Annotated in this window: 54 protein-coding genes (2 of these 54 running past the window's edge); 11 read left to right on the forward strand and 43 right to left on the reverse strand. The window is 50.8% G+C overall.

Annotation, left to right across the window (positions count from 1 at the left end; translation table 11 throughout):
- Together PGRAT_RS31705 and PGRAT_RS17235 are read left to right on the forward strand one after the other, a co-directional pair.
- Window positions 1-320, forward strand: partial view of a C39 family peptidase gene (locus PGRAT_RS31705; RefSeq protein ID WP_162165062.1) — the 3' portion only. 256 nt of this gene lie to the left of the window's left edge; the window shows 320 of its 576 coding nt (coding positions 257-576); its start codon lies beyond the left edge, outside the window; the stop codon is at window positions 318-320.
- Between the two features lie 135 nt (window positions 321-455).
- A complete protein-coding gene (locus PGRAT_RS17235) occupies window positions 456-1,121 on the forward strand; it encodes a hypothetical protein (RefSeq protein WP_025704715.1) in 666 nt (221 codons plus the stop codon).
- 98 nt (window positions 1,122-1,219) lie between these two features.
- Here PGRAT_RS17235 and ybaK read toward each other — a convergent pair whose 3' ends face one another.
- The 4 genes from ybaK to PGRAT_RS17255 form a co-directional block, all read right to left on the reverse strand.
- On the reverse strand, window positions 1,220-1,693 hold the full coding sequence (ybaK, locus tag PGRAT_RS17240) for a Cys-tRNA(Pro) deacylase (RefSeq protein WP_025704714.1): 474 nt from the start codon (window positions 1,691-1,693) through the stop codon (window positions 1,220-1,222).
- Window positions 1,694-1,733: 40 nt separating this feature from the next.
- Complete coding sequence (locus PGRAT_RS17245; RefSeq protein ID WP_025704713.1) at window positions 1,734-1,985, reverse strand: YolD-like family protein; 252 nt, start codon at window positions 1,983-1,985, stop codon at window positions 1,734-1,736.
- A 234-nt stretch (window positions 1,986-2,219) separates the two neighbouring features.
- Window positions 2,220-2,738 carry a YfiT family bacillithiol transferase gene (locus tag PGRAT_RS17250; protein WP_025704712.1) on the reverse strand — a complete coding sequence of 173 codons (519 nt, stop codon included), beginning with the start codon at window positions 2,736-2,738 and terminating at the stop codon, window positions 2,220-2,222.
- Window positions 2,739-2,934: 196 nt separating this feature from the next.
- The gene (locus PGRAT_RS17255; RefSeq protein ID WP_025704711.1) at window positions 2,935-4,620 is read right to left on the reverse strand and encodes a hypothetical protein; all 1,686 of its coding nucleotides are present in this window, start codon (window positions 4,618-4,620) and stop codon (window positions 2,935-2,937) included.
- Between the two features lie 194 nt (window positions 4,621-4,814).
- Between PGRAT_RS17255 and kduI the strand changes: the two genes are divergently transcribed.
- The 3 genes from kduI (at window position 4,815) to kduD (ending at window position 7,257) form a co-directional block, all read left to right on the forward strand.
- Window positions 4,815-5,648, forward strand: a complete 834-nt coding sequence (kduI, locus tag PGRAT_RS17260; protein WP_025704710.1) for a 5-dehydro-4-deoxy-D-glucuronate isomerase — start codon at window positions 4,815-4,817, stop codon at window positions 5,646-5,648.
- A 34-nt stretch (window positions 5,649-5,682) separates the two neighbouring features.
- On the forward strand, window positions 5,683-6,438 hold the full coding sequence (locus PGRAT_RS17265) for a DeoR/GlpR family DNA-binding transcription regulator (RefSeq protein WP_025704709.1): 756 nt from the start codon (window positions 5,683-5,685) through the stop codon (window positions 6,436-6,438).
- A 63-nt stretch (window positions 6,439-6,501) separates the two neighbouring features.
- The gene (kduD, locus tag PGRAT_RS17270; protein ID WP_025704708.1) at window positions 6,502-7,257 is read left to right on the forward strand and encodes a 2-dehydro-3-deoxy-D-gluconate 5-dehydrogenase KduD; all 756 of its coding nucleotides are present in this window, start codon (window positions 6,502-6,504) and stop codon (window positions 7,255-7,257) included.
- 230 nt (window positions 7,258-7,487) lie between these two features.
- Here the strand turns inward: kduD and PGRAT_RS17275 are convergent, their stop codons facing one another.
- Window positions 7,488-8,003 (reverse strand): hypothetical protein, encoded by a 516-nt coding sequence (locus PGRAT_RS17275; protein ID WP_025704707.1) that lies wholly within the window; start codon window positions 8,001-8,003, stop codon window positions 7,488-7,490.
- A 302-nt stretch (window positions 8,004-8,305) separates the two neighbouring features.
- Window positions 8,306-10,375: a beta-galactosidase gene (locus PGRAT_RS17280; protein ID WP_025704706.1), complete on the reverse strand. Its 2,070-nt coding sequence runs from the start codon at window positions 10,373-10,375 to the stop codon at window positions 8,306-8,308.
- Between the two features lie 187 nt (window positions 10,376-10,562).
- Here PGRAT_RS17280 and PGRAT_RS17285 point away from each other — a divergent pair, with 187 nt between their 5' ends.
- Together PGRAT_RS17285 and PGRAT_RS17290 are read left to right on the forward strand one after the other, a co-directional pair.
- Window positions 10,563-11,423, forward strand: a complete 861-nt coding sequence (locus PGRAT_RS17285) for a helix-turn-helix domain-containing protein (protein ID WP_025704705.1) — start codon at window positions 10,563-10,565, stop codon at window positions 11,421-11,423.
- 111 nt (window positions 11,424-11,534) lie between these two features.
- On the forward strand, window positions 11,535-13,517 hold the full coding sequence (locus tag PGRAT_RS17290) for a Na+/H+ antiporter (protein ID WP_025704704.1): 1,983 nt from the start codon (window positions 11,535-11,537) through the stop codon (window positions 13,515-13,517).
- A 314-nt stretch (window positions 13,518-13,831) separates the two neighbouring features.
- On the opposite strand, the gene PGRAT_RS17295 is transcribed toward PGRAT_RS17290, so the two are convergent.
- The 3 genes from PGRAT_RS17295 to PGRAT_RS17305 all read right to left on the reverse strand — a co-directional run bounded on the left by PGRAT_RS17295 (window position 13,832) and on the right by PGRAT_RS17305 (window position 17,777).
- A complete protein-coding gene (locus PGRAT_RS17295) occupies window positions 13,832-14,164 on the reverse strand; it encodes a hypothetical protein (protein WP_174469028.1) in 333 nt (110 codons plus the stop codon).
- A gap of 137 nt (window positions 14,165-14,301) precedes the next feature.
- Window positions 14,302-16,041: an ABC transporter ATP-binding protein gene (locus PGRAT_RS17300; RefSeq protein ID WP_025704702.1), complete on the reverse strand. Its 1,740-nt coding sequence runs from the start codon at window positions 16,039-16,041 to the stop codon at window positions 14,302-14,304.
- A complete protein-coding gene (locus PGRAT_RS17305) occupies window positions 16,038-17,777 on the reverse strand; it encodes an ABC transporter ATP-binding protein (protein ID WP_025704701.1) in 1,740 nt (579 codons plus the stop codon). The genes PGRAT_RS17300 and PGRAT_RS17305 overlap by 4 nt, the downstream gene beginning before the upstream one ends.
- Window positions 17,778-17,935: 158 nt before the next feature.
- Between PGRAT_RS17305 and PGRAT_RS17310 the strand changes: the two genes are divergently transcribed.
- Both PGRAT_RS17310 and fosM read left to right on the forward strand, forming a co-directional pair.
- Entirely contained in the window at window positions 17,936-18,802 is an 867-nt protein-coding gene (locus tag PGRAT_RS17310; RefSeq protein ID WP_025704700.1) for a LysR family transcriptional regulator, read from the forward strand.
- Window positions 18,803-18,859: 57 nt separating this feature from the next.
- Window positions 18,860-19,285, forward strand: a complete 426-nt coding sequence (gene fosM, locus PGRAT_RS17315) for a FosM family fosfomycin resistance protein (protein WP_025704699.1) — start codon at window positions 18,860-18,862, stop codon at window positions 19,283-19,285.
- 94 nt (window positions 19,286-19,379) lie between these two features.
- Here the strand turns inward: fosM and htpG are convergent, their stop codons facing one another.
- On the reverse strand, window positions 19,380-21,260 hold the full coding sequence (gene htpG, locus PGRAT_RS17320; RefSeq protein WP_025704698.1) for a molecular chaperone HtpG: 1,881 nt from the start codon (window positions 21,258-21,260) through the stop codon (window positions 19,380-19,382).
- A 156-nt stretch (window positions 21,261-21,416) separates the two neighbouring features.
- A complete protein-coding gene (locus tag PGRAT_RS17325) occupies window positions 21,417-22,046 on the reverse strand; it encodes a DUF1796 family putative cysteine peptidase (RefSeq protein ID WP_025704697.1) in 630 nt (209 codons plus the stop codon).
- Window positions 22,047-22,205: 159 nt separating this feature from the next.
- Between PGRAT_RS17325 and PGRAT_RS17330 the strand changes: the two genes are divergently transcribed.
- Window positions 22,206-23,084: a glycosyltransferase family 2 protein gene (locus PGRAT_RS17330; protein WP_025704696.1), complete on the forward strand. Its 879-nt coding sequence runs from the start codon at window positions 22,206-22,208 to the stop codon at window positions 23,082-23,084.
- A gap of 138 nt (window positions 23,085-23,222) precedes the next feature.
- Here the strand turns inward: PGRAT_RS17330 and PGRAT_RS17335 are convergent, their stop codons facing one another.
- The gene (locus tag PGRAT_RS17335) at window positions 23,223-23,909 is read right to left on the reverse strand and encodes an MBL fold metallo-hydrolase (protein WP_025704695.1); all 687 of its coding nucleotides are present in this window, start codon (window positions 23,907-23,909) and stop codon (window positions 23,223-23,225) included.
- A gap of 61 nt (window positions 23,910-23,970) precedes the next feature.
- Entirely contained in the window at window positions 23,971-24,867 is an 897-nt protein-coding gene (locus tag PGRAT_RS17340) for a LysR family transcriptional regulator (RefSeq protein ID WP_025704694.1), read from the reverse strand.
- Window positions 24,868-24,988: 121 nt separating this feature from the next.
- Here PGRAT_RS17340 and dapA (PGRAT_RS17345) point away from each other — a divergent pair, with 121 nt between their 5' ends.
- Entirely contained in the window at window positions 24,989-25,885 is an 897-nt protein-coding gene (gene dapA / locus PGRAT_RS17345; RefSeq protein ID WP_025704693.1) for a 4-hydroxy-tetrahydrodipicolinate synthase, read from the forward strand.
- Between the two features lie 680 nt (window positions 25,886-26,565).
- Here dapA (PGRAT_RS17345) and PGRAT_RS17350 read toward each other — a convergent pair.
- The 30 genes from PGRAT_RS17350 to PGRAT_RS17490 all read right to left on the reverse strand — a co-directional run.
- The gene (locus tag PGRAT_RS17350; RefSeq protein ID WP_025704692.1) at window positions 26,566-28,155 is read right to left on the reverse strand and encodes a DEAD/DEAH box helicase; all 1,590 of its coding nucleotides are present in this window, start codon (window positions 28,153-28,155) and stop codon (window positions 26,566-26,568) included.
- Window positions 28,156-28,547: 392 nt separating this feature from the next.
- Window positions 28,548-28,907 (reverse strand): YmaF family protein, encoded by a 360-nt coding sequence (locus PGRAT_RS17355; RefSeq protein ID WP_025704691.1) that lies wholly within the window; start codon window positions 28,905-28,907, stop codon window positions 28,548-28,550.
- A gap of 357 nt (window positions 28,908-29,264) precedes the next feature.
- On the reverse strand, window positions 29,265-29,837 hold the full coding sequence (pduL, locus tag PGRAT_RS17360; RefSeq protein ID WP_025704690.1) for a phosphate propanoyltransferase: 573 nt from the start codon (window positions 29,835-29,837) through the stop codon (window positions 29,265-29,267).
- Window positions 29,838-30,012: 175 nt separating this feature from the next.
- Window positions 30,013-30,981, reverse strand: coding sequence for a dipeptidase (locus tag PGRAT_RS17365; RefSeq protein WP_036704071.1), 969 nt, complete (start codon window positions 30,979-30,981; stop codon window positions 30,013-30,015).
- Window positions 30,982-31,232: 251 nt separating this feature from the next.
- Entirely contained in the window at window positions 31,233-31,493 is a 261-nt protein-coding gene (locus PGRAT_RS17370; protein ID WP_019910496.1) for a stage V sporulation protein S, read from the reverse strand.
- 200 nt (window positions 31,494-31,693) lie between these two features.
- Window positions 31,694-32,488, reverse strand: a complete 795-nt coding sequence (locus PGRAT_RS17375) for a TIGR00282 family metallophosphoesterase (RefSeq protein WP_025704688.1) — start codon at window positions 32,486-32,488, stop codon at window positions 31,694-31,696.
- A 53-nt stretch (window positions 32,489-32,541) separates the two neighbouring features.
- On the reverse strand, window positions 32,542-34,083 hold the full coding sequence (gene rny / locus PGRAT_RS17380) for a ribonuclease Y (protein WP_020428001.1): 1,542 nt from the start codon (window positions 34,081-34,083) through the stop codon (window positions 32,542-32,544).
- A 308-nt stretch (window positions 34,084-34,391) separates the two neighbouring features.
- Window positions 34,392-35,126 carry a regulatory protein RecX gene (locus tag PGRAT_RS17385; RefSeq protein WP_025704687.1) on the reverse strand — a complete coding sequence of 245 codons (735 nt, stop codon included), beginning with the start codon at window positions 35,124-35,126 and terminating at the stop codon, window positions 34,392-34,394.
- Between the two features lie 123 nt (window positions 35,127-35,249).
- Window positions 35,250-36,314: a recombinase RecA gene (gene recA / locus PGRAT_RS17390; RefSeq protein WP_025704686.1), complete on the reverse strand. Its 1,065-nt coding sequence runs from the start codon at window positions 36,312-36,314 to the stop codon at window positions 35,250-35,252.
- Between the two features lie 299 nt (window positions 36,315-36,613).
- Window positions 36,614-37,903, reverse strand: a complete 1,290-nt coding sequence (locus tag PGRAT_RS17395; RefSeq protein ID WP_025704685.1) for a competence/damage-inducible protein A — start codon at window positions 37,901-37,903, stop codon at window positions 36,614-36,616.
- Between the two features lie 55 nt (window positions 37,904-37,958).
- The gene (gene pgsA / locus PGRAT_RS17400) at window positions 37,959-38,546 is read right to left on the reverse strand and encodes a CDP-diacylglycerol--glycerol-3-phosphate 3-phosphatidyltransferase (protein ID WP_025704684.1); all 588 of its coding nucleotides are present in this window, start codon (window positions 38,544-38,546) and stop codon (window positions 37,959-37,961) included.
- Between the two features lie 289 nt (window positions 38,547-38,835).
- Entirely contained in the window at window positions 38,836-39,327 is a 492-nt protein-coding gene (locus tag PGRAT_RS17405; protein ID WP_025704683.1) for a YajQ family cyclic di-GMP-binding protein, read from the reverse strand.
- A gap of 180 nt (window positions 39,328-39,507) precedes the next feature.
- Window positions 39,508-39,672, reverse strand: a complete 165-nt coding sequence (locus PGRAT_RS33760; protein WP_167330793.1) for a hypothetical protein — start codon at window positions 39,670-39,672, stop codon at window positions 39,508-39,510.
- Between the two features lie 82 nt (window positions 39,673-39,754).
- Window positions 39,755-40,756, reverse strand: a complete 1,002-nt coding sequence (locus tag PGRAT_RS17410; protein WP_025704682.1) for a RodZ domain-containing protein — start codon at window positions 40,754-40,756, stop codon at window positions 39,755-39,757.
- A gap of 42 nt (window positions 40,757-40,798) precedes the next feature.
- The gene (locus PGRAT_RS17415; protein ID WP_025704681.1) at window positions 40,799-41,566 is read right to left on the reverse strand and encodes a DUF3388 domain-containing protein; all 768 of its coding nucleotides are present in this window, start codon (window positions 41,564-41,566) and stop codon (window positions 40,799-40,801) included.
- A 179-nt stretch (window positions 41,567-41,745) separates the two neighbouring features.
- On the reverse strand, window positions 41,746-42,006 hold the full coding sequence (locus PGRAT_RS17420) for a DUF3243 domain-containing protein (protein WP_025704680.1): 261 nt from the start codon (window positions 42,004-42,006) through the stop codon (window positions 41,746-41,748).
- A gap of 174 nt (window positions 42,007-42,180) precedes the next feature.
- On the reverse strand, window positions 42,181-42,948 hold the full coding sequence (gene ymfI, locus PGRAT_RS17425) for an elongation factor P 5-aminopentanone reductase (protein WP_025704679.1): 768 nt from the start codon (window positions 42,946-42,948) through the stop codon (window positions 42,181-42,183).
- The gene (yfmH, locus tag PGRAT_RS17430) at window positions 42,948-44,228 is read right to left on the reverse strand and encodes an EF-P 5-aminopentanol modification-associated protein YfmH (RefSeq protein ID WP_025704678.1); all 1,281 of its coding nucleotides are present in this window, start codon (window positions 44,226-44,228) and stop codon (window positions 42,948-42,950) included. Before yfmH ends, ymfI begins: the two co-directional genes overlap by 1 nt.
- 2 nt (window positions 44,229-44,230) lie before the next feature.
- On the reverse strand, window positions 44,231-45,469 hold the full coding sequence (gene yfmF, locus PGRAT_RS17435; protein WP_420329498.1) for an EF-P 5-aminopentanol modification-associated protein YfmF: 1,239 nt from the start codon (window positions 45,467-45,469) through the stop codon (window positions 44,231-44,233).
- Window positions 45,470-45,715: 246 nt separating this feature from the next.
- The gene (gene sleB / locus PGRAT_RS17440; RefSeq protein WP_025704676.1) at window positions 45,716-46,579 is read right to left on the reverse strand and encodes a spore cortex-lytic enzyme; all 864 of its coding nucleotides are present in this window, start codon (window positions 46,577-46,579) and stop codon (window positions 45,716-45,718) included.
- A 188-nt stretch (window positions 46,580-46,767) separates the two neighbouring features.
- The gene (locus tag PGRAT_RS17445; protein WP_025704675.1) at window positions 46,768-49,416 is read right to left on the reverse strand and encodes an FtsK/SpoIIIE family DNA translocase; all 2,649 of its coding nucleotides are present in this window, start codon (window positions 49,414-49,416) and stop codon (window positions 46,768-46,770) included.
- A 128-nt stretch (window positions 49,417-49,544) separates the two neighbouring features.
- Window positions 49,545-49,757, reverse strand: coding sequence for a YlzJ-like family protein (locus tag PGRAT_RS17450; protein WP_025704674.1), 213 nt, complete (start codon window positions 49,755-49,757; stop codon window positions 49,545-49,547).
- Complete coding sequence (locus tag PGRAT_RS17455) at window positions 49,754-50,533, reverse strand: ClpP family protease (protein ID WP_025704673.1); 780 nt, start codon at window positions 50,531-50,533, stop codon at window positions 49,754-49,756. Before PGRAT_RS17455 ends, PGRAT_RS17450 begins: the two co-directional genes overlap by 4 nt.
- 253 nt (window positions 50,534-50,786) lie before the next feature.
- Window positions 50,787-52,466 carry a ribonuclease J gene (locus tag PGRAT_RS17460; RefSeq protein WP_025704672.1) on the reverse strand — a complete coding sequence of 560 codons (1,680 nt, stop codon included), beginning with the start codon at window positions 52,464-52,466 and terminating at the stop codon, window positions 50,787-50,789.
- A 530-nt stretch (window positions 52,467-52,996) separates the two neighbouring features.
- Window positions 52,997-53,872: a 4-hydroxy-tetrahydrodipicolinate synthase gene (dapA, locus tag PGRAT_RS17465; RefSeq protein ID WP_025704671.1), complete on the reverse strand. Its 876-nt coding sequence runs from the start codon at window positions 53,870-53,872 to the stop codon at window positions 52,997-52,999.
- 16 nt (window positions 53,873-53,888) lie between these two features.
- Window positions 53,889-55,109 carry an aspartate kinase gene (gene dapG, locus PGRAT_RS17470; RefSeq protein WP_025704670.1) on the reverse strand — a complete coding sequence of 407 codons (1,221 nt, stop codon included), beginning with the start codon at window positions 55,107-55,109 and terminating at the stop codon, window positions 53,889-53,891.
- 188 nt (window positions 55,110-55,297) lie between these two features.
- Complete coding sequence (locus PGRAT_RS17475) at window positions 55,298-55,894, reverse strand: dipicolinate synthase subunit B (protein ID WP_025704669.1); 597 nt, start codon at window positions 55,892-55,894, stop codon at window positions 55,298-55,300.
- On the reverse strand, window positions 55,894-56,790 hold the full coding sequence (gene dpsA / locus PGRAT_RS17480; RefSeq protein ID WP_025704668.1) for a dipicolinate synthase subunit DpsA: 897 nt from the start codon (window positions 56,788-56,790) through the stop codon (window positions 55,894-55,896). The genes PGRAT_RS17475 and dpsA overlap by 1 nt, the downstream gene beginning before the upstream one ends.
- A 267-nt stretch (window positions 56,791-57,057) precedes the next feature.
- Entirely contained in the window at window positions 57,058-57,504 is a 447-nt protein-coding gene (gene dut / locus PGRAT_RS17485; protein WP_025704667.1) for a dUTP diphosphatase, read from the reverse strand.
- Window positions 57,482-57,671, reverse strand: partial view of a M16 family metallopeptidase gene (locus PGRAT_RS17490; RefSeq protein WP_025704666.1) — the final stretch only. Its footprint extends 1,076 nt past the window's final position; only the last 190 of its 1,266 coding nucleotides appear in the window; the start codon falls outside the window, past its right edge; its stop codon occupies window positions 57,482-57,484. Before PGRAT_RS17490 ends, dut begins: the two co-directional genes overlap by 23 nt.

The raw sequence follows: 57,671 nt of genomic DNA on the forward strand, positions 1-57,671 counted from the left end.
GAACTGTTCAAGCAGGCATTCATAGCTATGGAGTCTCCAGCTGGAATCATAGCGGAGCGCTATCGTATAGTGACGTCAAAAGCCAGATTGATAACCTTGGCAGCCCGGTATACGTAAGCTGGAAATGGAATACTCCTACCGGTGGCGGGCATGCAGTAGTTATCTATGGGTATGACACATATGGCGGAAATGATTGGATTCAGCATATGGACCCGGGCGGGGGCATAAAAACCTCCATGGTATACACTAACTTTAAAGGCGGGTCAAGCTACGATAGAACCTGGAGATGGGGACTTCATGGCTTCAGCAAATATATTTAAGGAGGGCTTCCCATTAAAAAAACACTGCTGTTAACTGTATCATCATTCTTGTTGTTTCTGACTTTGTTCACGCCTGCATCGGCTCGGGCCGTAGCTGAAGATGTTGTTTCGTTTGCGAATACAGAAGGATTAGCCTTGATTAAAGAAGGGCTGTCCAAGGACCCTGAAGGATACGGTTACGCCAATAAAGCGGAAATTAGTGAAATTACCGTAGGCGAAGGAATGCAGATTCATTTTATTGATGGCGCTAAGCTTAAAGCGGCTTCCGATAGTCTGCTTGACACGGTCACGCCCCAAGAGAACTGGGAGTTTCTAGTTTTATTAAACGGGCTGCCCAAATCAAAAATGGTCATTCAAAAGGATGAAAACGGGGCCTATCAAGTTACTGAATTTGGAGGGAATCCTAATACGCTGGCTTATGCGATCCACGCTCTACAAGTTGTGGGTGAAGTGACTGAGCCTACACTGATCCGTGAGCGGGACGAATATATAGCCGCCTTCAAAGAAGGCAATCAGGAATTCATCATTGCCCCGCAACCGGCCTCATCCGCAGATTCAAAAGGGTTAACCAGTAATCCGGACCCTCAACCACCGGAACATTTGATTGATGTACTGCAGGCGATGCAGAGTGACACTTCCGATGACGGGAAGGATGGGGCGGGAACCATTGCCTCCGCGTATTATGCGGAGGATAATAATCAACTAACAAAGCCTATCATCATTAGCGCCATCATTGCCCTGGCAGCGGTATTTTTGATCTGGACCTACCTCAGAAGACGGAAGCAGCCTGAGCATATGTAAAATGAAATAGGCCGCCTTCCTTCATTGGAATGCGGCCTATTTCTATAGATTACTGTGTGGAGCTTTCTTCCCGCCATCATTTTCCGCATGGGGTTCTCCTATTTAACCAGCGCGCAGAACCCGGCATTTACAACCCCGGCAAGCTGCTCCGGTGCCAGCTCCATCTGCATGCCGATCTTACCGCCGCTGACAGCCATTGTTCCGAGTGCCTCGGCACTGCTGTCAATAAAGGTAGGATAAAGCTTTTTCATTCCTATAGGGGAACAGCCGCCGCGCACATAGCCGGTCCATTTCAGCAGGTCCTTCACCGGAAGCATCTCGATCTTCTTCTCTCCCGCCGCCTTGGCGGCTTTTTTCAGATCCAGCTCTTCGGCCACCGGGATAACATACACATACAGGTTCGCTCCGCTATGCGCAACAAGCGTCTTAAAGACAGTTTCCGGCGGCAGTCCCACTTTCACCGCTACCGCTGTTCCATGAATCTGGCCGTCCTCATTGTCATACAAATGAACCTCGTAAGCGATCTTTCGGGTATCGAGAATACGCATCGCATTGGTTTTGGTGATTGGCATCCTTCATCGACCTTTCAGGCAGTTCTATCTGCTTGCTCTACTAATCTCTCGGGTAATCCATGGCCATAATGTCCATGAAAGGAACCTTAATGAGCTCCTCGCCCCAGCTCACATGCACTTTGCCGGTACGGCTGTCCATGCCGACGATCGTTCCCCGCACCTGCTCCTCTTTGCCCCAGACCGTCAATACAATTTCGGAAGCCTCCTGCATGGCTTCTGTCAATTGATTGCCGATTTCCTCCAGCACAAATTCATCTCTTGTCGGCCGTTTGGCCACTTTCGCTTTTGCCACGCTAATCCTCCATTAAGTTAAGTCTGTTTCCATGTGTTACCACGAATAAATGGATAACTTCTTTTCTCGATTTTGGATTTCATCGAGTTATTGTCAGCAATTACACTAAACTACTATCATATAGGTTATATCTTTGGCACCTCCCCGTCAACCACAGCACCCCCAGCTTCCGTACAGGCTCAAATGCACAATTGATACCCCCGTTTATTGAAATGTAATTATCCACAAAATCTTTTACCAGCCCATACGCTTACACAGAGTAGTAATATGTGCAAGATGATGTTTACCGTGCCAAGCATAGATTCCTATATTTTTACCTACTGCAACTTTACCTGATTCTGGATGGATAAATGTTTTTTCCATATCAGCAGGTGTTAGGCCACGCAAAAGGTTAGTCCAGCGTTTGTGCAAGGCTTCGAGGAGTAAAAGTGAAGTATCCATTGGCAATTTATAATCTGACAGTTCTGCCCATTTCGTTTCGTCATATGGTTTAATGATAGGATTTTCTTCTGTAAGAGCCAATTTAAAGCGGATGTAGGCATTCATATGACTATCTGCAAGATGATGTATTACTTGCCGAACAGTCCAGCCTCCAGAACGGTAAGCTGTTTCAAGCTGTTCATTATCTAAGTCTTTTACAGCATCTCGTAATAATCTTGGTAACTCTTCAATCTCATTGATCCAAACACTAGTAACACTGCTAGTAATTTCACCGTCATATTGAAAAGTGCCAATTGGGTATTTCATATCCATCTACTTAGTCCCCCTAAAAATCCTTATTTTTTATGGCTAACTAAATGAGTCGCTAAAATATATAATTCTCAACAATTCCTCTAATCCCTTCACACCTTAAATGTTATTTTAGCCAGCAGCGCCAAAGAACCCGCAGGAGGCTATCGGGGTGCCTGCGGGTTCTTTTAACATTTCAGAAATTACCTAACATATAAGTTCAGCTAATCCAGCTGCCGCTAACCGTATAATGATCCAATGAGACCGGACTGCCGTTCAGCAGAGCTTTTGTTGCAGTAAGGTTATCTGTGCTTAATTGCAAGCGGTCTCCCTTGATGGAATGATATTGAACGGCCAGGGCGGCTCCTGCTTCAAAAGATGGGGCTTGTGCTGCCCGTTCTGCCGCAAACGCCGCCAGATCACCGGTCCCCCGCTCCGCAGCTTCTTTCACGCTGATGGCCTCCACAACCACTCCGCTCCGCATCCCTTGGGCAGACACTTCGAGGTATCCCTCCCGCTCTTTGAGCTGATAGTTATGGGACAGATATACGGCAAAATAGACCTCCCCTGCCTTGCCGAACAGCGCTGCGGGTTCCTTCAGCCACCGGCCATTGGGCAGCACACCCACTATCGTGTCCGCTTCACCCTCCGGTATGGGGAACAAGGCCAGGACAATGCCCTGGTGATACAGCACCTCCATATAACGGCTCTGATGGCGGGGATCGCCTTCCTGATAGCCTTGACCGGGATGAAAGAAATACAGCCGGTTCACGGCATATTCGGGAGACACCGGCAGCGAAAAGGCCCAGCGCAGCTGCTCGTTGTCGAACTCCTCTACACGCTCCCATAGTCCTCCTGCTGCGAAGCTCTCCGTAATATACGCATACGAATGAATCAGCGGCTGCGGGTCCGGATCGTCGGGATCGACTTTTTGCGTAACCTTAGTGACCTCCACCGGGGTCTGCCGGTTCAGCGCTGCCGCCCGCACCTGACCCGGCGCTTCATAGAACAGGAACCCGGCATACTCGGTGCGGGGCATGGCCTGCGGCAGCTTGAAATCGCCAAATTGCACATAGTCGTGCAGCACGTTCCCATCCGCCGGAACATCATGCGGCCAGCCCCGGGAATGTGCGCCTGCCCAGGCTCCCTTAAGATAAAACTGCCCCCGCTCCTTCCACAGATGATCCAGCATTTCAGCTAGTGAACTCTTCAGCCCGCTGTCTTCCTCCAAATCCCACGCGCAGGTAAATGCCTGCACCCAGTGCCAAAACCACGGCAGACTGCCGTATTCCGGCATTCCCTTCTCCCGGATATACGCCAGTGTATTTTCCAGGCTCTTCCGCCCGTCTGCCAGCAGCTCCTCATCTTCGAACAGCTTGCCGAAGATCAGCTTCGCCGCTGTATATTTGGCCTCATGATGGCCAAAATGAACCACCGGCTTGCGGTAGAAGCCGCTCCGGTAAATATGCCCGATGGCTGTATGAAAAGCAATCCGCAATCCGGCATTCAGCCAGCTTCCGTAATGCTTGGAGAACCAGACCATCAGGCTGCCCATGATCTCCACCGGCAGCTCATGCGGCACGGCCTCGCGCGGCAGCGGATTCAAGCCCAGCGGCCAATGCCCGTATAAACGGGTGCCTGGCTGCCGGTTCTGCAGCAGCACCGTTTCCAGCAGCACAGCCTCCGCTTTGCGCTTCGCCGCCTCCCGGTCAAAAGGCAGTTCAAAGCCGGGATCCACCGCAGCAGCAAACAGATAAGAAGCATAATAAAAGTTGTTGCGCACGTCATCATGGAACCACAGCCCGCTGTCCAGCAGCGGGAGGCTTTCTGCCTCAATTGCGGCTTTATAGATGATTTCGTGCTGGCGGGCCTGGTATGCGCCAGCCCCAGCTTGTAATTCTCCCACTTCCGTTCCCCTCCACCTTTATCCTCATTTTAGTTCTATTGTGCACGCTTTCAGTTCATATGGCAATATCAAAAGCTGACAAATACACTAAAATAAACGTACTAAAAAAGATTATCTCTTGCTAAATGAACCTATATGGATTAAATTGTACCTATACGAACGAAAATATGTTTGCGAAGGAGATTGAATATTCAATGGAAAGACGTTTCGCATCCCATCCCAACGAAGTGAAGCAATTTGACACCGCGCGTCTGCGCAAGGAGTTCCACATTCCAGTCATTTTTGCTCCGGATGAACTGAAGCTTGTCCTGACCCATGAAGACCGCATGATCGTGGGCGGCGCCAATCCGGTACAAGAGGATGTCGTGCTTACCACTGACCTGAAAGAGCTTGGAGTCACTTACTTCCTGGAACGCCGTGAACTGGGTGTGATCAATGTCGGAGGCAAAGGTTCGGTTGTTGTAGACGGAACAGAATATGAAATAGATTTCAAAGAATGCCTGTATGTAGGGCAAGGCGCCAGAGATGTTATTTTCAAAAGCGCTGACAGTGCCAAACCTGCGAAGTTCTATCTGAACTCGGCTCCTGCACATCAATCCTACCCTACTACCAAAACAACGCTGGCTGAATCCGAATCCGGCGCAATGGGCGGCCTGGAGAACTCCAACGAACGTACCATTCACCGCTTCATTCATGCGGGTGGCGTGCAAAGCGCTCAGCTCGTTATGGGGATGACCCAGCTGAAACCGGGCAGTATGTGGAATACAATGCCTTCCCATACTCATCCGCGCCGGATGGAAGCCTATTTCTATTTCGATCTTCCTGACGATTCCATTGTGTTCCATCTGATGGGCGAGCCTACCGAGACCCGTCACATTGTAATGCACAATGAACAGGCAGTCATTTCCCCAAGCTGGTCCATCCACAGCGGTGTGGGTACGCACAACTACACCTTTATCTGGAGTATGGCCGGCGACAACAAACGTTATGATGATATGGACCCCGTAGGCATGAAAGAATTACAATAGAACAAAAACAACTACGGAAAGATGAGGCAGGCGGATGAACCCGATACGGCGGCACGAGATGATTATGGAAGTTTTGCTCAACCAGAAGGATGTTACGGTGAACGAGCTGAGCGACAAGCTCCAGGTGACAGGAAAAACCATCCGTGAGGACTTAAGCAAACTGGAGGAACAGGGACTGATTATGCGTGTCCACGGCGGAGCCGTGCTGGCCCAGAGCGACCAATTCGGCATTCTGCCCTCCAAGAACCCTTTGGATAAATATTCCGATGAAAAAGCGGAGATTGCGCAGCTGGCGCTGGCCCATATTGCAGAGGATGACATTATTGCTCTGGACGGCGGCAGCACCACGCTTGAAATTGCCCGGCGGCTGGAGAATATGCCGCTCACGGTAATCACCAATGATGTATACATCATCAGCGAGCTGGTTCAGAAAGACCGCATTCGTCTTGTTGTCCCCGGAGGTTACCGTGTCCGCAATATGCTGGCAGGTCCTGAAGCTGTCGCCTATGTCCAAAAGCTTAATATAGAAAAAGCCTTTCTGTCGGCTACAGCCGTTCATATTGAACACGGGCTGTCGATTTACACCGGTGATTTCATTGATTTCAAGCAAGCCTTAGTCTCCACTGCCCGCACAGTGTTCGCTGTATGCGATCATCACAAATTCGGGCATACCGCGCTGCGCACGTTCGCTTCCTTACAGGAAGTCGACATGCTGCTTACTGACAGCGGCCTTGCCCAAGAAGCTGTAGAACAGTTCCGGAACGCAGGCGTCAATATCGAATGCGGGTAGATTCAATATCCGTCTAAGCATCGCAAGATGCTCATCCATGTGTATAAAAGGAGAGAATTATATATGTCATCTTTATTCAGTTTGGCAGGTAAAACAGCAATCGTAACCGGTGCTGCCCAAGGTCTTGGACAAGGGATAGCTCTTGCCTTTGCAGAAGCAGGCGCAGACGTGATCTCCGCTTCCCTCAATGCAAGCGACGAAACAGTAGCCGCGGCCAAAGCCTTTGGCGTAAAAGCACTCAGCATCGCAGGCGATTTGAGCGATCACACCAAGCTTCAAGGCATGTTCGACGAAGCTGTTGCTTTTACCGGGAAGGTAGACATTCTTGTCAACTGCGCAGGCATGATCCGCCGCACTCCAGCCAAAGACCATAGTGAAAAGGACTGGTTCGATGTCATCAATCTGAACTTGAACACAGTGTTCCTGCTGTCGCAAATTGCCGGACGCCACTTCCTGGAAAGAGGCAACGGTAAAATCATCAACATCTGCTCTATGCTCTCCTACCAGGGCGGGATCAACGTGCCCGGGTATACCGCGAGCAAGCACGGCGTAGCCGGTCTGACCAAAGCTTTTGCCAATGAATGGGCTGGCTCCGGTCTGAATATCAACGCTATCGCTCCAGGATATATGGCTACTGAAAATACTGCACCAATCCGTGCCGACCAGAACCGTTCCGACTCTATCCTCGACCGTATTCCTGCGGGACGCTGGGGAACTGCGGAAGATGTTAAAGGACCTGCTGTGTTCTTGGCATCGGCAGCTTCCGACTACCTGAACGGCCACATCCTGAATGTCGATGGCGGATGGCTCGCCAGATAAATCCGGGATTATACAATCAGGCTGCGGGCGTGTTATGAAATGACATCGGCTTACTCTGCAAGCAGCTGCTGCTAATCCTGCCTTCAAGCCAAAAAGGCTGCACTGTCCACACTATGGACGCTGCAGCCTTTTGCAGTTTTAGAACAAACGCCTAACACCAGAATGACAAATTGCTCCCAAAGATCTTTTTTCCCAGTGGTCCTCCAGTAAAAAAGCATGCCTGGCATCTCTCAGGTAAATTCAACAAATTCATCCGGGTGGGTACGGATATATTCAGCGATTATAGTATGGCTATCCGGTATAATCCGCTGAAAGCGTTCATACAAGACGTTGATGATCCGCCGCAGATCCTGGTCTGTTTCGAGGTCCTTCAAACCCGCATCGCCCCATTCCAATCCCAACCTGAGGTTTCTGGTCTCCAGCCTCTCCTGTGTCTCTTCGAGCAGCTCCCGCAGCACATTATCTGCAAAAAAACGCACCCCCTCCAGCACTCCGCTCCAATAACCTGGCTGTCCCAGTAAGTAAGAGCTCCAAGCATATAATTCTGCCGGTGAGCGGTAGCTGTGGTCATACATGATGCGGAACATGCAAAGTGCTCTCTGTCCCTTGCCCAGCTCTGTGATTGCCGCAGCTTTTACTGCTGGAGATTTCCCGCGGATCCGCATAAAGGTGGGCTCCATACAAGCCCATGCGAGCCTTTCATCACTATAAGAATCAAAATCTATCCTTCCCATGGCCACGAGCATGTTCATCGCCTCCTATGTCATATTATACCTTTTCGGACAATGCCTGCGGGCGTTCGGCCTTTTTTGTGATAGGTTTAATGCAATTAGACTTACAGGAGCATCCACAGGACAGAGGAATTCTCACTATTTGTGATGCACAGGGCCAAGTGGCCGGTACCGTCCCGCAAAGCTGTCCCTCAAGTCATAGCAACAGTTTTTGGAGGATAGCCCCAGATGTCTATTTTCCAGCAATCTGTTAAAGATGGTCAAAACGTGAAAAACGGCGATTCTCCTATCACGGGAACCGCCGCTTAGCTGCTGATTTAGTGCGCCCGCTTCAGGATAGCCAGGCCATGAACCGGAAGTGTGAGCACAGCAGGGACAGCCTCGCCTGACTCCAATTCCGTGTATGCTCTGCCGTCCAGCTCTACGGACTGCTCCATGCCGCTGAAATTCTGCACAAATACATAATCGATTGCGCCGTCTGTGCGCCATTGGGCCGTGACGCCCGCCGGCAGCTCCGTGTCCAATGTGCGGACAATGCCTGCCTGTTTGGCAATCGCCGCGTACAGCTCCACATAGAATCCGGCATCCTTCACGCGGGTAGCGAGATGGTAAGCACGGCCTTCACCTAAACGGTTCAGCGTCAGCGCAGGCTGCCTCGCATAGAAGTCTGTACGGTACGTGCCCAGCGCCTCTGCCCCTTCAAGGTGGATCAGCTCGGCAATCTCATGCGCGTCATAGTCTCCTTCGAGACTTAGGGCATTGCCGGAATTCATCACCAGCCCGTTCAGATCACGGCTGTGCAAGCCTTCGGTCTCTTCGGCCCAGATGCCAAGTGTACGGCGCAGAGGGCCAGGGAATCCGCCCAAATGGCAAAGATCCGTCTCTCCGACCACACCCGACCAATAAGTTCCCAAGAAGGTACCGCCTTCTTCGACATACTTCTCAATCCGTTTGCCGTTGTCCTCGCTGATCAGATACAGCATGGGTCCGATCACCAGCTTATAGGCGGAGAAGTCTTCCTCCGAACCGATAATATCGACCGGAATGCCCAGCTCCCACAGTGCCTGATAATGCTGAAGCACCGTTTCTTCATATTTCAGGCCGGAGTTGCGGATACCCTGGGCATCCTTAACCGCCCAGCGGTTGTCCCAGTCATATATAATAGCGGTCTGCACAGGTGTGGTTGTGCCTACTACGTCTTGCAGCTCTGCGAGGGTACGTCCAACTTCGGCAACATCGCGGAAGACACGGGTTTCGGCGTGGCCGCTGTGGTCAATCACGGCACCGTGGAATTTCTCGCTGGAACCGCGGCTTTTGCGCCATTGGAAGTACTGGACAGAGTCTGAGCCGTGGGCAACCGCCTGCAGCGAAGACAGCTTGTGCATGCCAGGCCGCTTCAGCTTGCTGACCGACTGCCAGTTCGTAAGCGAAGGTGTGCTTTCCATGAGCAGGAATGGCTTGTGCTTGAAGGTACGGAACATATCGTGGTGCATCGCCGTCCAGGCCGCGAGCCGGGCATCGTCATTATCTTCGGTGTACCCCCAGGCCGGATAGGCATCCCAGGAAACGACATCCAGGATTTTGGCCAGCTTGCGGTAATCCACGCCGTCAATATTGTGCATATTGGTCGTTACCGGCAGCTCAGAATTATAATTGCGCACAGAATCAATCTCGTGCTGGCAGAAATCAATCGTCGACTCGCTTACGAAGCGGCGCCAGTCCAGGTTAAGTCCGTGCACCTGGTTTTCTCCGTGCGGGGCCGGGGACTCCACCTGATCCCAGGAAGTGTACGTATGGCTCCAGAACGTTGCCCACCAGGCATGATTCAATTCATCCAGGCTGTCGTCGTATTTCACCTTTAGCCATTCCCTGAAGTTGGCCTGGCACAGGTCACAGTGGCATTCACCGCCGTACTCATTCGAGATATGCCAGCCAATACCTGCCGGATGATCCGCGTAACGCTCAGCCAGTTTGCCGTTCAGCAGGGCTGTCTTCTGCCGATACACCGGCGATGTATAGCAGTGGTTGTGCCGGACACCATGCAAATTGCGCACGCGGTTTCGTTCTACCCGCAGCACTTCCGGATATTTCGCTGACATCCAGGCGGGACGTGCGCCGCTCGGGGTAGCCAGAAAAGCATAAATCCCATTCTCGGCAAAGGTATCGAGAATGCTGTCCAGCCAATGGAAGGTGAATACGCCTTCCTCCGGCTCCAGCGATACCCAGGAGAAGATGCCTACAGACATTACATTGCATTTCGCCAGTTTCATCATGCGGATATCCTCACGCAGCACTTCAGGATATTTCAGCCATTGCTCGGGATTATAGTCGGCCCCATGCAGCATGGCCGGAATCTTGCTGCTGACCGGGGATAATTTCATATTCATTGGCAGGTTCATCCTTTCGGCAGGTTGTCCATGTCCAGATGGGATTATTCTCTGATAATATGTGAGGACAAGCCCTGTCTATTTCATGAATCATTCTTTATACTGTATATAATATAGGATAAAATCATTCAGGCAGTAGGAGTATACACTCGCTTTACTAGCACAAAATGAATACGAGGTGACCATCATGCTCCCCTTCTCGCTAATTGAAATGCCGCGCGACCCGAACCGTTTTCCCTTGTATCCCTATTCGGTCGGCCGGCACATCCAGTATCATCATGTTCGGCCCGGCGGTTTTCCCGTATACCAAATCTTTCTGATCCGCACCGGAAAAGGCTTATTCCGGGATCTAGAGACTGGTGGGGAAACGGTTCTCGAATCCGGTATGGCTTTCGCTTATCCGCCGGACCGGGGCCATGAATATTACCCGCTGTCCCTGGAGCCCTGGCATGTGGGCTTCATCGGCTTCCACGGGGACCTCTCCCAGGGGCTGCTGGAAGGAATCGGGATGCAGCCTGCCGCCCTGCCCTTACGCCCTGAGCGCTTCGAGGAGTGCTGGGAACAGGTGGGCAGTATCTGGCACACTGTGAACCAGCAGGCCAGCCGTCAGGATGAACAGGTGATGCAGGAGCTGTCCGTAGCGCTCTACCGGCTGCTGCTGCTGCTTCGCCGCAGTGATTCTGACACAGGCCCCGCTGGGCGGCTGGAACTGGAGAACGTACGCAATGAGGCATTGCAGAAGGCGGTAAGCCTGATCAATGAGCATTTTACCGAACCGCTGCTGGTCTCTAATCTTGCGGCCGCCGTAGGGTACTCCGTACAGCACTTTCAACGGCTGTTCCTGCAGGAATACGGGATTACACCGCATAAATATTTGCAGAACCTCCGTCTGGAGCGCGCACTGCAATTGATGAGGGAGAATGCCGATATACCAGTACAAGACATCGCACTGAATCTCGGCATGGAAACCAATTATTTCATCCGTGTCTTTCGGAATACATATGGTTGTACGCCGGGGACGATGCGCAAGCGGCTGCATGAATCCTAAACAGGAGACAACCTGGTATGACGCTGCCCAAGTGACGAAGTGCCCGTTCGAAAGGATCACGTTTATCTAGCAGACACATAAAGACAATACACACACAAGGTGGTAGAAGCTGTGGAGATTTTTGAATACATCTTACTCATGCTGGCGGCAATCGCGTTATCCAATTTGCTGAACCGGTTTATCCCGTCCGTTTCGGTCCCTATTATTCAGATTGCTCTCGGGGTCGGGATTACCTATCTGCCTTTGCATTTTGAATTAAGGCTTAACCCCGAGCTGTTTTTACTGTTGTTTATCGCTCCCCTGCTGTTCAATGACGGGCGCCATTCTGACAAAGAAGCGCTGTGGAGCTTGAAGAAACCCATTCTTTTATTAGCGTTGGGCTTGGTATTCATGACGGTAGTTATCCTGGGCTTCTTTCTGAATTGGCTGCTTCCTGTCATCCCGCTGGCTGCGGCTTTTGCGCTGGCTGCGGCACTCGCTCCTACCGATGCCATTGCCGTTGGCGCCCTGGAAGAGAAAATCCACATCCCCCATCAAACGATGAAAATCCTGGAGGGAGAATCCCTGATCAACGACGCTTCGGGGCTGGTATCCTTTCAGTTTGCTGCCGCAGCGATGGTAACCGGCGCTTTCTCCTTGCGTTCGGCCAGTCTGAGCTTTGTAGGAATATCCATCGGAGGCATTGTGCTTGGGCTGCTGCTGACCCTTGTGAAATATGTATTTGTGAAGTGGCTGCGCAAACTGGGCATGGAGAATGTAACGCTGCATATGCTGATTGAGGTCTTAACCCCCTTCGCAGTGTTTCTGGCGGCTGAGGAGCTTGGCGTTAATGGAATCTTGGCGGCTGTCAGCGCGGGTATCGCGCACTCCTTTGGCTATAAAAAATTGGACCCCGAGGTTGCCAGATTGAATATTGTGTCCAAAAGCACCTGGTCTGTCATCATTTATGTTCTGAATGGACTGGTTTTTCTGCTGCTGGGCACACAGCTCCCGGAAATTATACGGACGATCTGGAGCAGTTCCAACCTTGGACACGCCGAAGTGATCGCCTACACTCTGGTATTGACCCTTGCCGTGCTGACCCTGCGCTTTATCTGGGTTCTCTTCATGAAGCTTCCCGGAAGCAGTGAACAGATACCCGTCCGGGGACATAAAATCAGAAACGCGCTCATCCTGAGCCTATCCGGTGTACGCGGAACGATCACGCTGGCTAGTACATTATCCCTGCCTTTTCTCCTTGATAACGGGAACCCGTTCCCGGAGCGGGATCTGATTATTTTTTTGGCGGCAGGTGTCATTCTGTGGACCTTGCTGGCGGCTAACTACCTGCTGCCTCTTCTGATCAAAAATGAAGTGGATTCCGAAAATGACGAATCACACATTGAAATCGAAATCCTCCGCAATGTTGTGATTGCGTTAAGTGAACAAACAAATGAAGACAACAGAGCGGCAATCAGCAAAATTATCAGCACATACAATTCACGGATCCGCAAGCTGAAAAAGGAAGAAACCGGGGACAGGCTCCAACGCCCATGGATCATCCAGACGCTCAAATGGCTCCGGGAGAACACCTTGCAGGCGATCCAAAACAAAGAAGTCAATCCCTTCATGGCATACCGCTATTTGCATAGACTCAACAGAACGCTGTACCGCTTCACCAAAGATGAACAATACAGAACAGACCTGCTGGCGCTCCGGCAATGGATGGAAGTATCCGGCATCCTGCAGCAGGCCAGATTAACGTTTCAGGAAAGGCGCGCAGCCGTAGATGCATTCCGGATACGCAACATCCACTATGTTATTGTGCAATTAAAGAACATACTGCCTACAGCGGGAGCCGAGATTGAAGATGTCAGCTCTTTACTTCTGCGTTATGAACGGATGCTTGGCAGATATACGCGAAATGAACCTGACCCTTCGGCCAAAGAGGACTTGGATACGTCGCTGGACGAACTGGCCCGGGTAGGCATCCAATTAGAGAGAGACCAGATTCAGCACATGTTCGAATCCGGCAAGCTGTCGCGGGCCGGAATGAAGGGAATGAAAAGCAACCTGCTGCTGATGGAGCATGACCTCCGGGAATTAACCCTTTGAGCGGGCCGGGCAAATCCCCGGTCTAAGCGGTCCTGGCAGCAAGAAAATCAGCTGTGCCGCAGAGATCGCTTGCCTGAGAGCAGAACGGCTGTGCTGTCTCCCACGGACAGTACAACCGTCTTGTATTTCGGTCTAGAATTACCTTGGAGACCAACTCCCCATGAATCCTACCTAACTCCAAGTGGAAAAGTGTACTAATTTGCTAGAGTATCCCGTCATCGACAGATGAAGTGGAAAAAGGTACACTAATTCAGCTCATTTCTCCATTGGACGAGGAATATAGCTTGATTAAGTTTACTTTTTCCATTAAAATCTTACGATTTTTGAATTTTTGGAAAAATAAGCTCCCTTTTTCCAACTAGCACTTGGAAGGAGCCGGATGCTCCAACAACGGTATTTCCTCCGTTGTCTCCGGGCAACCCGGCCTTCGTTGCTCCAACAACGGTATTTCTGCTGTTGTTTCCGGGCAACCCGGCCTTCATTGCTCTAACAACGGCATTTCTGCCGTTGTTTCCGGGCAAACCAGCCTTCGTTGCTCCAACAACGGCATTTCTGCCGTTGTTTCCGGGCAAACCGGCCTTCGTTGCTCTAACAACGGCATTTCTGCCGTTGTTCGCTACAAAACTCGTCCATAAGTGTTTCTCCAAATTTCTGCACATTTTATCCATAAGAGGAAGTAATCATAGTTTCCTATACAACTTAAAAAACAGCTGCCCGCCCTGGACTTCATCCTCAAGTCCAGGCTGCAGCTGTATTTTAATGCCTATCCTTAGTGTTTAACAAATTACACTGCCGCAAATTGGCTGTTATACAGCCGGGCGTAATGGCCGCCGCGTTCCAGCAGGCCCTCATGAGTGCCGCTCTCGATGATATCACCGTCTTTCATATAAAGAATCACGTCCGCCTCGCGGATCGTGGACAGCCGGTGGGCAATCACGAAGCTGGTGCGGCCGGAAATCATCGCCAGAAAAGCCTTCTGGATACGCGCCTCCGTCAAGGTGTCGATACTGCTGGTCGCTTCGTCCAGAATCAGCATGGGCGGATCGGCAAGCATGACACGGGCGATGGTGAGCAATTGCTTCTGTCCCTGGGACAGATTATCCCCTGAACCGGAAATCTTCGTGGCATAACCTTCGGGCAGCCGCTGGATGAAGCTGTGGGCATTCGCAGCCTTGGCGGCGGCAATCACTTCTTCCTCAGTCGCCTCCGGCTTGCCGTATGCGATATTGTCGCGGATCGATCCCCCATACAGCCAGGTATCCTGCAGCACCATCCCGAAATTGCGGCGCAGGCTGTCGCGTGTAACGGCCCTGATATCGGTCCCGTCCAGCTTGATGCTGCCGCTGTCCACATCATAGAAGCGCATCAGCAGGTTAACCAGTGTAGTTTTCCCGGCCCCTGTCTGCCCGACGATGGCCACCCGTGTGCCCGGCTTCACTTCCAGGCTGAAATTCCGGATCAGCGGGCGCTCCGGAGAATAGGCAAAGCTCACCTGGTCAAATGTGATCGTCCCCTGGCTTATGCCGAGCACCCGCGCGTCTTCAGCATCCTGGGTTTCCGGCGGCAGATCCAGAATTGCAAAAATCCGCTGGGCCGAAGCCGTTGCTGATTGAAGCTGCGTAATGACACCGGTAATTTCATTGAACGGCTTTGCGAACAGGTTCGAATAGATCAGGAAGCTGGAGAGATCCCCGACTGTGAAATGGCCTCCGATCACCAGAGCGCTGCCAATCATGGCAATCACAGAAAACGTAATATTGTTCACCAGCCGTGTGCTTGGATTGGACAGCGAGCCGTAGAACTGGGCTTTGACACCGGTCTGGTACAGCTCATTATTCCGTACGGAGAACTCCGCGAAGCTGTGGTCTTCATACCGGAACGCCTGCACTACCTTCTGGCCGCCGACGATTTCCTCTACATATCCGTTCAGCCCGCCGAGTATTTTAGCCTGCTCGCGGAACAGCTTCTGGGAGCGTGTAGTTATGAACCGGGCGACATAAAAGGTTGCCGGTGCCGACAACAGCACAACCAGTGTCATCACCGGACTGATGTAAAGCATCAGACCAATGGCTCCGGCAATGGTCACCACTCCGGTAAGCAGTGTAGAGAAGCCTTGCAGCAATCCGTCCGAGACCGCATCCATATCATTCACGAACCGGGAAATGCTGTCTCCCTGCGGATGGTTGTCATGGAACTTCAGCGGCAGCACATTTAGCTTGTCGAACAGCTCCCGCCGCAAATCATAGACTGTCCGGTAGGCGATCCGGTTGGTATAGTAAGTCAGCAGCCAGCCAAAAAAGCTGCCGACCAAATAGACCACTGCCAGAAGCAGGAGCAGCCGGAGGACGCGGGCAAAATCCACTTGTCCAGGACCAGTCATCTGGTCGACAGCCCAGCCAATCAGGAGTGGACCGATCAGACTGGCGATCACACTCAGGAGAGCACAGAACACAGCGGCAATGGCGATGCCCCGGTGTTGTCTGGTATAACCTATAATTCTTTTCCAGGTTGCTCCAACATTCATCGTGCCCCCGCCTCCTCTGCAGACAGCTGGGACCCGCAGATTTCCTGGTATACGCGGCAGCTCTCCAATAATGCTTCATGTGTGCCAATACCGGCAATCCGGCCTTCGTCAAAGACAATGATCTGATCCGCCTGGCGTACGGTGCTTACCCGCTGGGAAACCAGCAATACCGTGATTTCCCCGCTGCTCTCCTTCAGTGCGCGGCGCAGCGCAGCATCCGTGGCAAAATCCAGTGCGCTTGCCGAATCGTCCAGAATCAGGATCTGCGGGTGCATAGCAACCGCCCTGGCGATGGTCAGCCGCTGCTTTTGTCCCCCGGACAGGTTCAAGCCTCCGCGTGCAACCGGAGTAGCCAGCCCTTCAGGCTGCTTCCGGATGAACTCTTCTGCCTGGGCGACAGTGGCGGCGGCCAGCAGTTCCTCTTCCGAGGCGTCCTGCTTGCCCCAGCGGATATTGTCAGCAATCGTACCGCTGAAGAGCGTAGCCTTCTGCGGTACGATGCCGATCTTCCTCCGCAGCTGCTCCAGCCCGTAATCTCTGACATTTACGCCTTCCACCCGTATCTCGCCCTCCACCGCATCATAGAAACGCGGAATCAGATTCACGAAGGTTGACTTCCCGGAGCCTGTGCTGCCGATTAGCCCTACGGTCTCTCCCCGGTTGATCGCCACAGAGACATCAAGCAGTGCCAGCTCACCGGTGGTGTTGTAGCCAAAAGATACATGCTCGAAGGTGATCGCCGGAGCCTGCTGATCAGCCCGGGGAAGCGGGTGCTTTCCGGTATCCGCAACGGAGGCTTCAGTATTCAGCACATCATTCACACGATTCGCCGAGGAAGAGGCCTTGGTGAAAATAATAACCAGATTCGAGACTACAATCAGCGCCAGCAGAATCTGGGTCACATAATTGATAAAAGCAATAATTTCCCCCTGAGACAGCCGTCCCGCATTAATATGGATGCCGCCTGCCCACAGAATGGCAATAATTGCGGCGTTGACCACCAGCGTTGTCATAGGTCCCAGCCATGCGGAGATGCGGGCGACACGGATTGCCGTCGCTGTGAGATCCTCCGAAGCGGCATCAAAGCGCCGCTTCTCACTTCGGCTCTTGGCAAAGGCGCGGATCACGCGGATGCCGGACAGGTTCTCGCTGAGCACAAGCGCCAGATGATCCAGCTTCTGCTGGTATTTGCGGTAGAGCGGCGAGCTGCGGGTGATGATGAAATACAGAATCACACCAAATACCGGAGTCGCCGCAAGCAGGATCAGCGAGAGCCGGAAGTCGAGTATCATGGACATGATAATTGCCCCAATACAGATAAATGGAGCACGGATGACCAGCCGGATCAGCATCGCCACCGCAAGCTGCAGCTGGTTCACATCATTTGTGATCCGGTTGATCAGCGAAGGCGTGCCAAAGGTATCCAGCTCGGCATAGGAGAGCGCCGAAATATGCTTGAACATCTTATTGCGCAATGAAGTGCCGAAGCCCTGGGAGGCCTTGGCGGCATAATATTGGCATACCAGGGAACAGCTGAAGCCCAGCAATGACATCAGCACCATCAGCCCGCCCATCCGGTATACATAGGCGCTGTCGTGGCGGCCAATCCCATTGTTGATAATCAGGGCGACGAGGGTTGGCAGCAGCAGTTCAAGAATCGCCTCCAGCAGCTTGAAGAATGGCCCCAGTGTCACTTCTTTTCTGTAGGGTTTAAGAAATACAGCCATTTTGAACACAGTAATCCTCACCTAACTTCATTAGTATGTAAGAGCTATGAAAATGAAAGAAGACCCGTTATGATTATGTCATACCTGCTTACATATTAATAATATTGGTTTCGTATCCATACGATATGATTCACATATGGCAGAGAACGCAAACCGGAGGTACACTTATGGATATCCGCCAGTTGAAATATTTTTTGGCGATTGCCGAAGAAGGTCAAATTACATCGGCGGCGAGAAAGCTGCAGATGGCGCAGCCGCCGCTTAGCCAGCAGCTCAAGCAGCTGGAGGAGGAGCTTGGCGTGCTGCTGGTGGAACGCGGTCCGCGGAGCATTCAGCTGACTGAAGCGGGAATGATCCTAAGGGAGCGGGCACAGCAGATTCTGGAGCTGACGGACTCTACCACCCGGGAGCTTAAGGATTTTGTTAAAGGTGTGTCCGGTACACTTTCCATCGGCACTGTCTCCTCATCGGCGGCTACCTTGCTGCAGGACCGGCTGGTGGAGTTCCATCACAACTATTCCGGGGTGAAATTTGAAATCCATGAAGGCAATACCTACCGGATCATCGATCTGTTGAACAAAGGGATTGTTGAAGTGGGCATCGTCCGCACCCCGTTCAGCAGCGCGGGCCTGGAGTGTGTCTACACGGTGTCTGAACCAATGATTGCCGTGATGGCTCATGAATATGACTGGACAGGCGGGAAGCCTGAGATTGAAATCGATGAGCTCCGGAACCGGCCCCTTATTGTTTACCGTCGCTTCGAGCAGCTGATCCGCGAGACCTGCCTGGAGAACGGATTTGATCCGCAATTCTTTTGCATGAATGACGATGCCCGCACCACCCTGCTCTGGGCCAATGCGGGGCTCGGAATCGGCATCATTCCGCGGTCGGCTTTCACCCTCGCGAGCAACAGCAATTTGGCAGCCAAGGAAATCCGCAGCGATTCCCTGAACACCCGGGTGGCTGCCGTCTGGATGAAAAACAAATACCTGTCCTCCCTGGCCGCGAAGTTTATTGAGAACTTTCAGAAGTAACGGCAGAATATAACAGGGCAGAATAATGGAAAATACTAAATATTGGAGGTATTAACCTTGTCGATAAAAGGGCTTAATCATTTTTTATTTTCCGTCTCCGATTTGGAAACGTCGATTGAGTTTTACAAAAATGTATTGGATGCCCGCTTGTTGGTCAAAGGCAGAACAACTGCTTACTTTGACTTAAACGGGATGTGGCTCGCTCTCAACGAGGAAAAAGATATCCCGCGTAATGAAATAAGTAAGTCCTACACACATATTGCTTTTTCAATTGAAGAAGCTGACTTGGAACAGATGTACGGGAAGCTGCTAAGCATGAATGTAAACATCCTATCCGGCCGGCCGAGACATGAAAAAGACAAGCAATCCATTTATTTTACGGACCCGGACGGTCATAAATTTGAGTTTCATACAGGGACTCTTCAGGATAGATTGGATTACTATAAACAGGAGAAGACACATATGGATTTTTTCGATTTATAAGTTTCATCCTATTAATCAGCACAAAAAACCCGCCCCGGTCATCACCGGTGGCGGGTTCATCTTTTTAACTTAATGCAGAAAAGGCCGCTGCGGATTACACCATGATTTTGCAGATATCGTTGGTGAACTGTACCGGATCATTTACCTGCAGGCCTTCGATCAGCAGCGCCTGATTATACAGCAGGTTCGTGTAGAGGCCAAGCTTCTCCTTGTCCCCTTCGGCTGCAGCTTTCAGGGATTTGAAGACATCATGATGAATGTTGATCTCCAGCACCTTATCCGCTTGGACTTCCTGGCCATTTGGCATCGCCTTGAGGATTTTCTCCATTTCGATCGTCAGCTCGCCTTCCGTAGAGAGGCAGACCGGATGGGATTTCAGGCGTTTGGAGGCTTTGACATTCTTCACTTTGCCGGACAGAATACCCTTCATGGCTTCGAACAATTCCTTGTTCTCATTTTCTTCCGCTTCCGATGGCTTGTCATCGGCATTTTCTTCAATCCCTAAGTCGCCGCTGGACACGTTTTTGAACTCTTTTTCCTTATAGGACAAGATCATCTTGATCGCGAATTCATCAATGTCGTCAGTGAAGTAGAGCATTTCGTATCCTTTGTCCGATACCATTTCGGTCTGCGGCAGCTTCTCAATCCGTTCCACGGATTCCCCGGAAGCATAGTAGATATACTTCTGGTCTTCCGGCATTCTTTCCACATACTCAGCCAAAGTCACCTGTTTCTTCTCCTTGGAGGAGTAGAACATCAGCAGGTCCTGAAGCGTTTCTTTTTCCATGCCATAGTCATTGTAGACTCCGAACTTCAGCTGTCTGCCAAAGGAAGTATAGAATTTCTCATATTTCTCTCTCTCATCCTTCAGCAGGCTCAGGAGCTGGCTCTTGATCTTGCTCTTGATGTTCTTGGCAATCAGCGTCAGCTGGCGGTCATGCTGCAGCAGCTCGCGGGAGATGTTCAGCGACAAATCCTCGGAATCGACCATCCCTTTGACGAAGCTGAAATAATCCGGCAGCAGGTCGGCGCATTTGTTCATGATCAGCACGCCGTTGGAATAGAGCTCCAGGCCTTTTTCATATTCCTTGGTGTAGTAGTCAAAAGGTGTGTTCTCCGGAATGAACAGGATCGCATTGTAGACCACTGCGCCGTCGGCACTGATGTGAATATGCTTCAGCGGCTTGTCGAAGCCGTAACGTTTCTCTGTGTAAAAGTTATTGTAATCCTCTTCGGTCAGCTCGTTTTTGTTCTTACGCCAGATTGGCACCATACTGTTGATGGTTTGCTCTTCCTTTGTTTCCTCGAACTCGTTATCGCTGCCTTCCTTCGGCTTGCTGCTGGTAATTTCCATCTTGATCGGGAAACGGATGAAGTCGGAATATTTCTTGATGATCGATTTCAGGCGGTATTCTTCCAGGAACTCATCATAATTGTCTTCTTCGGTGTTCGCTTTGATTTTGAGGGTAATCTCTGTCCCTACAGTGTCCTTCTCCGCCGGTTCAATCGTGTAGCCGTCTGCACCCTGGGATTCCCACTTGAAGGCCTGATCGCTGCCCAGCGCCTTGCTGACTACCGTCACATCGTCTGCCACCATAAAAGCAGAATAGAAGCCGACCCCGAACTGTCCGATAATGTTGTGGCCGTCCTTCGCTTCATTATCCTTCTTGAAAGCAAACGAGCCGCTGTTCGCGATAATCCCGAGGTTGTTCTCCAGCTCTTCCTGGTTCATCCCGATCCCCGTATCGGAGATAGTCAGGGTCCGGCTAGCCTTGTCGGCGGCCACTTTAATGTAATAATCTTCTTTATTGAACACCAGGCCTTCATCGGCCAGTGCTTTGTAATAAATTTTGTCAATGGCATCGCTTGCATTCGAGATCAGTTCCCGCAGAAAAATTTCGCGCTGCGTATAAATGGAGTTAATCATCATTTCCAGCAATCTTTTGGATTCTGCTTTAAACTCTTTTTTGGCCATGAATAAGTAAATCTCCTTTCAAAAATAACCTCTGATAGTTTCCGGCTGATTAGCACTCCAGTGCGATGAGTGCTAACACTTCCTTTTATATACCATATTCCTGTTTTTGATGTCAATATATTGCTGCATACCGGAACCCTTTTGCGCCAAAAAAGACTAGCGGACTGTGAATCTCTCCAATATATTTTTCCACAGGTAATCATTATCGTGAAACTCATCAGGCACCATGGGGATCTGCAGGGCGCACACATTCGAAAAAGGCCACGGGGTTTCAACAATTCCGCTCACCGGAGCCTGATTCACCACCAGCACATTGAATTCACCGGACACCAGCTCTTGTAGAACATCCAGCAGTTCCGCCGTTTCATGTATGGTTCCTTCCGTACGGATAAATAGAATCCGGTTTGCACTCCTGAGCGCCTCCAAAAACCGTGGTACACGCCGGGTAACCTTCTCCCTAAGCTCCGGGTAGCTCACAAGCTGGGTGGGTGTATTCTGATTCAACGGAAAATCATGGTGGGAGAATACATAATAGGCCGCATCCCGCACAATATAGCATTCGGCCTTATCGTTAATACCGGTAATTGCCAGATTGGGCAGTTCCATAAAATTAGAAAAACGGTTCCGCAAGAGATTGCTCACACCGGACAATGCGGGGGACTCCACCCAGTCCAGAACGCCTCCGATTTTCCTACGCATATGACGCGACAATTGGTCCGCTGCCAGACAATTCCGCCCCAGGCTAAAGATAACATCATAGGTTCCCTGTATCTCATTAAAGTTCATGTCCAATCCCCTCCTGCATCATTTACTATAGTTAATTACTCAAATAAAAAAGGGATTGGACTATCGGGCCTATAAACAGCGAATTAGTCAGATATGCAGGTCATAGCATAGGAATCTCACATACAATAATTGTATAAAATAGGATAGGCGGTGTACATTTTGGCCAAAATATCTGTTCTCATGCCAGTTTATAATATGGCCGCATATATTGAAGAAGCGATTTGCAGTATTCTTACCCAAACCTTTTCGGATTTCGAATTGCTTATTATTGATGACGGATCAACGGACGGAACTTTGGATATTATCCGAAAATTTGATGATACCCGAATTAAAGTGATTGCCCATTCAGTCAACCAGGGGCTGATCGCAACCTTAAATCAAGGCATCGGTTTATGCACAGGTGAATATATTGCCCGGATGGATGGCGACGATATCGCTTTGCGCCACCGGTTTGAACGTCAAGTGGAATTCATGGACACCCATCCGGATTACGGCGTTTGCGGTTCTCAGGTTTATATGTTAGGCAAAGACCGTGTTACCACAAAACCAATCAACCATGAAGAGATCAGATGCTGGCAGCTGTTCCACTGTACGATCGTGCATCCCACTATTATGATCCGAAGATCCGTACTTGTGAACCATGGAATCAGGTATCTGGATTATCCCCATGCCGAGGATTATGAAATATGGAACCGGTTAGCGGCAGTGACGCATTTATTTAACCTTCCCGAGGTTTTGCTCATGTACAGACAACATCCGGACCAGATTTCAAATATCCACACGCAGGTACAATTAGTCCAATCCGAACGGATCCGCAGAGAACAGCTGCGCCTGCTTGATATTGAACCCACCGCTGAGGAGTATCAGACCCATTTGGATTTTTGCCATTTCAGAATACGGGTGCATGAACCAAATCACTATTATCAATGCTTGGGATGGGCTCACAAACTCCTTGAAGGCAACCTGCGCACACAAAGGTACCACCATGAAACCTTAAATTCGGTATTGTCGCAATGTTTTAGTTTATCCGCATATTAGGATAACGCTAATGAGGGTTACCTCTTAGAACACTTTCATTAGCATCGGTCTTTCTGGGAATGTCACACTCAAAAAAAGGGTTGGGCAGATTCATGATTCTCCCCAACCTTCTTTATGTTTGCCCAGAATATACGGCGCTCATTTTGTTAAGATTCCGCCATGATAGCAGTAATATGATTTAGCCTGAAGTTGTTTTAGCTCTTTCAAGGACTGCTCTGCACGCTCACGGTCCAGACAAAAATGCGGATTGGCTATCATTAATTCCTCCCCGTCCCGAACCGCTGCATCGCCCGTAATGACACTGCTTAATTCAGGAAAATACAAAGAAATATGGCCTGATGTATGCCCTGGTGTAGCAATGACCTTACATTGCTGATTTAAAATCCACTCCCCGTCATGGACGGTTTGATCTACGGAAACATGTTTTAGACTTTTTAGCTGCTGCACGAACCAATGTCCAAAATCTTGTTGTTCCTCCGGCATATGCTCCAGCATGGCTTCTGCTTGGGCCAATCTCTCCGGCTTCACTTTGCCGCTGATAAATTCCGCTTCCACTCCGCTTGCCGTAATCGTAACTGAAGGGTATTTTTCTTTAAAATCGTACAAAGAACCGATATGGTCATCATCGTAGTGTGTGATCAGGATATTCTTTAAGTTCTGCATGTCATAGCCACGTGTAACAATCTCCTTCTCAATGAAAGGAAGAAACCCCGGATAGCCTGTATCCACCAGGGTTAATTGATTCTCTGATACAATCAGGCTTGGATAAATATAATTTTGTTGGCCATTATACTCAAATTCAATTGGAAGTTCGATTATTTCCATTGTTATTCTATCCTCCAAATAGGATTAATACTTCAGCTCATTTAACCTCCGCAGCCTCCATTTACAACGCAACAGCCTTTGCCTCAGCATCGGCCAGCAGCATCTGAATCAGCGACTGCAGCGGCAGCGACTTCCACTTCTTCGGATGGATCAGCAGCTGCAGATCGAAGTGGATTTCGGGATGTACAAAAGCCAGCTCCGCCAGAGTGCCCCGTTCAATCTCTTCTTCGGCTACAATTCTTGGAAGCAGGGCGATCCCCAGCCCATTGCGCACGCAGCGTTTGATCGCTTCCAGGTTGGACAGCTCAAAGCCGATGCGGAAATTGATCCCGTGCTCCCGCAAGAGATTCTCGAACAGGCTGCGGTAAATACAGCTCTCCTCGGAAACGATCAGCTCACATTGGTTCAGGTCCTGCAGCGTCACACCGTCCAGCTTGGCTAACGGGTGGCCCTTTGGTGCCACCAATACAAGCGGCTCGTCCCTGATAATCATGCGTTCCAGCTGAGAATCTGTAGTGGTGCGGTCAAGCATAAGGCCGATATCCACCTCGCCATCCCTGATCTTGGCCACCAGGTTCGCCTCCTGCTCCGTTTGCAAATGGATGTTCAGCCCCGGAAACGTTGTCCGCAGCTGCTGCAGAAAAGGCGGCAGGTAAAAGGCGGCAAGCGAATCTATCGTCCCGATGGTCAAGGTTCCCCCAATCTGCTGGGCGATGGTTTCTTTGGAGCGGTCGTACAAGTCCAATATCTCCACGAACAGCTTCAGCAGCTCTTCGCCAGGCGGAGTCAGGCGCAGCACCCGTCCATGCCGTTCCATCAGCGGGACGCCGTACTCCTTCTCAATCTTCTGAATCTGCATGGTCACACTGGACTGCGCATAGCCCAACTCTTCAGCCGCGCGGGTAAAGCTCTGCCGCTTCGCAACCTCGCGGAAGGTCCGCATATATGTTAAATCCATAATCTCTCACCCTAACATCAATAATATTGATAACCTACATCATTTATTATAGCTAACGCCGATGGAATATTCCATGCTACAGTAAGATAAAAGGATTTTAACATTTTGGAGGACGATATTCATGTTAACAGAAGAACAGATTTATGGAATCTACGTTCCCGTGGTAACCCCGTTCAATGCTGCTGGCGAGATCGATCTGGAATCGTATCAGCGTTATGTGAACAACATCATCAAGAACAGTATTCATGGTCTGGTCGTCAATGGAACCACTGGAGAATCGCCGACAGTCAATATACAGGAATTACAGACCCTCGTGGACACCTCTCGGGACCTATTGAAATCCAGCGGCATTCCGCTGGTCATCGGCACAGGCACTAATGATACTGCCTCCACAGTAGCCCGTACCGAGCTGGCTGCAGACTCAGGCGCCGATGGCGTTCTGGTTGTCGTACCTTATTACAGCCGTCCTTCACAGCAAGGCATTATTGAGCATTTCCGCAAAGCCGCCGAGGTGGGCATTCCGGTCATTGCCTATGATATCCCCGGCCGCACCGGAGTCGGCCTGTCCGTCGATACGGCACGCACCATCCTCGAAATGAACAATGTCGTGGGCTTAAAAGACTGCTCCGGCTCGCCGCTGCTCGTCTCAGAACTGTCCCGCCTAGGCTCCAAGCCGGTGCTATGCGGCGATGACCTCCATTTCTTCGATATGCTGGGCTGCGGAGCCGCCGGCGGCATGCTGGCCTCGGCCAACGTACATACCGCCAAATTCCTCGGCATCTATGAACAGTTCAGAGCCGGACGGATTGAAGAAGCCAGAGCGGCATTCGACCAGCTCATCCCGCTGATGAAGCTGCTCTTCAAGGAATCGAATCCGGCCCCGATCAAATGGCTGCTCAGCGCCTATGGCGAAATCGCTTCAGACACGCTCCGCCTGCCGATGACCTCCATCAGCTCCGGGCTGCGTGAAGAATTGGGAGCTTACCTGGCCGGGTCAAACCATCTGGCAGCCATTTGATATTATGCTGCACAGCAACAACCGCCAGGTTACAGTCTTATACTGTAACCTGGCGGTTGTTGTTATTTGAGAATGCCGCAAATAATCCGCAGCCGCTCATTATCCAGCTGTCTCTATGCTGCACCGCAGCCATCTGTAAGGCCTGCAGCTAGCGCACAACCCGCCTGCGGGGCATAGCCTGCCTCAGGCGGAAATCAGAGGTATTTTTACCTCTCTTTCCCCTGTATGGCCCGCCTGCGGCGGAATCAGAGGTATTTTTACCTCTACTTCCCCCATGTGGCCCGCCTTAGATGGAAATCAGAGGTATTTTTACCTCTACTTCCCCCATATGGCCCGCCTCAGATGGAAATCAGAGGTATTTTCACCTCTCCTTCCCCCGTATAGCCTGCCTCAGGCGGAATCAGAGGTATTTTTACCTCTCCTTCCCCCATATGGCCCGCCTCAGATGGAAATCAGAGGTATTTTTACCTCTCCTTCCCCCGTATAGCCTGCCTCAGGCGGAATCAGAGGTATTTTTACCTCTCTTTCCCCGTATAACCTCCTCAGGCGGAAATCAGAGGTATTTTTACCTCTTGTTCATCCCACATTGCAGCCTGCTCGCAGCCATTTCTTTTCCAAAAAGCAAAAAACAGCCTCCCGCCAGGGAAGCTGTAGCCTACAAATCAATCAGCCGCTGTTTATTACGATCTGCCTGCTTTGGCAGCAGGTCTGCTGCTGGTGCGGCTGTTGTAGTTATTGCCAGGTCTGCCGCCTTGGGTGCCGGCAGGTTTGCTGTTCTGCCCGGCACCGGTCCGTTCACCCTGTCTGCCGCTAGCGCTGCCGCCGACTTGGCTGCCTGTACCAGCTCCGCCGCCGTATCCTCCGTTGGCTTTGCCGCTAGCGCCGGCTCCAGATCTTGCTCCACTGGCGGGAGCATTTCCAGGTTTTGCACCGTCGGCTGCATGGCGGACCGGCTCTCCGTTCGGTCTGCCTCCCGCGCGGTTCTTGCTTCCGCCGCCAGAGCTGTTACCCGGACGGTTGCCCTGTGTGAACCACTCCGATTTCGGCTTGCGCGCCGGATTGGTCTTCGCCTTGGCTGCCGTCTTCGCCGGGGCTTTGGCCGGACGTTCATTCAGCAGAGCCTGGGCACTTTTGGACATCGGATACGCATGGTCCTTCACTTCCGGAATCGTCTTGCCGATCAGCTTCTGGATATCCTTAAGGTACGGGATTTCTTCAGCTTCGCATAGAGAAATGGCAATTCCGCTCATGCCGGCACGGCCAGTGCGGCCGATACGGTGAACATAAGTTTCCGGAATGTTCGGCAGATTGAAGTTGATGACATGCGACAGCTCATCAATGTCAATCCCGCGGGCGGCAATATCCGTAGCAACAAGCACGCGTGTAGCTCCGCTCTTGAAGTTGCGCAGCGCATTCTGGCGGTCATTCTGGGACTTGTTGCCGTGAATCGCTTGGGCGGTAATGTTGATTCGGGTTAAATCGCGGGTCACCCGGTCAGCTCCGCGTTTCGTGCGGGTGAAGACCAGTGCAGACACAATCGATTTGTCCTGCAGCAAACGGTTCAACTGATTTTGCTTATTGCCGTTCTCCAGCAGATAGATGGACTGTTCAATTCTGTCCACAGTAGAGGAAACCGGAGTAATTTCGATTTTCACCGGGTTCACCAGCAGCGTCTTGATCAAATTGGAAATTTCCGTCGGCATAGTAGCCGAGAAGAACAGGGTTTGTTTTTTGGCAGGCATTTTGGCGATAATCCGCTTCACATCATGAATGAAGCCCATGTCGAGCATCCGGTCCGCTTCGTCCAGAACAAGAATCTGCACATATTGCAAATCAACATGCTTCTGGGTGATTAGGTCAATGAGCCGGCCTGGAGTTGCAATCAGGATATCTGCACCTTGGCTTAAAGCCCGCTCCTGGGCTTTTTGCGATACACCACCGACAATAGCTGTTGAACGGATACTGGTAAATTTGCTGTAGGCCTGGATATTTTCCGAGATTTGCAAGGCAAGCTCTCTGGTAGGCGTGAGAATCAACGAACGAACCCGGCGTTTCCCCCCGGCTGCGGAAGGCTGCTGGCTCAACAGCTGAATAATCGGCAAAGAAAATGCTGCTGTTTTGCCTGTTCCGGTCTGCGCACAGCCAAGGACGTCTCTGCCGGCCAATGCCGCAGGGATCGACTCCTCCTGGATCGGGGTTGGGGATGTATAGTTTTCCTGGCTCAAAGCCTTGAGGATTGCTGGGATCAAATTCAAATCATTAAAAGTCATGTTGTCTCCTTAATTATCAATACATATATTTTTTATAGATCATGAACGAACAGAATTCAGCTTATTCCTGCGTCTCCACATAGCGCATTTGTAAGTCATAACACATAATGATACCACAAATCCGCATATAAGATAACCCTACAAACTGGGATTGAATTTTCAAGGTGTAGCTGGCCCCCAGTACAGAGTACGTTTAAACCGGATTCAGCGAAAAATAGGATATTTTAGTTATATTCCTTCCCTTCAATCTTGGTATTATCTATGTATCTCAGCCAGACCATTAAAAAAAGTAATCCCCTCGTTCTGTTACAAGGGGACTACTTTTTTTGAAAAACAGCTCCAACTCATTCCATGTGCCAGTATAATCTCTGACGCGGCAATGATCAGATTACTTAAAGAAGTGGCGCTTGGATCAATGTTGCAAAATTAAATTGATGCTGATGGCCATCATTTACAGTAGTGTGACCAGTAACAAAATGCACATGCTTGCCATTTCCAACCGGAATAGCCGGGCCGGTTCTAATCTTTTTCAGATTATGAAAATGGTTCAAAAAATCAGTTTTATTGAGATCAATTTCATGGACATGGCTGTTCCCTACCCGGATTGCTTGCCCCGTAACTCCTGCGAACCGATGGTTATGCCGGTCTGCGCCTGCTTCGGCCAATTTAGTACTGCCTTCAAATTCATGTACGTGACGCTGTGCCTGTTTTGAAGATGTAACTTTCTTTATTCTGGGGTATTTCTTTTGCATGTGTCACCTGCCTCCTTGCCGTAGTAGACTCCATAACATCATATTGAGGCAAAAATTTATATGTGCTAGGCAACTGCTTGAGATCCGAATGTTATTTTTCCGCCTTCACATTTATTTCATTATCGTTGCTCATACATAGGCTCCTACGTCAAACTCGGCCGGTCTGCATATAGATCAAATTGAGTCATAACCACCGGCTTAGCCGATGGTTTTATACGACAGCATAACCCCATAACGTGGGGCTTTTGCATAAAAGGATTCAGATACTTTGCGGGGACCCCAATATATGCTTTCTGAGACGACAAAAAAAGCGGAGGATCGCTCCCCCGCTTCCTTCACTCTTATAAAAAATTAAGACTAATCCACAATTTCAGCAATATCGCCGTTGTTGGCACCTGCAGCGTTGGCTTCGTCTGTGTCGATATGCATGTCGAGCTTAAAGTTGTCGGATACACGTGCAAGCACGTTCTCCAATACCAGACCACGTTCACCGCCAAGGCGTACCTTCAGCATTTGCTTATCGGCGATGCCCCAAGCTTCAGCTTCGGAAGTGTGGAAGTGGATGTGGCGCGCTGCCACGATTACACCTGTTTCCAGCTCAATTTCGCCGGCAGGTCCTTTGATCGTAATGCCTGGTGTGCCTTCAATGTGGCCGGATTCGCGGACAGGGGCTTTCACGCCGAGGCTGAATGCGTCTGTGCGGGATACTTCCAGCTGCGATTGCGGACGCACAGGTCCAAGAATTCTAACCTTGTCGAATTTTCCTTTAGTGCCGATTACGGCTACTTGCTCATTAGCTGCAAATTGTCCGGGTTGGGACAGCGGTTTGAACTCCGTCAATTGATATCCTGGGCCAAACAATGCTTCTACGTGCTCCTGCGTAAGGTGAATATGCCGGGCCGACACACCTACGGGTACAGTCTTGCTCATTGTAATGTCACTCCTTGTATTTTCTCTATTATCTGTACAAGCCACTGAACATTATACATCTATTTCTCCGAAAATAAAAAGCCCCTCTTCATATAGAGGGAGCTTTTTTCGACATTTTACGATATTGGAACAGGATTGTCAAAAAATCGCCACTTACGGGACCGGTATTCACAGCTCAGGGTTGGATTTCCTTTGATGGCAGATTTTTGGCGAGAAAAGCTAAGGCATTCCCGTGCAGCCAGCCGTTCACCGCATCTTCAGGATAACGGGCCAGCAGCAGCTCGGCGAACTCGGCATATTTTCCCGGATGCTCCAGGCCCTCCACCCAGCAATCAATGCCGTCAAAATCCGACCCGAACATGATCTGACCGGAGCCGCCGAGCGAGCAGATATGCTCAATATGCCGCAGGACATCCCCAGCCTTCGCCAACCCGCCATCCCGGACAAACCAGGGGACAAAAGTCAGCCCGATCCGCCCGTCCATTGCGATCAATGCCTTAATCTGCTCATCGCTCAGATTACGCGGGTGTCCGCACACAGCAGCAGCATTGGAATGAGAAGCAATGAAGGGGCGTATGCTCCGTTCCGCAAGCTCCCAGAACCCGGCAGGCGCCAAATGCGATACATCCAGCAGCATTCCGCTCCCATTACACCAATCCACTAGTTTCCGCCCCTGCTCCGTAAAACCGCCGTTCCGCTGCTCCAGCACCCCGTCCGCTGCCCAGTTGGCATAATTCCAGGTTACTCCGATGAAACGCACACCCAGTTCAAAACACAGCTGGGCATAGAACAGATTGCCCTCCAGACCGTCCACACCTTCCAGGGAGAGCATTCCCCGCCCTGTGGGTGTGTTTATCTGCTCTGCTGCCTCCTCCTTCCAGCGAAGCCACTGCAGGCCTCCTATGCCGGCTACTTTATTGCGGAACGACTCGATTTGTCCCAGAATGCGCTCAAAGCTCGCTTTTTCCCGTCGGGTAGACAGATAAACGGCAAAAACCTGCAGTTCGACACCCCCCGCCAGCAAACGGTCCAGGGTTACATCCAGCCGGCTGTCATTCCTGAAATCTATATCCGGTGAAGCCTGCAGCTTGCTAAGCACATCACAGTGAAAATCCGCCACTCTTCGCTGCCTGTTTCTCACCACTGAATAAACCTCGCTTTCGTTTGGGCTTTTGCCCTACTACAAAGCCTATGCTCCCACAACTTATCTTTCAACTTGTCATCTGTAATTTCTTCAGAATAATGAGTGAGGGCGAGAATCACATAAATCCTTATATATACAGCAAAAAACCTGCTTACCGAAGTAAACAGGTTCATTCTAAAAGTTTTGCGGGGACAACTCAAAGATGGGGCTTCGCGCAAAACTCACTTCGAAAATCTACTTATGGGTTTCTATTATCTAGGTTCTACAATCAGTTTAATCGCGGTCCGGTCCTCTCCATCAATCACTATGTCTGTAAAAGCGGGAATGCAGATCAAATCGACACCGCTGGGTGCGACAAATCCCCGGGCAATGGCAACTGCTTTGACGGCTTGGTTCAGTGCTCCGGCTCCAATAGCTTGCAGCTCGGCCGATCCACGTTCACGAAGAACACCTGCTAACGCGCCGGCGACGGAATTAGGATTGGATTTAGCTGATACTTTTAATACATCCATAGTAAGTACCTCCCCTGGGAAAATGATGGTGTTCTTCCACTACTGTAGATGTTATTCGCGTTAGAAGAATTAATTCCTTCTTTTTGCGGACCATTCCGGAGAAATTAGGACAAAAGATACTCTTTCTCGATATAATAAATATCACACTTTACCCAAAACCAACGATTATTCTCAAAAAACCTATTGAATTGGAACCCGACTTAGCTCATGACCCATTCGCCTTCACGCATCCGGATCTTCTCAACACGAGTCGCCTTACCCGTAGCTTCATCAAGTTCTGCGTACAATCCATGCAGTTGCCACTTGCCTTCATCCACTACAAATCTTGCCGGAAGCTGGGTAGTAAATTTATACAGTACCGCATCCTTTTCCATACCCAGAATCCCTTCTCTTGAACCAACCATCCCCGCATCGGTCAAATATGCAGTTCCTCCCGGCAGAATGACTTCGTCGTTGCTCTGCACATGGGTGTGGGTGCCGACCACAATGGAAGCCAGTCCATCCATGAAATAACCCATGGCAATCTTTTCGGAAGTAGCTTCGGCATGAAAATCAACAAGGATGCACTTGTGCTTCTGCCGCAGCTCCTGTACAATCTCTTCACCAATGCGGAACGGATCATCAATAGCCGGCAAAAACGTACGCCCCTGCAGATTGACAATCGCGAGCTGTTTCCCATTCGCTTTGATCACCGTATAGCCGCGGCCTGGCGTGCCTGGAGGAAAATTAGCCGGACGGATAAGCCGAGGCTCATCGTCGATAAATTCAAAAATATCCTTATTGTCCCAAGTATGATTACCCATCGTAATGCCATGCACACCCCAATTGAAAAATTCATTGGCAATGGCTGAGGTAATCCCTCTGCCGGCAGCAGCGTTCTCCCCATTGACGATAATGATATGAGGCTGATATTTATCCTTCAGGGTAGGCAGCATTTCGCGCAGCGCTTTTCTGCCGGTATTCCCGCAAATGTCTCCGATAAATAGAACTTTAATGATATTCTCCTCCTGAAAGAAAAAAGGCCCCGCAGAGGGGCCGATTTCCTTGGTTATTTAGCGTATTCTACTGCCCGTGTCTCGCGGATTACGGTAACCTTGATATGACCCGGATAATCCAGTTCACTCTCGATCATCTTCGTAATGTCGCGGGCCAGCCGGAAAGCTTCGGCATCGTCGATCTTCTCAGGCTGCACCATCACGCGAACCTCGCGGCCCGCCTGAATGGCATAAGATTTCTCCACGCCTTCGAAGGATTCGGAGATCTCCTCCAGCTTTTCCAGACGCTTGATATACGTTTCCAGGGTCTCGCGGCGTGCGCCAGGGCGTGCGGCCGACAAAGCATCGGCTGCTCCAACCAGCATGGCGATAACCGAGGTAGCCTCGCAGTCTCCATGATGGGACGCGATACTGTTGATAACCACCGGATGTTCCTTGTATTTCTTCGCCAGTTCGACGCCGATTTCCACGTGCGAACCTTCCACTTCGTGATCCAGCGCTTTGCCGATATCATGCAGCAGTCCGGCGCGTTTTGCAAGCACGATGTCTTCCCCAAGCTCACCGGCCATCAGTCCAGTCAAATAAGCAACCTCCATGGAGTGCTTAAGTACGTTTTGACCATAGCTCGTACGGAATTTCAGACGGCCCAGGATTTTAATCAGGTCCGGATGCAATCCGTGAACGCCTACCTCGAAGGTAGCCTGTTCACCGTATTCACGTATCCGTTCATCTACTTCCTTACGGGACTTCTCTACCATTTCCTCGATTCGAGCCGGATGGATACGTCCATCCGCTACCAGCTTCTCAAGTGCCGTACGGGCCACTTCGCGTCGAATCGGGTCAAAGCCTGACAGAATAACCGCTTCCGGCGTATCATCAATGATGAGATCAATACCAGTGAGAGTTTCCAGTGCACGAATGTTGCGGCCTTCACGGCCGATAATCCGGCCCTTCATCTCTTCATTAGGCAGTGTTACGACCGACACGGTCGTTTCCGCCACATGATCAGCAGCGCAGCGTTGGATCGCCAATGTAATGATCTCACGGGCTTTCTTGTCCGCTTCTTCTTTGGCCTGCTGCTCAATTTCCTTGATCATCTGTGCGGTTTCGTGGCGAACTTCCTGCTCAACATTGCTCAGAATGATACTTCTGGCATCATCGATGCTCAAATTGGAGATGCGTTCCAGTTCAGTGACTTGATTCTTGTAAATAACATCAATTTGCTGCTGTGTTTCGTCAATTCGTTTCTCTTTGTTAGCTACTTGTTCTTCTTTTCGTTCGAGCGATTCCATTTTTTTATCCAGCGATTCTTCCTTTTGCAGCAAACGTCTCTCTTGCCGTTGGATTTCATTCCGACGCTCACGAGTTTCTTTCTCAGCTTCGGTGCGGATTCTATGGACTTCGTCCTTAGCTTCAAGTACCGTTTCCTTCTTCAGTGCTTCTGCCTCTTTCTTCGCGTTCTCCACGATGACTACGGCTTCCTTCTCAGCACTGGAAATCTTAGCTTCTGCAAGGGATTTACGAATAAAATAACCGAATCCAAAGAATAATGCAGCTACAACGAGAACGATTATGACCCAGATTGCAGGATGCATTCTGTTCACCTCCTCGTTGGTTCCTCCAAGAACAAGCCTTGGGAATTTGTGCAGTTGTTAAACTAATCCGTTCATCACCATACAAAAAACCGGTAATACACCGATTGCCATACTGCACATGCTGCACATGCACACTGCCCGCCTTATCCGGCGATTACATTTCATATGAGTTGTACGCGAACCGCACCATAAGAGTCTGCTTTTTGGGAAGGAAAAAGGATTCTTATTTAGGCCGATTCATGTTATATTTTATTATTTATAAAAAGACATTGTCAAGAGAGTCGATAACTGCATTAAAGTCAAGACAATCAGTCGGGGAAGTAAATTTCCTCTTCATCGCCTTCAAAATCTTCTTCCTCGCGTAAAATATTCAGTACCTGGCGCACCATATCCCCGGAAAATCCCCGCCGCATAAGAAATGCGCCGGTCTTTCTGCGCTTGTCATTCACATCGCCGCGGATCAAATTCCATTTCTTTCTTCCCGTCTGCAAAGCGCTCTCCAGCTCCTGCTCGGGAGTAATATTCTCCAGCGCCTCGGAAATCAGCAGCTTGTCAATGCCCTTCTCGCGCAGTTCCTGACGGATCCACAGCTTGCCTTTGCGCTGGTTCGTAATACGCTGCTCTGCCCATTGCTTGGCATACAGGGGATCATCCAGCAGACGCTCCTGCTGCAGCCGCACCAGAACTTCGGCAATAATAGTCTCTCCTATTTCCTTCTCCCGTAAACGGCGGGCCATCTCCTGAGACGTCCGGGGCTTACGCTCCAGATACCGCAGGCCCTCCACATAAGCCCGCTGGCGTTCATCCGCTACAACGATCTCTTCCAGATCAGTCTTCATGAAAGAGCTGCCTGTAATCATCCGGTACTTAATCATGACATCTTCATGAACGGTCATCTGATAGGTGCCGAAATGAATAATATAACGGTGGTCAGACTTTTTCTGCCGTTCCACCCGTGTAATCACCAGCTGCTCATCCGCAGGAAAATCAGCCAGCACCTGCTCGTCCTGCTCTTCGGGTTCGGGATTTAATTGTATGACCATGGATGGCTCTCACCTCATTGCTATTGTAAGTCTGGTTCATTTTATGAAAAAGCGCCCTGTCAGATCATTCACAGGGCGCTCGATATCTTACCAAGTATTCAATTTAGAAGATTGAATATCAAGTTATTCGATTTCAAGCAGCAGCTTTTCTTCTTCCTCTTGCTCCGCTGCCACATCAGATTCAGTTGGCGCAGCCACAATTGTTGACAGATTGCTTGCTTCACGAATCTTATTCTCAATCAACAGGGCAATATCCTGGTGTTCCTTCAGGAACTGCTTAGAATTCTCACGGCCTTGTCCAAGACGCTCACCTTCGTAAGAGTACCAGGCACCGCTCTTGTTGACGATGTCCATTTCAGTACCAATGTCCACGAGGCTTCCTTCTTTGGAGATTCCTTCACCATACATGATATCAACATCAGCCTGCTTGAACGGAGGAGCTACCTTGTTCTTCACAACCTTGATCTTGGTGCGGTTGCCCACCACATCGTTGCCCATCTTAATGCTCTCAACGCGGCGCACATCCAGACGCACGGAAGAGTAGAATTTCAATGCCCGGCCGCCGGGTGTTGTTTCCGGGTTACCGAACATTACACCAATCTTCTCACGAAGCTGGTTGATGAAGATAGCAATGGTATTCGACTTGTTGATTGCCCCGGACAGCTTCCGCAAAGCCTGAGACATCAGGCGGGCCTGCAAGCCTACATGGGAATCACCCATGTCGCCTTCGATTTCCGCTTTCGGAACCAATGCTGCCACGGAGTCCACTACGATGATGTCGACCGCACCACTGCGGACAAGTGCTTCAGCGATTTCCAGCGCCTGCTCGCCGGTGTCCGGCTGGGACAGCAGCAGCTCATCGATGTTAACGCCAAGCGCGTTAGCGTATTTAGGATCAAGCGCATGCTCAGCATCGATAAATGCAGCTTGTCCGCCAACCTTTTGCACTTCTGCAATCGCATGCAAGGCAACTGTTGTCTTACCGGAAGATTCCGGTCCATATACTTCAATAATACGTCCTTTGGGAAGTCCGCCTATACCTAGTGCAATATCAAGTGCCAAAGATCCGCTAGGTACCACTTCCACCTTCATGTGGTTGGATTCTCCCAATTTCATGATCGAACCTTTACCGAATTGTTTTTCTATTTGACGAAGCGCCATATCAAGCGCCGCACGACGATCTGACAATCAGACCACTTCCTTCACTGTTTATAGTACTATAATAACGTGTTTTGGAGGTCTTGCCAAGCTTTTTTTCGAACATACATTCGTTTTTTTTGTCCTGCGGGGGAATACTCCCTTTTATTGTAAGCCTCCTTCCGGATCTGGTGCTAACCCAGAATATTCGATCACCGGACGCCGGACAGTGCCTTCTTCCAAAGGACAGGCTGCAGGTTCATGCCTATTAATATAACAAAAAACCGCAGCAGGGATGTCTCAGTGCCACGGTTCTTCCGTATACTTGAATTATATACTGGGTATTCAGGTTATTGCAAGGCTGACCCTTCAAGCGGTGTATCCACCTTGCGCTCCTCCAGTCTGCGCCAGAGGCGGTACAGAAGCGACTTCACCGTCCGCAAACGGATGTTCTCCCTCGTACCCTTAAGGTTCAGCTCATAGACCTCGGTAGGCCGGCCGCGTTCCGCCAGTCCGATGAACACAAGCCCGACCGGCTTGCGTTCAGAATATCCCGGACCGGCTACACCGGTAACCGACAATCCGAAATCACTGTCTGCAATCATTCTGACCTGATCCGCCAGCACCTCGGCTACTTCCCGGCTTACCGCGCCCGGCGCATCCGGTCCCTCCAGAAGGGCTGACGGCACATTCAGCAGCTTCTTCTTCATATCATTGGAATAGCATACGATTCCTCCGAGAAACATCGAGGCGCTGCCCGGAATATTCGTAATGCTCTCCATCAGCAGGCCGCCGGTGCAGCTCTCCGCCGCACTCACAGTCAATCCGGCATCCGCCATCCAATCGACGATCAGCTGTTCCAGCGGCACATCGATATTGGCGTACATATGCTCCGGCAGGATCTCCTGAATTGTCTTCTCCAGCACTTCCAGCTTCTGCATGGCCTCCCGTTCAGAAGGGGCTTTGGTGGATATGCGGACCGTTACCTCGCCCTCCTTGGCATAAGGAGCAATAGTCGGATCACTCTGATTCCTAATCAGGTCAATCAGCTTATCCTCCAAAAGGGATTCTCCAATGCCGGCGAACTTAAGCATCTTCGAATAAATCGGCATTTCACCGGTCAGTGCATGCTGCTGCAGCCAAGGTTTGGCCTGGCCTGTGAACATAGGCTTCATCTCACGCGGAGGACCGGGAAGTACAATGTAATATTTGCCTCCGTCTGCAAGCGCAAGGCCCACAGCAAGCCCCGTTTCGTTCGGAAGCGGTGTGGTTCCATCAATGATAAGTGCCTGTTTGCGGTTATTTTCGGTCATTACAATCTTGCGTTCATCAAAAAAACGCTGGACATGATCCATGGCAAGCTGATCAATATGCAGGCTGCGGCCCAGGGAAGCCGCAAGCGCGTCTTTGGTAAGATCATCTTCGGTGGGGCCAATTCCGCCGGTGAAAAGAATGACATCCGCACGGCTGCGGGCAATTTCGATGGCCTGCTGAAGGCGGCTGCTGTTATCCCCAACGACGGTCTGAAAGAACACATCGATTCCAAGCGCCGCCAGCTCCTGGGATAGAAACTGGGCATTGCTGTTTACGATCTGTCCAAGTAAAAGTTCTGTACCAACGGCAATAATTTCCGCTTTCATAGCTGGCTTTCTCCTCCTGGATGTAGAGTAACACAAGTTATATTGGGCTTAGCGGTTAAGCGTTATGAAGCTCCAGCAAATCTTTATTTTTTACGAAATAGTCAATGCCGGAATAGATAGTAACAAGTGCTGCAGCCCAGATGGCAATATCATCTACAGGAATACTGACGAATTGAAACGGAAAGTTATTCAGCAGCAGCAGTGAAATTGCAACAATCTGAATAACAGTCTTTATCTTGCCCCACCTGCTGGCAGCAACCACTTTACCTTCGAGCAGCGCTACCTGGCGCAGTCCGGTTACTGCGAACTCGCGGCTGATAATAACGATTGCGATCCATGAGTCGCATCTGCCCAGTTCCACCAGGGAAATCAGCACAGCCGAGACCAGCAGCTTGTCCGCAAGAGGGTCGAGCAGCTTGCCCAGATTGGTGACCATGTTGTATTTCCGGGCGATATAACCGTCTATGCCATCGGTGCTGGCCGCAAGCAAAAAGATCACCGCTGCAATCAGATGATTAAAGGAAAGCTGGAACGAGCCCCAATGAATCGGTTCCGGATAAAAGCTGAAATTAATCAGCAAGAAAAACATCATAATCGGGATAAGACAAATACGTGCCAGCGTAATGCGGTTAGGCAAATTCACAGAAGTTCCTCCCTTGATCCGTACGAATCCGATATTCCACTATCTCAGGCTGAAACGGCTAGCCGTCCTTGTAAAAGCTTATGCTTGGTTCCGAAGCAGCGATACTACGTATCGCTTTAAGGTACCCGTTTCAGCAGAAATAGAAGGATAATTTATAGTACGAAGCATATATTCTTACATTTTCTAAAAAACTGCTTACGCAAGTATATTATAGCCCTATGTAGGTGTCAAAAAAACACAAAGCACCCCGCAGGCGAGAAATCAGCAAGCAGTGCGGGGTACGAAAATCTTACTTTAAGTTATTAAACTGCAGATCCAGCGGTAAATCGGCTTTGCGCAGAATCTGGATAATCTGCTGCAGATCATCACGGCTTTTGCCGGTTACGCGGATTTGGTCCCCCTGGATTTGACTTTTCACCTTCAGCTTCGAATCACGGATCAGAATGTTGATTTTTTTGGCATTTTCCTGATCAATTCCCTGCTTAAGACCCAGACGCTGGCGCACAGTGCCCAGAGAAGCCGGTTCAACTTTGCCAAAATCCAGATTCTTGAGTGTAATGCCGCGCTTGACCATCTTCGACTGTAAAATATCGATGACGGCATTCAGCTTGTATTCATCTTCTGAAGCGATAATAAGCGCATCCTTCTCCAGCTTCAGACTGCTCTTGCTGTTCTTGAAGTCAAAGCGGTTATCGATCTCCTTCTCCGTCTGGTGAACAGCATTGGTCAACTCCTGCATGTCCATTTTGGACACGATATCAAATGAACTTTCCGAACTCAATTCATCCACTTCCTTTGTTAGCAAATATTCTTTTCCTATTATATGAGAAAGGAACTCTTAAGTCTAATTTGGCAGATAAAACCCGACACACAAAACAGCCCCACCAAAGTGGAGCCGTTCTGTGTAAAGGCAGGAACCCTCTTCCCCCAGATCCGATGAATGGGGAGACGCCGCGTGTCGCTATTGTCTGCTGCGTGAGGGGGCCCGGAACATATCCAAAATCCCGAGCAGAATATGTGCCAGTCCAAAGCCCAAAATGCCATAACCCCAGGCACTCGGTGTCAGATAGTAACCGAGGAGACTGACGATAATACCAAGCCCTGTTACGATCCAGCTAGCGGTCATGAGAGAATACACCTCACTTTGGCGTAAGAACTGTAAATCAGTCTTAGGTTCTCCTAAAAGCCAAAGTATATACATTGGATGCTCATTCGGGAGTTGTATTCTCCTGATTGGTTACATTGTCCTGGCTTCCCTCAGTGCCGCTGTTCTGTGTTCCTGTTGGGTCTCCGGACGCTGAGCTATCATCCAGCTCCAGAAGAAGCCGGGATGAGGTTTTGCCGTCTGTGATTACTTGTCCGTTGACTGTTATTTCCGTAGCCGGGGAGTACCCGGACTTAATGTACATGCCTTCACTGTCGAGCGTGAAGCTCAGGTTGTCCCCGGCAGCAGTATTGCCGAAGCTCAGCTTCTCTCCTTTGGAGTTCTCGCCTTTGTAGACTTCAAGCCAGCTCACCCCACTCGCAGCGATCTGCACCTGAACAGCGCTTCCAGCAGGTGCTGACACCTTATACACCGTCGTTTTTCCCGATTTGCGGTCCTGAGTGACCGTAACCTCCTCGGAGGATGGGGATGGGGATGGAGATGGTGAAGCCGATGGAGCTGTTGTCGCCTCAGGAGTTGCTGTGCCCGAACCGGCACCTGCCGAAGCGGAAGGCGCTGCAACACCTCCTCCCACTGCAGTAGGTGAAGGCTGAACCTTCGATGGATCCTGTGTAGCCGTGGTCAGACTGCCAGGTTCGGCTTTGTCCGGTTCCGGTTTGTTCATATTGGAAGAAGCGTACATGTAAATCACCACGATAATAAGCACGGGAAAGGTCCACATCAGAACTGTTGGCAGCCATTTCGCATTCCGTTCCGTTTCTGGTCTGCGGCTGCGCTTCTGTATCACTGTTTCCATCGGTGTCTCTACCGGAGCGGCAGGCACGTTGCCGTGCTCCTCCATCAGCTCGTCGGGATTTACATCCACGGCCTCCGCATAGGTTTTGATGAATGCCCGGACATAAAAGCTTCCCGGCAACACCTTATAATCCCCCGCTTCGATGGCTTCTAAATATTTTTTGCGGATTTTCGTTACTTCCTGGACATCATCAAGGCTCATCCCTTTTTGCAGACGCGCCTCCTTCAAATGCCGGCCCAGTTCCGACATACCATCACCTCCTAAGTGTGTAGTGCCGCTATCAGCAGCTTTTTATAGATCATCACTGTAGCTCGTCGTGAACGAGTCGTACAATATCTCTTCGCTTGGTATATTGCGCAGCTCGATAATAATATCGAAATTATCATAGGTGTATTCAGATTCCCGCACAAAAATATCCGGGTGCTCAATCACCTTCGTGCTTGGCATGCTCATCACATGCTGCAGCAGATTATAGTGCTTCTCGTTGGAACGGATCGTGCTGACAATACCGTCAATAATGAATACATTGTGCGGATTCATTTCATCTTCAGCGAGCTGGCTGCGCACCGTCTGGCGCAATAACGTCGAAGAGACAAACGTCCAGCGCTTCATGGCGCAGACACTGCCGGCGATAATCGATTCCGTCTTGCCGACACGCGGCATGCCCCGAAGACCTATAACCTGATTTCCTTCCCGTTTAAACAGCTCACCGAGAAAATCAACCAGCAGCCCCAGTTCATCCCTGGTGAACCGGAACGTCTTGCGGTCATCCGAGTCACGGTCGATATAGCGCCCATGCCGTACGGCCAGCTTGTCAACAAGCCGCGGGGAACGCAGCGCAGTCACCGTTATATTATCAACTTTTTTGAGCATTTCGCCCATCAGCATGATTTTTTCATCGTCACTTGTTTCCAGCAGCATTCCGCGGGTCTTGCCTTCTACTCCGTTAATGGTCAGGATATTGACCTCCAGCATTCCGAGCATTGAAGCGATATCACCAAGCAGACCAGGTCTGTTCTTATGTATCTTATACTCCATGTACCATTGTTTATATTCCACTTGCTACACCTCATAGATTCCTTTTCCCGTAACTTTGCGGCATACACCAAAAAAAGCCGGCTTCGGCAAAGTGTTCTGAACACGGGTCATGTTAATGATATATAAAATAATTTTGAAAGGCAAGGACACTATTGTAATAATTGCAGAAAAGCTCCCGCGAGGGGAGCTTGTTCCGCGAGCTATGCGTTTTTCTTCGCCAGCTTCACCATGAGGGAAGCAATGGTATGCTTCTCATCATCCGTGCCGACATCCCACAGCTCTTTGATCGCCCGGTTGGAGTAATTACCCGGATCGACTTTTTTATCGAGAAACTCCCCGATTTCAAAAGCCAGCTTGGAAATGGTTTCTTCGCTCATCCCCATTTTTTCAGCCTGAATGACCCGGTCTCCCAGAAAGCTCTTCCAGGTATCAAAGTTCTTCACTACGGAGTCTGTTGACATCTTAAATCCTCCTCAAAATGTTGTGGGTTACGTGAGATTTAAAAGCAACAGTTATAATATGTCTCCGCCCGGATATTCTTATGCTGGAGCATTTCTCCAAGTCCAAGTAAAAGCAGGTGCCCCCGTAATGTGGCGGCACCCGCTTTAGTGGGGAATAATGACTGCATTTAAACTTCAGGTGATCCACCCGCCGTTCGGACTGATGATCTGCCCGGTAATATAACCGGATTCCGGAAGCGCCAGAAAATACACCAGCGAAGAGATCTCCTCTGGAGAAGCCAGACGTCCTGCCGGAATCTCCTCCTCCAGCATCCGCATCTCATCCGCCTGCAGGCCGGCGAGCATCGCCGTCTGTACGGCTCCAGGGGCTACGGCATTGACCGTGACACCCGATGGGGCCAATTCCTTCGCAAGTGCCTTAGTAAAGGCATTCACACCGCCTTTGCTGGCGGAATAAGCGACCTCACAGGAGGCGCCGGAAATTCCCCAGACCGAGGATACATTGATAATCCGTCCATACCGCTGGGACACCATATATGGCATAAAAATCTGGCTGCACAGGAAGGTGCCTTTCAGATTGACCGCCATGATCTCGTCCCATTCTTCCTCAGTCACATCCGCCAGCATCCCGTAATGCGCCTTGCCGGCGTTATTTACCAGAATATCCGGCTGCATTCCGCTGATTGCGAGCCTTTCGGCCATGCGCACAAGCTGGCTGCGGTCCTTCATATCCGCAGCCACTGTCATTACCTTGGCTCCAAGCGCCATACAGCGCCGGGCCACATCATTCGCCGCTTCGTGCGAATTCATATAATGAATCACAATATTCATTCCGACCGAGGCAAAGCGCTCGGCAATCGCACCGCCGATTCCCCCGCTGCCTCCGGTAATAAGCACGGTCATTTCCCCGATTGGTTTGCTGTTCTCTCCCGAAAGCGTCATTAAGGGCTCACCACAAGCGACACTGCAAGCTGCTCCCAGTCGACATGCGAGCGCAGACGTTCGTTGACTTCTTCCAGGGTGATCGATTCATAAAGCGGAAGCACTTCAAAAAGGTCCCCTCCGCGGAACTGGTACCGCGTGAATTCATGGGCAATGCTCTCAGGCGAATTCAGCATGCGCAGATAGCCGCCGATTTTCTTTTTGCGGGCCCGTTCAAAATCCTTCTCCGCAAAACCAGACTCCAGCACGAGATTAATTTCTTCTTTAATCCGCTTCAGCAGCAGATCAGTGTCTTTGGTATCACCGCCGATAGCCGAAAACGCATATTGCGGCGAGCTGTTGAATTCATGTCCGAAGCTGTCCGAAATCAGCTCTTCGTCATACAGTTTCTGGTACAGTGCCGTACTGCTCCCGAGCAGCAGGTCCAGCATCAGCTTGGTCGTCAAATCGCGGCGCACCGCAGCTTCCCCGGTCAGGCCCTCCGCCTTTTCCTTGAAGCCAAACAGCATTTTCGGCATGGATACCGCCAGTCTGCTCTCCTTGACTTTTGTGGCCACCTGGGCAGGCTCTTCCTCAAATATACGCTGGATTTCACCCTGCTTGCCGTAAGATTTGCTGTTCTGGTTGCTGCGGACCAGCTCGAACACCTTCTCCGGATCGACTCCGCCGACTACAAACAACAGCATATTGCTGGGATGGTAGAAGGAATTGTAGCAGGTATACAAGGTTTCTTTGGTAATCGTGGCAATCGATTCGATGGTACCGGCAATATCGATATGGACCGGATGTTTGGAATACATGGCTTCGATCAAACCAAAATAAACGCGCCAGTCGGGATTATCCGCATACATGTTGATTTCCTGGCCGATGATGCCCTTTTCCTTCTCCACATTCTCATCGGTGAAATAAGGCCGCTGCACGAAATCCACAAGCGTACTCAGGTTGGTCTCGATATTTTCAGTTGCCGAAAAGAGGTATACCGTCTGGTCAAAGCTGGTGAACGCATTGGCTGAAGCTCCGTTGGAGGCAAAGGTGGCGAAAATATCGCCTTCCGGCTCCTCGAACATTTTATGCTCCAGAAAGTGGGCTATGCCGTCAGGAACTGTCGTTTCTTCGCTCCCTGCAACCTTGAAATGATTATCCACCGACCCGTATTTGGTTGCAAAGGTAGCATAGGTTTTGAGAAAAGCCGGCTTCGGCAGCACATACACCTGCAGACCGTTATCCATAACCTCGTGATACAGCGTTTCTTGAAGTTTCTCGTAATGAATCTTTTCCACCGCTATTCCCCCTTCCCTGTCAGAAAATAAATCGTATCCAGCTCAAAGGTCCCGGCCGCAGCCTTCACATCTTCTGCTCCCGTGCTGTCTACCTGAGCCAGGAGTTCCTGGGCGGAGCGGTCTTTTCCGGACAACTGGCGGTTGAAATCAAAGGAAATCATTTCAAAAGCGGAGTCCTGAATTTCGGAGAGCAGATTGCGGATCATGGCTTTGGTCTGGCTCAGCTCCAGCTCGGTGATATTCCCGGCCTGGAGCTCATCCAGCTGCCTGCGGATAATGTCCACGGCTTTGCTGTAATTCTGTGTCTCAATCCCCGATTGAATCGTGCCAATGCCTTTATGACCGTCATAACGCGAGGATGCGTAATAAGCCAGGCTCTCTTTCTCCCGCACGTTCACAAACAGCTTGGAGTGCGGATATCCGCCCAGAATGCCGTTATACATAAGCGCTGAAGCATACCTGTCGTCTTTGTAAGTAATTGAGGTGCGCAGACCCATGTTAAGCTTCCCTTGACTGACATCGAGCTTCTCTTCCACCGTGCGGACCTCAGAAACGGTTACCGGTGAAAAATTGGAGGAATATCCCGCTGTGTTCCCATGGGCACGGCCGAAATGGCGGGTTACCAGCTTCTCAACTTCCTCAGGGGTGGTGTCACCTACAACATACAGGTCGAGAATGGCCCCGCCCAGCCAGGAATTATAGGACTGATAGAGCGATTCAGGGGTAATGCCGTCGAGGTCGGCTCTTTGGCCCAGCGGGTGAAGACGATAAGGTTCCTTCCGGCACATTTCTTCAATGCAGCGTTCGGCAGCATAACGGATTTTGTCGTTGACGATGGCCTCCAGCTTCTTGCGCACGGTTTCGCGCTCTGTAGCTACATAGGAAGCACGGAAACACCCTGCCTCCAGCAGCGGCTTCGTCAGCACCTCTCCGAGAAACGCAAACGATTCGCCCAGCAGGCTTTCTTTGCTCTGCACGAAGGAATCATTGATCGTATCCATGCGAAACTGGACAATCTGATAGTCGCCTCTTTTATAAATGTCAAAACCGAAACCGGCCCCGTACAGCTCCTCCAAACGCTCACGGAACTGTGTGGTTTCGGGATAATTCGCCGTCCCTCTGCGCAGCACAAAGGGAATTAGCGCAGTCGGGGTTACCGTATTTTCATCAAGCGGAACACCGGCATAGAGTGAGATGGCGAATGTCTTGAACGCCTTGGTCGGCAGGACGTGAATACGCATACCTGCGGCGCTGCCATGTTGGAATCCAATATTTGTCAAGTCCAAAACTCCTTTGCAGCGGGGATAACTGTCATATAAGCTGAACTTAAGAGTAATGGCAAGCTGAATTCTTAAGTTCACACTCCATACAACAAGTTTATGAAGTATTATCCATTCTAAACCATTCCAAAGTAAGGAAGCAACCGGAAGCAGGCTGCCGGTTGCTCTTGGTCGATTTCTGTCTGATATGTGCTATCTTATTGCTGGCTACATGCAGAAAATATGCTGGCCGATGGTCTTCACCTGCGGACGGCCCCAGATCCATTTGGAAGTGGCTGTCTTCGGATTGAAGTAATAAATGCAGCCGCCGGAAGGGTCCCAGCCGTTGAGGGCCTGCTGCACCGCTTTGCGCGCCTGTTCATTCGGCTCAAGATAAATCTGCCCGTCTGCTACTGCGGTGAAAGCGCCCGGCTGAAAAATCACACCGGAAGGTGTATTCGGAAAGCTTGGTGATTTCACCCGGTTCAGAATCACTGCGGCCACAGCAACCTGGCCTTCAAACGGTTCACCGCGCGACTCTCCATATACGGCATTGGCCATAATCTTGAGATCATTCTCCGACAACCCCATGGTGTTGCCTGAGCTAAGTTCGGCTGTATTCGTGTTAGCCGCATTTGAAGCTCCGGCGTTTCCGTTGCCTCCATTCTTCTTGGCGGTGCTGGTTGAAGGTTCTGTAGGCTTCCAGGCTTTGGTGGCGTTATAGAGCTTCAGCTTTGTTTTGGCCCCGACAACACCGTCAGCTTTCATCCCAAATTTCCACTGGAACCAGGTAACTGCATTTTTAGTTTTGGCCCCGAATTGGCTGTCTATGGCACCTGCATAAAATCCGAGATGCTTGAGCCTGCCCTGCAGCTCGTAGACATCCTGTCCGGAAGAACCCACCTTAAGCAGGGTCGTCCCAAATGCAGGCAGTGCCTCTTCCTCCGGAACAGTGCTCCCCGTCGTTGGAGATGTATGATTATTCTGATTTGCGTAGACTGCACCTGGTTCCTTGATAAGAATAGCTGTGAATGGTGCAGCTGCCAGTGTAAGGGTTAGTGCGGCAAATATCCATTGCTTATGCTTTGTCATTGGGGATCGCTCTACCTTTCTCTTGTAAGTTCTGCATGGATGGCTAAAGTTATTATGACGACTGGCAGGGCATCCTATGCATTACCGCCTTCGAAACAAGCTGTCTCGGTCGATCCGTTTGACTTGGAATGCAACAACCCCCTTTCCTTAAGGAAAGGGGGTTGTTGCCGAAAAAATAAAAGCAATAGCTAAGAGCTAATCCGGTTATGCTGGTATTGCTCTAGCGACATCAACACCTCGCGAGGTTTACTGCCCTCGTATGGCCCGATCACGCTCCGGGCCTCCATCGCATCGATCAGCCGCGCAGCGCGGGTATAACCGACACGCATGCGCCGCTGAAGCAGCGATACCGATGCTTGCTTTGCTTCCAGCACAATCTGTACCGCCTGCTCATACAATTCATCCTGCGGCTCATTGTCTTCAGTTACCGTGTCATCCACTTCAGGGACAATGGACTCATCGTAATTGGCTTCCCCTTGGCTGCTGACATACTGGACAATGGTTTCCACTTCCTGATCGCTCATAAAAGCACCCTGGACGCGTATCGGCTTAGAAGCGCCCATAGGCAGGAAGAGCATATCGCCCCGCCCCAGCAGCTTCTCCGCTCCCGGCATATCCAGAATGGTCCGCGAATCAACATTAGAGGATACCCCGAACGCAATACGTGAAGGAATATTAGCTTTAATGAGTCCAGTGATGACATCGACTGACGGGCGCTGGGTTGCAATGATTAAGTGGATGCCTGCTGCTCGGGCCATTTGGGCCAGGCGACAGATCGCATCCTCGACATCGCTCGCCGCAACCATCATGAGATCGGCAAGCTCGTCCACAATCACAACAATATAGGGCAGCACCGCAGCCGGGTTATCCTTCATCAGATTATTGTAGCCTTCAACATTCCGTGTGCCCGATTTGGAGAATAGTTCATATCTTTTCTCCATTTCAACCACGATTTTCTTCAGCGCCAGACTGGCCCGCTTGGGATCTGTAACGACTGGAGCGAGCAGATGAGGAATCCCGTTATACACATTAAGCTCAACCATCTTGGGGTCAACCATCAGAAACTTAACCTCATTCGGTTTGGCCTTATATAAAATGCTGGTTATAATGCCGTTAATGCAGACAGACTTCCCGGAACCCGTTGCTCCCGCTACGAGGAGATGGGGCATCTTGGCTAAATTGCCGACAATGGTCTGCCCGGAAATATCGCGCCCGAAGGCAATCGATAACCTGGATTCGGCATCCTGGAAAATCTGGGTCTCCATAACCTCGCGCATGGTTACGACCGACACCTCCGGATTGGGCACTTCAATCCCGATGGCAGACTTACCTGGAATAGGCGCCTCCATACGGATATCCTTGGCCGCCAGGGCCAGCGCAATATCATCCGTCAGATTCACAATGCGGCTGACCTTGACGCCGATATCCGGTTGAATCTCGTACCTTGTCACCGCTGGTCCCCTAACAACCTCAAGCACCTTCGCCCGCACGCCAAAGCTCTCCAGGGTGGCTTCCAGCTTGCGTGCTGTCTGCATGTAATCATTCTGGTCACCAGCTTTGGCTCCGTTGTTAGGCTTGGCCAAAAGCCGGAAAGGCGGCAGCTTGTACGGCTTGGGCGGAGGAGGAAGCGGTACGGGAACCGGCTCTCCGCCCTCCGCCGAATCCAGCAGCCCGTTCAGTTCGAGCGGAGCCAGATCCTCTTCCGGCACCTCCTCAGCCGGGACACCTCCGTGAACCGGAGGTATCGCTGAAACGGCTTCCCTGACCGCTCCATTGCGCGCTGCAGGAGAAAATTCGCTCCACTCTTCGCGATCTTCCGCATTCAAGCCTTCCGCGCGGATATGCTCGAAGAAATCACGAATAATCGGAGTAACAGGCTCCGCATCATCACCAATATAATCCTCGTCATCGTCCGGCTGAGACAAATCCCCGCCGGGGAGACCCGAGATAATAGGATTGGAAGGAGTGCCGGTAAACACCGCATCTGCATCTTCATCCGCTGAATGGCCTTCGCCGGCAGGTTGTCCGGTCCTTGCCCCTCCGCTGAACCAGCCCCCGATTCTCCGCAGGAACTGCGGCTGGTTGCGGCTTGGAAGCTGCTGTTCGTCCTCATCCTCATCGCCGTCATCCTGCACAGGCTGTGGAGCGGCTGTCCTTCCGGTTCTGGCAGGCCTAGTGTTCACCGGTACGGCAGCCGGCCGGTTGGCGGCCTTCTGCCGGATGCCTTCCGCCAGCTTTACTACCCGGACCCGCAGCAAAGTAAACAGCTCTACATAGGAGAGGTTCGTGATCAGCATGAAGCTGATCGCCAGCATAACGATCATGAGCAGCTTGGCACCCAGACTGCCGAACAACCACAGCAATGCTGCGTATTCCAGTGCCCCCACGTAACCTCCGCTGATGTCCTTGCCAAGCATGTATACTTCACTGCCGCCCGCACCGGATGAGAGCGAACCTGACAGATCATTATGTATTTGGGCAAGCACATTGCCAGGATGAAGCATCGATAACGGGCCCAGTTTCTGTTCCATGGCCGAGATCGTGCTCATCAGGCACATAGACAGCACCAGCAGCAGCGCACCCGAATGGCGGCTTGTCCATTTGGAAGGCCACCTCCGGTGAATCATTACCATCAATCCATAAAAAATACCTACCAGCGGCAGCACAAAATAGAATCTGCCGAATAAATAGCCTGATATATTCGAGAGAGAGCGCCCTACCGCTGCCTCACCGGATAATGCGATGACGGAGATTGTAATCAGCATAATCCCGTAAATTTCATATTTTAAAACGCTGCCGAGCAGCGCTTTTTTCTTTTTCTTTCTTCGTTTAGCCACAACAGCCACCCCCGGAACAATATTATACCATATAATGGCGTGGCGTACCTATGTTCTCTTTTGTCAGAAAATGCATCTTTCTGCATGTTGTTCGCATTTTCCTGCCAAAGTTCCGGGGAATGGTTATTTTATTTCCAGCTGATAATGGCTCCCGGTGAAAATGCCGGGTCCAGATACTTTTCTAACGGACAATCCAGCAGTCTGACGATACGCGCCCGTCCCCGGTCCAACGGCTCGACCTGCAGCAGCAGCCCCTGGAAGCTGACTTCCTCCAGCGGCTCCATGAAGCTGACCGCCCCTTCAAATACATGTTCCAGCGGAATAACAGTATACAAGGTCATTGCGTAAGCCCTCCTTGATTAACCTGCTCCGGCTGCTGTACCATCTCACCGGCAATCATTCCATTCAACCGGGACAGCGCTGCACCGATTCCGCCTACCTCATCCATCAGCCCGTACTTGACCGCATCATAACCGCCGACTGCCGTACCGATATCCCGGTTCAGCTCACCGGTCCGGAACATCAGATCCTTGAACTGCTGTTCGGAAATCCGTGAATGGGAGGTTACAAACCTCACCATCCTCTCCTGCATCCGCTCCATATATTCGAAGGTCTGGGGTACCCCGATCACCAGGCCGTTCATACGGATCGGATGAATCGTCATCGTTGCGCTCTCGGCAATGATGGAGTAGCTTGAGGCAACTGCAATCGGCACCCCGATGCTGTGTCCTCCGCCAATGACCACAGTCACCGTAGGCTTAGACAGCGAGGCGATCATTTCAGCAATCGCAAGCCCGGCCTCAACATCACCGCCGACAGTATTCAGTATAATCAGCAGGCCTTTGATGGTGTTGCTCTGCTCTGCAGCGACCAGCTGAGGAATAATATGTTCGTATTTGGTGGTTTTATTATGCGGAGGCAGCACAAAATGCCCCTCAATCTGTCCGATAATGGTCATGCAGAAAATATCCGGCTCACCGGTTGGCACAGCGGTCTGACCCAGTTCTTTCACAATTCCCGCCGTTCCCGGAATAACCGGTTCGCCGATTTGCGGTTTCACCACATCCGGAAGAACCTCTTCATTTGTGCCGCCATTTGTCCCTTCTGTTGCTTCCATTGTTCGCAGCGCTCCCTTTCTGCTTGCAGCACCTGCGGCTGCAGCCATACTAGCTTTGATTAGTATGACATTTCAGGGGACCCCCTTATGCACCCGGCCTCAATATATTATCCGCTGCAGCTCCAGGTAAAGCGCTGAGCTATAAGATCCACAACACAGCAAAAGCCCCTCCCCCCTGGAAACCGTCCAATATTTCCGGGGAGAAGGGGCCTTTGGCCCTGCGTATTTATTGATTAAGAAGTTAGCTTCTTGATTACACTTCCATGATGATCGGGAGGATCATCGGTCTGCGGCGGGTTTGCTCATAGAGGAAACGGCCAAGTGAATCCTTGACGCTGGTCTTCAAAGAAGCCCATTCATTGACCTTCTCGCTCATCAGGCGCTGCAGCGTGCCGGATACAATCCGGTTTGCCTCGTCCAGGAGCCCTTCGGATTCCCGTACATAAACAAAGCCGCGGGAGATAATATCCGGTCCGGAAACAATCGCGCCGTTCTGCTTGCTCAGCGTCACAACCACTACAAGAATACCGTCCTGGGACAACAGTTTGCGGTCACGCAATACAATGTTGCCTACATCCCCTACACCAAGTCCATCAATCAGCACATTGCCTGCTGTTACCTTGCCGGCTCTGCGTGCTGAACCGCCGGAAATCTCAATCACTTCACCCAGTTCGGTGATGAAGATATTGGCTGGCTCTACACCTACAGATTCGGCTAGCAGTGCATGTCTGCGCTGCATCCGGAATTCACCGTGGATAGGAAGGAAGTATTTCGGTTTCATCAGGTTGAGCATAAGCTTCAATTCTTCCTGACTGCCGTGTCCAGATACGTGGACACCGGAATTGGAGCCGCTGTAAATCACATTGGCGCCCAGCCGGAACAATTCATCAATGGTACGGCCGACATATTTCTCATTGCCCGGTACCGGAGTTGCCGCAATAATTACGGTGTCGCCCGGCAGGATGTCAACCTTGCGGTGACTGGAGCGCGCCATACGCGTAAGCGCCGACATAGGCTCGCCCTGGCTGCCTGTGCACAATACCACTACGCGGTTGCCAGCCATTCTGTTCATTTCTTCCGGCTCAATCAGCATACCGTCGGGAACGTGAAGATACCCAAGTTCGGAAGCAATGGACACTACATTGACCATGCTGCGCCCGATAACGGTAATCTTGCGTCCGGTCGATTCAGCCGCATTTACTACCTGCTGGATGCGGTGCACGTTGGAAGCGAAGGTTGCAACCACCACACGCTGTTCGGCTTTGCGGAAAATGTCCTCCAGAACGATGCCGACATTCTTCTCCGAAGGAGTGAAGCCCGGCTTCTCAGCATTTGTGCTGTCTGACATAAGTGCGAGCACGCCTCTTTGTCCGATTTCAGCCATACGGTGCAAATTAGCAAACTGGCCATTAACTGGAGTATGGTCAAATTTGAAGTCACCGGTGTGAACAACATTGCCTTCCGGTGTCTCGATGCATACGCCGACCGAGTCGGGAATACTATGATTTGTTCTGAAGAAAGTTACTTTGAGTGAGCTGCCCAGTTCAATTTCCGAATCCTCATTAATCAGAATCCGTTTAGTTTCGCCAAGCAGGTTCGCTTCCTTGAGCTTATTCTCTACAAGGCCCAGCGTAAGTCTTGTTCCGTAAACCGGAACATTCAGGTTCTTAAGCACGTACGATAACCCGCCAATGTGATCCTCGTGTCCGTGGGTAAGAACTATACCTCTTACTTTGTCACGGTTTTCAGTTAAGTAAGAGATGTCAGGAATAACAATGTCAATCCCGAGCATATCCTCTTCCGGGAACTTAAGTCCCGCATCCACGACCACAATATCGTTTCCGTATTGTACCACATACATGTTTTTTCCGATCTCTCCGACTCCGCCCAAAGCGAAAATCGTCAATTTATCGTTGTTGTTTTTTTTGGACAAATGAATCTAACCCTCCTATGATGTTGGACGTCATACTTTTATTTGCAAACAATAAGCTTCATTATCTCAGCGGCGCTGAACACTTCTTCAAATTGCTGATAGCTTCCACGATCAACAAGGAAATTCCATAAGTCTGTAAAATTTCGCATTGCGAAAATTCCTGAATCGGGCAGTGAAACCCCTCTTGAGCGGAAAAACCCCGTCAAAATTCACTGCCCGCGCCCCTTGCGCGAAAATCTGGCACATTAGCACAGACTTATTCAAGGACCTATCCTGTCTCACAATGTAAAAATACATTGACGGAAGATTACCGCATATTTAATTTTAACCGCACCCAGTCACTTAATGACATTATACATGATTTTTTTGGCAAAAGACAAGTCATCGGCACCGTAACCCTTTTCTTTCCTTAATTTCAGGTAAGAAACTTAATACTGCGTTTATAATTTTGACATAAAATATATAAAAGCCGGCACCCCTGTGACGGGGAATGCCGGCTTAAATCTGGCTATCGATCAAACGTAAATGCGCTACTCCAGCAGCGCAGCGATAAATGATGCTTCTTCTTCTGTAGGAGATACCAGCGGGAGCCGTACCGTACCTACATCCACACCGCGGAGGCCAAGCGCATACTTGACGGCAGAGGGATTCGGAAGCGGATGCGGACATTCAAACAGCCCCTTGAACACCGGGAAAAGCTTGCGGTGAAGTCCGCCTGCCCGTTGGACATTCCCTGAGATATAAGCTCCGATCATCTCTGCCATCTGCTCACCAACCACATGGCTGGCTACACTGATTATACCGTAGGCCCCAACGGCAAGCGCAGCAAGTCCGGCGGAATCATCCCCTGAATACACACGGAAATCAGCGGGACAGGCTGAAACAATCTGTGTAATCTGATCCACTGACTGGCATTCCTTAGTCGCCACGATGTTTGGAATCTCGGCAAGCCTCAGTGTCGTGGCTGCGCTCATACTGACGCTGGTCCGGCTGGGCACATTATAGAGAATAACAGGCAGCGCTGTCTCCCCTGCTATGGCAGCAAAATGCCGGTACAGCCCTTCCTGATTCGGCTTGTTGTAATAGGGAACAACGAGAAGCACACCGTCCACACCAATCTTCTCCGCTTCCTTCGTCAAATGAATGGAATGTCTGGTGCTGTTGGTGCCTGTTCCGGCGATGATTTTACAGCGGCCTGCGGCCTTCTTCAGCACATAAGCGAATAACTCCAGCTTCTCCTCATCGCTTAAGGTAGGGGATTCTCCCGTCGTCCCGCAGACCACCAGCGCTTCAGATTTCTTTTGCTCAATGAGATAGTCAATCAAGCGTGAGGTAGCTTCCCAATTGATTTCGCCAGAACTGTCAAAGGGGGTTACCATAGCGGTGATTAATCTTCCGAAGTCCACTTTGAATTCCTCCTTGTCAGCGGTGTAATTCAAATTTGGCATGCAAAGCGCGCAGCGACTGCACCATATCTTCTTTTTTGACCAGCACCCAAATGGTTGTATTGGAATCGGCAGACTGGAGAATCTGAATATTCTGCGAGCTAAGCGCTTCAACGATGCGGGCCATGATGCCCGGGACCCCGTTGATCCCGCCTCCGATAACCGAGACCTTGGCGCAGCCGGACAGGCTCGAAGGACGCAGCCCCAGCTCCTGAAGTGCAGCAATCGCCTGCTCTGACTTGTCATCATTCACTGTATACAGCGCTTCAGTCGGCGTTACATTGATGAAATCCACACTGATGCCGTTGTCGGCCATGCTTTTAAAAATCTGGAGCTGCACACCGGTACCGTTGCCCTCCGGACATTCCACGGATATCTGGGTAACGTTGCTGACATAAGCGATCCCCGTGACAAAGCGGTCAACCACTCCATGTGAAACATCGCTGAACCCCTCCGGATGGGTCACGAGCGTGCCTTCGGCTTCAGAGAATGTAGACCGGACACGTACAGGAATCTGGGCCTGCATGGCAATCTCTACAGCACGGGGGTGAATGACCTTGGCGCCTTGATATGCCATGTTGCAGATTTCCGTATAGCTGACATAAGTCAGCTGCTTCGCATCCTCAACAATCCGCGGATCAGCGGTCAGGATACCATCCACATCTGTATAGATATCGACCATATCTGCCCGCAGCGCAGCGCCAAGCGCCGTAGCAGAAGTGTCACTGCCTCCGCGTCCAAGGGTCGTAAAATCACCGGCTTCGGTCTGCCCCTGGAACCCGGTTACAATCACTACTTTGTGCTCGCGCAATTCGCGCAGAATACGTTCGGTCCGCACATCCAGAATCCGGGCATTGCCGTAGTTGTTATCGGTCACAAAACCGGCCTGTGCTCCTGTCAGCACGGTTGCAGGGACACCCTCATGCTCCAGCAAGCCGCACAAAGTTGTAGCAGAAATAATCTCTCCGCAGCACATCAGAAGATCCTTCTCCCGGTTCGGCAGAGCATCCCCATTCTGTACCGCCCAGTCCAGCAGCGTATCGGTCGCATAAGGTTCGCCTTTGCGCCCCATGGCCGACACGACCACGACCAGACTGAAGCCGCTGGCCAGTTCACGTTTGACATGACGGATCACGTGTTCTCTGGCCGCTGGTGTGGAGAGTGAGGTTCCGCCAAATTTTTGCACCAAAATACCCATGTATAATTCCTCCATTACTTCTCTAAGCAAGCACACTAATACGTACACATTCTATCCAAAATACTAAATGGAAAGAATCCGCTTGTGCGGTTCCGTATTCAGATAGCTGAATAAAGTGTTGAACCGCCCTCGGAATGAGGACGGCAATGTATACTTGTATGGTCAGAGTGCCTGCATAAAACATATGTCTATGCTGAATGAAACCGTTCGATAATCATCGGCTGCAGCTGGTTGCCCTGCAGAGCCGCATAGCAGGTTTCGGGAATGAGGTCCATCTGTGCCACAAGCGAATTCGGCTTGCCCTGCGGATTATCCTGGCCGAACGGAACGAAATAAATGTTCTTTGTAACCAGGAGCTTTGCGATATTCGCCGCATTCAGGCCAAGTCCATCATTGGTGGAGATGGCCAGCACCAGAGGACGGCTGTTGCGCATTTGCGATTTGGCGGCCATCAGCACGGGGCTGTCGGTCATGGCATTAGCCAATTTACTAGTCGTATTCCCAGTGCAGGGCGCGATAGTAAGCACATCCAGCAGCTTGGAGGGACCCAGCGGTTCCGCTTCAACAATTGTAGAAATGATATCATTCCCTGTTATATCTTTCAACTGTTTTAGCCAATTTTCCGATGTGCCAAAGCGGGTGTCCGTATTCAGCACGGATGCGGACACGATCGGCACCACACTGGCTCCGTCATCCATAAACCGCTGAATCTGCGGCATTACCTCGGCAAACGTGCAGTGAGAGCCGGTAATTGCATAACCTACTGTTTTTCCATGCCAATCCATTAAACGTCCCCCCTGTTAAAAGTCTCGTCCGATATCGACTGTACCAGCGCACCCGCCATAATGATTCCGGCGCTTTTGGGAGCAACGACTCCGGGCAGTCCCGGTGCCAGCATGGCCTTGATCCCGCGTTTTTCCGCATAGCGGAAATCGCATCCGCCCGGGGCGGAAGCCAGATCGATAATTACACAGTGTCTGGGAAGACGCGATAACACCTGTGCGGTGATAATCATACTAGGGATGGTGTTGAAAATAAGATCCGCCTCCGGCGCATGCGCCACCAGCTCTCCGGTCATAAAGGGCTTCCAGCCCATCTCCTCGGCCCGTGCATAATGCTCCTGTTTTCTTACGCCCACCTTCACGTTTGAACCGAGGCCCTGCAGCACTCTCGCCATTGTAAACCCGGTTCTGCCCATGCCCAGAACCATTGAGGTAGAGCCATGAATCGTAAAATCCGTATTCTGAATGGCCATAACCAAGGCTCCCTCTGCTGTAGGGATGGAGTTGTAGATCGCTACATCGTCCCTGTTCAGCAGCTCCACCAGCTTCAGCGAATGCTTGTCACACAGGCCGCGCAAGTAGCTTTTGGCCATACCGGTATAGACCATACAGTTTGGCGGAAGTGCGGCAATATGCTCCTCCAGCAGCTGCAGGCGTTCCGTAGACAAGAGGGCATTGATATTGCCTTCATCATCACACCCCACCGTTGGCAGTACCAGCACATCCGCGCGGCTCAGCAGCTCTGCCGACATTTGTTCCAGGCTCACCCCTGGGCTTGGGGCATCCCACTTGTCGAACCCGGCAGCGCTTACCGTAGCATCCATTTCCACACATTTCCGAATCACTTCAATCTGTCTCGCGTCCCCGCCCAGGAACACGATCCTGATGCCAGTAAGCATAGGGATGACGCTCCTTTCCACATACACACTATCGACTATAGAGCATCTTATGCCGCAGGCTCCGGATGGGTGATGAGCGGAGAAGAAATAATGGGCACCCGGATTCTTCATGGAAAAAACAGCAAAAGGCCAGGTAATCTCACGAAGCAGATCATTCTCTATATTAAAAAAAGCTTGCGGGTAAATACCGGTAACGGTATCTCCGCAAGCTTATTGTGCAGCTATTGATACAAGGCGCGCCTTACAGAAAAGACGGTTAAGCCCTTGTTATTTCCCCGTATGGCCAAAGCCGCCGGCACCACGCTCAGTTTCCGACAGTTCCTCCACTTGGACAAGTGTCACAGATGGAACAGCCTGAAAAACCATCTGGGCAATCCGTTCATTCCGGGCAATGGCAAAAGGCTCCTGGCCGAGATTGATCAGCAGCACTTTAATCTCCCCCCGGTAATCGGCGTCGATGGTTCCCGGTGTGTTCAGGCAGGTAATGCCATGCTTCAGCGCCAGCCCGCTGCGCGGCCGGATTTGTGCCTCCAAGCCGTCCGGCATGGCCAGCGATATTCCAGTGGGGATTAGTGCACGCTCGCCCGGAGCGAGGACAACAGCTTCTTGTACGGCGGCATACAGGTCATAACCTGAAGCCTGTTCCGACATTTTACGGGGCAGCTCCACATCCTCATTCCCGGAAAGCTTGTTAATTTGAACGTAATAAGACAAGATCATCTCTCCTAACATTGGCAATAGCTTTGTCCGTTGCGCCCACCATCGCTAAAGCGAGCGGCTGCGCAAACATATGATCCAGCAGCCGGTTCATGTCATCCATGGTTACCTGCTGGATTTTGGCGATCATATCATCCAGTGTATCATGTCTTCCCAGCATCAGC

The organism is Paenibacillus graminis (assembly GCF_000758705.1).
GTDB classification, from domain to species: domain Bacteria; phylum Bacillota; class Bacilli; order Paenibacillales; family Paenibacillaceae; genus Paenibacillus_AQ; species Paenibacillus_AQ graminis.

What these genes read in the sequence shown, in the direction of transcription:
- ybaK (WP_025704714.1), bottom strand. Translation starts at nt 1,693, where the DNA reads ATGCCAATCACCAAAACCAATGCGATGCGTATTCTCGATACCCGAAAG.
- PGRAT_RS17250 (WP_025704712.1), bottom strand. Translation starts at nt 2,738, where the DNA reads ATGGATATGAAATACCCAATTGGCACTTTTCAATATGACGGTGAAATT.
- kduI (WP_025704710.1), top strand. Translation starts at nt 4,815, where the DNA reads ATGGAAAGACGTTTCGCATCCCATCCCAACGAAGTGAAGCAATTTGAC.
- PGRAT_RS17265 (WP_025704709.1), top strand. Translation starts at nt 5,683, where the DNA reads ATGAACCCGATACGGCGGCACGAGATGATTATGGAAGTTTTGCTCAAC.
- kduD (WP_025704708.1), top strand. Translation starts at nt 6,502, where the DNA reads ATGTCATCTTTATTCAGTTTGGCAGGTAAAACAGCAATCGTAACCGGT.
- PGRAT_RS17275 (WP_025704707.1), bottom strand. Translation starts at nt 8,003, where the DNA reads ATGCTCGTGGCCATGGGAAGGATAGATTTTGATTCTTATAGTGATGAA.
- PGRAT_RS17280 (WP_025704706.1), bottom strand. Translation starts at nt 10,375, where the DNA reads ATGAATATGAAATTATCCCCGGTCAGCAGCAAGATTCCGGCCATGCTG.
- PGRAT_RS17285 (WP_025704705.1), top strand. Translation starts at nt 10,563, where the DNA reads ATGCTCCCCTTCTCGCTAATTGAAATGCCGCGCGACCCGAACCGTTTT.
- PGRAT_RS17300 (WP_025704702.1), bottom strand. Translation starts at nt 16,041, where the DNA reads ATGAATGTTGGAGCAACCTGGAAAAGAATTATAGGTTATACCAGACAA.
- PGRAT_RS17310 (WP_025704700.1), top strand. Translation starts at nt 17,936, where the DNA reads ATGGATATCCGCCAGTTGAAATATTTTTTGGCGATTGCCGAAGAAGGT.
- htpG (WP_025704698.1), bottom strand. Translation starts at nt 21,260, where the DNA reads ATGGCCAAAAAAGAGTTTAAAGCAGAATCCAAAAGATTGCTGGAAATG.
- PGRAT_RS17325 (WP_025704697.1), bottom strand. Translation starts at nt 22,046, where the DNA reads ATGAACTTTAATGAGATACAGGGAACCTATGATGTTATCTTTAGCCTG.
- PGRAT_RS17335 (WP_025704695.1), bottom strand. Translation starts at nt 23,909, where the DNA reads ATGGAAATAATCGAACTTCCAATTGAATTTGAGTATAATGGCCAACAA.
- PGRAT_RS17340 (WP_025704694.1), bottom strand. Translation starts at nt 24,867, where the DNA reads ATGGATTTAACATATATGCGGACCTTCCGCGAGGTTGCGAAGCGGCAG.
- dapA (WP_025704693.1), top strand. Translation starts at nt 24,989, where the DNA reads ATGTTAACAGAAGAACAGATTTATGGAATCTACGTTCCCGTGGTAACC.
- PGRAT_RS17350 (WP_025704692.1), bottom strand. Translation starts at nt 28,155, where the DNA reads ATGACTTTTAATGATTTGAATTTGATCCCAGCAATCCTCAAGGCTTTG.
- PGRAT_RS17355 (WP_025704691.1), bottom strand. Translation starts at nt 28,907, where the DNA reads ATGCAAAAGAAATACCCCAGAATAAAGAAAGTTACATCTTCAAAACAG.
- pduL (WP_025704690.1), bottom strand. Translation starts at nt 29,837, where the DNA reads ATGAGCAAGACTGTACCCGTAGGTGTGTCGGCCCGGCATATTCACCTT.
- PGRAT_RS17370 (WP_019910496.1), bottom strand. Translation starts at nt 31,493, where the DNA reads ATGGATGTATTAAAAGTATCAGCTAAATCCAATCCTAATTCCGTCGCC.
- rny (WP_020428001.1), bottom strand. Translation starts at nt 34,083, where the DNA reads ATGCATCCTGCAATCTGGGTCATAATCGTTCTCGTTGTAGCTGCATTA.
- PGRAT_RS17385 (WP_025704687.1), bottom strand. Translation starts at nt 35,126, where the DNA reads ATGGTCATACAATTAAATCCCGAACCCGAAGAGCAGGACGAGCAGGTG.
- PGRAT_RS17395 (WP_025704685.1), bottom strand. Translation starts at nt 37,903, where the DNA reads ATGAAAGCGGAAATTATTGCCGTTGGTACAGAACTTTTACTTGGACAG.
- PGRAT_RS33760 (WP_167330793.1), bottom strand. Translation starts at nt 39,672, where the DNA reads ATGACCGCTAGCTGGATCGTAACAGGGCTTGGTATTATCGTCAGTCTC.
- PGRAT_RS17410 (WP_025704682.1), bottom strand. Translation starts at nt 40,756, where the DNA reads ATGTCGGAACTGGGCCGGCATTTGAAGGAGGCGCGTCTGCAAAAAGGG.
- PGRAT_RS17420 (WP_025704680.1), bottom strand. Translation starts at nt 42,006, where the DNA reads ATGTCAACAGACTCCGTAGTGAAGAACTTTGATACCTGGAAGAGCTTT.
- ymfI (WP_025704679.1), bottom strand. Translation starts at nt 42,948, where the DNA reads ATGACGCTTTCGGGAGAGAACAGCAAACCAATCGGGGAAATGACCGTG.
- yfmF (WP_420329498.1), bottom strand. Translation starts at nt 45,469, where the DNA reads ATGCGTATTCACGTCCTGCCGACCAAGGCGTTCAAGACATTCGCCATC.
- sleB (WP_025704676.1), bottom strand. Translation starts at nt 46,579, where the DNA reads ATGACAAAGCATAAGCAATGGATATTTGCCGCACTAACCCTTACACTG.
- PGRAT_RS17450 (WP_025704674.1), bottom strand. Translation starts at nt 49,757, where the DNA reads ATGACCTTGTATACTGTTATTCCGCTGGAACATGTATTTGAAGGGGCG.
- PGRAT_RS17455 (WP_025704673.1), bottom strand. Translation starts at nt 50,533, where the DNA reads ATGGAAGCAACAGAAGGGACAAATGGCGGCACAAATGAAGAGGTTCTT.
- dapG (WP_025704670.1), bottom strand. Translation starts at nt 55,109, where the DNA reads ATGGGTATTTTGGTGCAAAAATTTGGCGGAACCTCACTCTCCACACCA.
- PGRAT_RS17475 (WP_025704669.1), bottom strand. Translation starts at nt 55,894, where the DNA reads ATGGATTGGCATGGAAAAACAGTAGGTTATGCAATTACCGGCTCTCAC.
- dpsA (WP_025704668.1), bottom strand. Translation starts at nt 56,790, where the DNA reads ATGCTTACTGGCATCAGGATCGTGTTCCTGGGCGGGGACGCGAGACAG.